This window comes from Methylobacterium sp. E-041, from assembly GCF_022829665.1.
Lineage (GTDB): Bacteria > Pseudomonadota > Alphaproteobacteria > Rhizobiales > Beijerinckiaceae > Methylobacterium.
The window spans coordinates 1-44665 of the sequence record NZ_JAKSYQ010000214.1 but is presented as its reverse complement, the minus strand read 5'-3'; the positions used below and the strand labels follow the sequence as shown (position 1 = coordinate 44665).

Sequence of the window (44665 nt, the reverse complement as noted above, 5' to 3'; positions counted from 1 at the left end):
CCTGTACGTGAACCTCGACCAGGGCGGCCGCAACAACGGCGCCTTCGCCTCCAACTCGACCGGCACCGTGACCCTGACCTCGCCGGGCGTGACCGTCGTGCAGAGCGGCCTGAACCGCAACAACAGCACCGAGTTCGCCGTTGTGCGCGCCGGCCTGAACTACAAGTTCGGCTCGTACTAGGACCTGCCGGATCCGCCGCGGCTCGCCCAGAGCCGCGGTTCGACCCGACCCGAGAAGCCCGGCCGAAAGGCCGGGCTTTTTTCGTCGCACGATCGCGGGCATGAAAAAGCCCGGCCTCGCGGCCGGGCTCCGATCGGACCGCCGTGCCGGGCCGCTCAGATGTCGAGGTCGGTCTTCTCGGCGAAGGCGGCTCGCTCGGAAATGAAGGTGAAGCGGGCTTCCGGCTTGTTGCCCATCAGGCGCTCGACCGCGTCGCCGGTCGATTCGCGCGCCTCGTCGAGGACGGCGACGCGCATCAGGATGCGCTTCTTCGGGTCCATCGTCGTCTCCTTCAGCTGCGCCGGCATCATCTCGCCCAGCCCCTTGAAGCGGCTGATCTCGACCTTGCCGTTCTTGAACACCGTCTTGATCAGCTGCTCCTTGTGGGAGTCGTCGCGGGCGTAGGCGGTCTTGGTGCCCTGCTGCAGCCGATAGAGCGGCGGCATCGCGAGGTAGAGGTGGCCCTTGTCGATGAGCTTCGGCATCTGCCGGTAGAAGAAGGTGATCAGCAGCGAGGCGATGTGGGCGCCGTCGACGTCGGCGTCCGTCATGATGATCACCTTGTCGTAGCGCAGCTCCTCGTCGCGGTACTGACCGCCCGTGCCGCAGCCGAGCGCCAGGGTCAGGTCGCCGATGAGCTGGTTCGCACCGAGCTTGTCGCGGCTGGCCGAGGCAACGTTCAGGATCTTGCCGCGCAGCGGCAGGATCGCCTGCGTGGCCCGGTCGCGCGCCTGCTTGGCCGAGCCGCCGGCCGAGTCGCCCTCGACGATGAAGATTTCCGAGCCCGCGGTGCCGGCGGCCGAGCAATCGGCGAGCTTGCCGGGGAGCCGCAGCTTGCGCGTCGCGGTCTTGCGCGCAACCTCCTTCTCCTGGCGTCGGCGCAGGCGCTCCTCGGCCCGGTCGATCACCCAGTCGAGTACCTTGTTGGCCTGGGCCGGCGACGCGGCGAGCCAATGGTCGAAGGCGTCGCGGATCGCGGTCTCGACGATGCGCGACGCCTCGACGGTGGCGAGCTTGTCCTTGGTCTGGCCCTGGAACTCCGGCTCGCGGATGAAGACCGACAGCATGGAGGCGCAGGTCGCCATCACGTCGTCGGTGGTCACCGCCGTCATGCGCTTGGCCTGGTTCACCCGCTCGGCGTGCTCGCGCAGCGCCCGCAGCAGCGCGACGCGCAGGCCGGATTCGTGGGTGCCGCCCTCGGGCGTCGGGATGGTGTTGCAGTACGAGGCGGAGACGCCGTCGTCGTGGACCATCCAGGCCACGGCCCATTCGAGCGAGCCGTGCGAGCCGGGCTTTGTGATCTTGCCGGAGAAGATCGCGTCGGTGACGAGCTCCTTGCCCTCGATGTCGCGGGCGAGGTAGTCGCGCAGGCCGCCGGGGAAGCGGTGCACCGCCTCGGCCGGGATGTCGGTGCCCTCGATCAGCGCCGGCGCACACCGCCACCGGATCTCGACGCCGCCGAACAGGTAGGCCTTCGAGCGCGCCATCTTGAACAGGCGGCGCGGGTCGAACGCCAGCGAGCCGAAGATCTGCGCGTCGGGATGGAAGCGGATGCGCGTGCCGCGCCGGTTCTGCACCCGCCCGACGGTTTCCAACCCGCCCTGCGCATGACCGCGCGAAAAACTCTGGCGGTAGAGCGTCTGGTTGCGCGCGACCTCGACCTCCAGGAGGTCGGACAGCGCGTTCACCACCGAGATGCCGACGCCATGCAGGCCGCCGCTGGTCTCGTAGACCTTCGAGTCGAACTTCCCGCCCGCATGCAGCGTCGTCATAATGACTTCGAGCGCGGACTTGCCGGGAAACTTCGGGTGCGGGTCGATCGGGATGCCGCGGCCGTTGTCGGTGACGACGAGCGCGCCGGTCTCCTCCAGCTCGACCTCGATGAAGCTGGCGTGGCCCGCCACCGCCTCGTCCATCGAATTGTCGATCACCTCCGAGAACAGGTGGTGCAGCGCCCGCTCGTCGGTGCCGCCGATATACATGCCGGGCCGGCGCCGCACCGGCTCCAGCCCCTCCAGCACCTCGATGTCGGACGCGGTGTAGCCGGCCTCCGGACCGGCGAGCGGCTCGAGCGCCGCCATCGGCGCCGTCGGCTTGCGCCGGCGCTCGGACGAGGGCAGGGGCGCGGCGGGCGAGGGATCCGTGGCCGAAGGCTTGGCCAGCGAAGAATGGGTGGGCGAAGAATGGGCAGCGGCCTTCGCGCCCGGCCCGAACAGGTCGATGGGGGCGTCGCTCAACCGACGGGCTCCAGGCTTCGGGTCACGTCTCGCATGGGCTTTCATCCGCTCACGATACCGGAACAAAACGGAAACATCAAAGGCGATCGCAGGCCGAATCCGCTATGCAGCTTCGCATGTGCCGCGCGAACCCTCCAAACGCTGCGATGCAACCGTCATCGGGGTGATGCGCAGATCCGGTTAAGATCGCCTCACGCTGCAATTTCGCGCGGAACCGGCGGCACGATCCTGAATTATATCACAAGATCTTCGCCGTAACGAGGGCTGGGACGCCGCCGATGACGACTGCTTCGATCGAAGCCCGAACCCTGATCCTCGCCCGCCTCGAGCGCGCCGCCGGGCAAGCCTTCGGATGCGAGCAGGACGCTGCGCCCGTCTCTCGCGCGGCCTTCGTCAATCCGACGACGATCGCCCTGGCGACATTCGCGACGGCCTTCGCCGCGACGATCAGCTACCTCGTCTAAGACCTGCGACGCGCCTGGCGCGGACCGCCGGCAAGCCGCGCCGCCGGCGGTTCAGCCACTGGCCTTCTTGCTCGCGGCCGGCTTCGCAGCGGCCTTGCCCGCAGCGGCCTTCGGCGTGGCGCGCTTCTTCGCGGCGGGTTTGGCGGAGGTTTTGGAAGCGGTCTTCACCGTCCCGACCTCGCCGTCCTTGGCCGCCTTTGCCGGCTTGCGCGCCGTGGCCTTCGCACCCCGCGCCGGCGCGGCCTTGCGGCCGCGGCTCGGCTTGCCCCCGCCGGCCGCGCGCTTGGCGTTGACGAGGTCGATGCCCTCGGCGAGCGTCAGCGCCTCGGCGGCCATCGATTTCGGCAGGGTCGCGTTGACCTCGCCGTCGGTGACGTAGGCGCCGTACTTGCCGGCCTTCACCACCAGCTCGCGACCCGTCGCCTCGTCCTTGCCGATCGGGCGGCCGGGATCCGAGGACGGGCGGCCGCGGCCGCCGCCCTGTTCCTTGGCGACGATCAGGTCGATCGCCCGGTTGGCGCCGACCTCGAGCACGTCGTCGTCCTTGCCCAGGTTCGCGTAGGTCTTGCCGTGCTGGACGTAGGGCCCGAACCGGCCGAGATTGGCCAGGATCGGCTCGCCGGTCTCCGGGTGCCGGGCGACCTCGCGCGGCAGCGACAGCAGCCGCAGCGCCTTCTCCAGGTCGACCATCGACGGCGTCACGCCCTTCGGCAGCGACGAGCGCTTGGGCTTGGCCGCGTCCTTCTCGGTCGAGGCCTCGCCGAGCTGGACGAACGGGCCGAACCGTCCGTCGCGGATCGTCACCGGCAATCCGCTCACCGGATCGTTGCCGAGCACCCGCGTGCCGGGCGGGCTGCCGTCCGGCGATGAGCCGTCGCCCTCGCCCTCGATGCCCGCGGCCGAGAGCTGCCGGGTGAACTTGCATTCCGGGTAGTTCGAGCAGCCGACGAAGGAGCCGAACTTGCCGAGCTTCAGCGAGAGCTGGCCCGAGCCGCAGGTCGGGCAGGTGCGCGGGTTCGAGCCGTCGGCCTTCTCCGGGAAGATGTGGTCGCCAAGAAGCGTGTTCAGCGCCTCCAGCACCTCGGTGACGCGCAGCTCCTTGGTGCCGCCGACGGCGGCCGAGAAGTCGCGCCAGAAGTCGCGCAGCACGTCGCGCCAGTCGATCTCGGCGTTCGAGACCCGGTCGAGCTGGCCTTCGAGGTCGGCGGTGAAGTCGTACTCGACGTAGCGCTTGAAGAAGCTCTCGAGGAAGCCGGTCACGAGCCGGCCCTTGTCCTCGGGCTGCAGGCGCTTCTTCTCGATCTTGACGTATTCGCGGTCGCGCAGGGTCTGTAGCACCGCGGCGTAGGTCGAGGGCCGGCCGATACCGAGCTCCTCCATGCGCTTGACGAGGCTGGCCTCGGAGAAGCGCGGCGGCGGCTCGGTGAAGTGCTGGGTCGAGGCGATGCGCTCGCGCTTCAGCGCCTCGCCGGCCTTCATCGGCGGCAGGCGCTTGCCGTCCTCGTCCTCCTCGTCGTCCTTGCCCTCCTGGTAAAGGGTGAGGAAGCCGTCGAACTTCACGACCTGACCGGTGGCGCGCAGGTCGATCCGGCGCGGGCCGACGCTGGCGGTCACGTCGACCGTGGTGCGCTCCAGCTCGGCCGATTCCATCTGGCTGGCGACGGTCCGCGTCCAGATCAGGTCGTAGAGCTTGGCCTGCTCGGGATCGAGCATCCGCGCGACCTGCTTCGGCAGCCGGCCCATGTCGGTCGGGCGCACGGCCTCGTGGGCCTCCTGCGCGTTCTTGGCCTTGGCGCTGTAGCGGCGCGGCACGCCCGGGACGTACTTGTCGCCGAACTCGCGGCCGATGACCCGGCGCGCGTCGGCGATGGCCTCGGGCGCCATGTCGACGCCGTCGGTCCGCATGTAGGTGATCAGGCCCACCGTCTCGCCGCCGATGTCGACGCCCTCGTAGAGCTTCTGGGCGACGCGCATGGTCTGCGCCGGCGCCATCCCGAGCTTTCGCGACGCCTCCTGCTGCAGCGTCGACGTCGTGAAGGGCGGCTGCGGATGGCGCTTGGCGGGCTTCGCCTCGACCGAGGCGACCTGGAACGTCGCGAGCTCCAGGTCGCGCTTGAACGCGGCCGCATCCTCGCCGTTGCCGACGTCGAGGCGCTGGATGCGCTTGCCGTCGGCCCCGACGAGGCGAGCCTCGAACACGCCGCCGTCGGCGGTCGAGAGGGTCGCGACCAGCGACCAGTACTCGCGCGGCTTGAAGCGCTCGATCTCGACCTCGCGCTCGCAGACGAGCCGCAAGGCTACCGACTGCACGCGGCCGGCCGAGCGGGCGCCGGGGAGCTTGCGCCACAGCACCGGCGACAGGTTGAAGCCGACGAGGTAGTCGAGCGCCCGGCGCGCCAAGTAGGCGTCGACCAGCGCCTGGTCGATCTGGCGAGGCTGCCGCATCGCCGTCTCGACCGACGCCTTGGTGATCGCGTTGAAGGTGACGCGCTCGACCGGGATGCCCTTCAGCACCTTGCGGGCGGTCAGCGCCTCCAGCACGTGCCAGGAGATCGCCTCGCCCTCGCGATCCGGGTCGGTCGCCAGGATCAGCTTGTCCGCGCCCTTCACGGCGCGGGCGATCTCGGACACCTGCTTCGAGCCGCGGGCGTCGAGCTCCCAGATCATGTTGAAATCGGCTTCGGGATCGACCGACCCGTCCTTGGCCGGAAGGTCGCGGATGTGCCCGAACGAGGCGATGACTTCATAGTCGCGGCCAAGATACTTGTTGATGGTCTTGGCTTTGGCCGGCGACTCGACGACGACGACTTTCATGGACGAAACAGCCTCTCGTCAAAGCCCGAGCAGCGGCAGGAACGCACCAATTGTTGGGTTTCGCGCCGCGGCCGGGCCGGACCTGCGCGGGGCATGAAGTGGTTCATGCCCCGCGGGTTGTCAAATGGGGGGCTGTTCGGGGCGCCTGCCGGGAGGCGCGTACGGGTGGGCATTCTCCCCCCTCTGCGGGGGGGAGGGGGCCGGTCTCAGATGCCGGCGTACCATTCGTAGCCGCGGTCCTCCCAATAGCCGCCCTGGCCGTCGCCGATCCTGGCCAGCGATTCGACCACCTCGATCCGCATCACGTACTTGGCCTGCTTGTAGCCGAGCTGCCGCTCGAGCCGCAGGCGCAGGGGCGCGCCGTTCGAGACCGGGAGCGGCTTTCCGTTGAGGTCGTAGGCGAGGATCGTCTGCGGGTGGAAGGCGTCGGTGAGGTCGATGCTCTCGTAGTAGCGGATCGGCGTGCGCGTCTCCTCGGGCTCCTCGGCCGGGGCACCGCCCCAGGCGTCGGCATCGTTGCCCGCGGCCGCCACCTGGACGTGGCGCACCGCGCTCGGGTTCTCCGGCTGCAGGAACGCGCCGTCCTTGCTGGCTTCGAGGCCGCCGCCGGCATATTCGAGCGTGTCGGCGCAGTGGAACACGACGTAGCGCGCCTGCGGCTTCAGCCCGGCGCGGTTCAGCACCTCGGCCAGCGGCACGCCGGACCATTTTCCGATGCAGCTCCAGCCCTCGACGCAATCGTGCCGGGTCGTCTGCGTCCGCGACGGCAGCGCGCGGAGGTCGGCGAGGCCGAAGCTCTGCGGTCGCTCGACGAGGCCCCCGACCTCGAGCTTGAAGGTCGAGAAGTTCGAGGCCGCAAGCGCCTTGTAGGCCTTGTCCGGCGGGTCGATCGTGCCGTTCGGCTTGAACACCGCCGAGATCTCGGAATCCGGAAATTCCTTCGCCAGGGAGTCGTTCGAGAGCAACAGGCGCTGCACGAACAGGTTGGCGTCCTCGCCGGCCTTCAGCGTCCGCGGGCCGTAGGCGGACCCGGCGAAGCGGTCGCAGCCGGCGAGCATCGCGGTGCCGCCGAGCGCGGCGACGGTGGTGAGGAAGCGGCGGCGGTCGAGGTTGCTCATCGCGGGGTCGCTCCGTCCTTCTCGATCGCGAACCAGCCGGTGACCATGCCGCGCATGTTGTTCCAGAAGCCCGACACCAGCACCAGCACCACGTGCACGATCACGAACAGCACCAGGAGGTTGGCCACGATGAAGTGGATCGTGCGCGCCGACTGCCGGCCGCCGAACACGTCGACCAGCCAGGGCCAGGCGGCATCCATGCCCGGCGACATCGCGAGGCCGGCTAGCACCATCATCGGCAGAAGGCCGGCGATCACGGCGAGGTAGGTCAGCTTCTGCAGCACGTTGTAGCGCTTGGCCTCCTCGCCCTTGGGGAAGTGCAGGGTGAGATGCTCGCGCACCGAGCCGCCGAAGTCGCGGATCTGGTCGCCGTCCGGGATCACCCGCCGGCGAAGCTGCCCCGTCACCAGCCCGTAGAGCAGGTAGATCGCCCCGTTGATCACCAGCGCCCAGGCGAACAGGAAGTGCCAGCGCCGCGCGGTGGCGAGATCCTGCCCCGAGGGGATCGTGCTCCACGACGGGAAGGCCCGGTCGGCCATCTGGCCCTGGTCCTTCGAGAGCCCGAGCACGCCGGTGGTGTCGAAGGTGCGGCCGCCGATCGTCACGATGCCGCGGGCGTTGCCCTTGGCGTCGGTGTCGCTGGTGATCGCCAGCGCCGGGGTGTCGAAGGTCGACTTCGCGCCCCAGTACAGGGCCGGATGCGCGTTAAAGATCTGCAGCCCGCTCATCAGCAGGATCAGCAGGGAGGCGGCGTTGAGCCAGTGCGCGACGCGGATCACCAGCGGATGCCGGTAGATCGCCTCGCGGCGGGGCGTCGCGGTGCCGGAGGGAATCGCCGGGGAAGCTGCCAAGGGAGTGTCACCTGATTGTCCGAGTGGCGACCACTTCGCCGCCTCGTCTCGGCTGGTTACGTATCGCCGCCGCCGAAAGTTGCCAGCCCGGTCTCGCGCCGCGCGCTTGCCGTCGTATCGCGCGCGACCTATCACGCGAGGCGATGAGCCAGCCGACGCACCCGAACTATCCCCACCGGCATCTCCTCGGGATAGAGGGCCTGTCGCGTCCCGACATCGAGGGGCTGCTCGACCGGGCGGACGCGGCGGTGGCGATCTCCCGTCAGGTCGAGAAGAAGCGCGCGACGCTGCGCGGCCGCACTCAGATCAACCTGTTCTTCGAGCCCTCGACCCGGACGCAATCCTCGTTCGAGCTCGCCGGCAAGCGCCTCGGCGCCGACGTGATGAACATGTCGGTGGCCTCGTCCTCGGTGAAGAAGGGCGAGACGCTGATCGACACCGCGGCGACGCTGAACGCCATGCGGCCCGACATCATCGTGGTGCGCCACCATTCGGCCGGCGCCGTGCACCTGCTCGCGCGGAAGGTCGACTGCTCGGTGGTCAATGCCGGCGACGGCGCCCACGAGCACCCGACGCAGGCGCTGCTCGACGCGCTGACCATCCGCCGCAACAAGGGGCGGATCGAGGGGCTTCGCGTCGCGATCTGCGGCGACGTGCTGCACAGCCGCGTCGCGCGCTCGAACCTGCTCCTGCTGCAGGCGATGGGTGCGCGCGTCCGCGTGATCGCCCCGTCGTCGCTCCTGCCCGCCGGCATCGAGCGCTTCGGCGTCGAGGTCTTCACCGACATGCGCAAGGGCCTCGACGGCTGCGACATCGTGATGATGCTGCGCCTGCAGCGCGAGCGCATGAACGGCTCGTTCGTGCCCTCAGTGAAGGAGTATTTCCGCTATTTCGGCCTCGACGCCGACAAGCTCGCGCTCGCCGCTCCCGACGCCCTGGTGATGCATCCCGGCCCGATGAACCGCGGCGTCGAGATCGCCTCCGACATCGCCGACGGGGCGCAGTCGCTGATTCGCGAGCAGGTCGAGATGGGCGTCGCCGTGCGCATGGCGGTGATGGAAGCGCTGGCCTCGCATCTGCCGAACGCGTGATGGCCATGATCGAACAAGCTCAGATCCTCACCAACGCCACCCTCCTCGACCCGGCCGACGGCCGCGAAGGGCCGGGCCATGTCCTGATCCGCGACGGCCGCATCGCCGACATCGCCTGGGGCGCGGCGCCCGGCCTGCCGGAGGGCGCGCGGACGATCGACTGCGCCGGCCACGTGCTGGCGCCGGGCCTGATCGACATGCGCGCCTTCGTCGGCGAGCCCGGCGCCGAGCACCGCGAGACCCTGGCGAGCGCCAGCGCCGCGGCGGCGGCCGGCGGGGTCACGACGCTGGTCTGCATGCCGGACACCAATCCGGTGATCGACGGGCCGGCGATCGTCGACTTCGTGCTGCGCCGCGCCCGCGACACGGCCTGCGTCAACGTCCTGCCGGCGGCGGCGATCACCAAGGGGCTTGCCGGCCACGAGATGACCGAGTTCGGCCTGCTCCAGGAAGCCGGCGCCGTCGCCTTCACCGACGGGCTCCGCGCCGTCACGCACGCGCAGGTGATGCGGCGGGCGATGACCTACGCTCGCGACTTCGGCGCGCTGCTGATGCAGCACGTCGAGGAGCCCGACCTCGTCGGCGAGGGCGTGATGAACGAGGGCGAGCTGGCCTCGCGGCTCGGGCTGATGGGCATCCCGCGCGAGGCCGAGACGATGATGCTGGAGCGCGACCTCCGCCTCGTCCGCCTCACCGGCGCGCGCTACCACGCGGCGATGATCTCCTGCGCCGACTCGGTGGAGATCGTGCGCCGGGCCAAGCACGACGGATTGCCGGTGACCTGCGGCGCCTCGATCAACAACCTCGTCCTGAACGAGGGCGACATCGGGCACTACCGCACCTTCTGCAAGCTTTCGCCGCCCTTGCGCGGCGAGGCCGACCGGCAGGCGCTGGCGGCGGCGCTGAACGAGGGCGTGATCGACGTCGTCGTCTCCGATCACAACCCGCAGGACGTCGAGACCAAGCGCCTGCCCTTCGCCGAGGCCGCCGACGGCGCGCTCGGGATCGAGACCCTGCTCGGCGCCGCGCTCCGCCTCGTGCGCGCCGGCGACGTCACGCTCGCGCGCCTGCTCGCGGCGCTGTCGGCGAATCCGGGGCGCATCCTCGGGCGCGAATCCGGTCGGCTCGCGGTCGGCGCCCCGGCCGACCTCGTGCTGATCGATCCGGACGTGCCCTACGTGCTCGACAAGCGGACCCTGAAGTCGCGCTCGAAGAACTCGCCGTTCGACGAGGCGCGGATGCAGGGCGCCGCGGTGCTGACGCTCGTCGGCGGCCGGATCGTCCACCGCTCGGCCGACCTCGCGGCGGCCGCATGAGCGCGCTGTCGGACATCGCCTGGCCGGTCGTCCTCGGCTGCCTGGCGCTCGGCTACGCCCTTGGCTCGATCCCGTTCGGGCTTGTCTTCACGCGGCTTGCCGGCCTCGGCGACGTGCGGGCGATCGGGTCGGGCAACATCGGCGCGACCAACGTGCTGCGCACCGGCCGCAAGGGGCTCGCCGCCGCGACGCTGCTCGGCGACGCCCTGAAAGGCACCGCGGCGGTGCTGATCGCGCAGCGGTTCGGCCAAGGGAGCGGCGAAGGGACCGGCGCGTGGCCGGCGCTCGCGGCCGGGCTCGGCGCCTTCCTCGGGCATCTCTTCCCGGTCTGGCTCGGGTTCAGGGGCGGCAAGGGCGTCGCGACCTTCCTCGGGGTGCTGCTCGCCCTGAGCCCGCCGGCGCTGCTCGCCTTCGCGGCGATCTGGCTCGGCCTCGCCTTCGCCCTGCGCTACTCGTCGCTCGCGGCGCTCGCAGCCTCGGCCGCGACCCCTATCATTCTGTGGGCCTTGAACGATCCGGCGCGCGCGGGCCTCTTCCTCGTCCTCGGCCTGCTGCTATGGTGGAAGCACGCGCCCAACATCCGCCGGCTGGTCGACGGCACCGAGGGACGGATCGGTCAGAAGGGCTGAGACCCCTTCGGGGGAAGGCCCGTGCAGCTCACCGACGCACAAAGGCTCGACTGGCTCCGCCTGATCCGAACCGAAGGGGTCGGGCCGCGCACGTTCCGCAGCCTGATCAACCGCTTCGGCGGCGCGGCCGGCGCCCTCGCGGCCCTGCCGGACCTGACCGCGCGCCGGGGACGGCGCGTCGTGCCGCCGGCGCGGGCCGAGGCCGAGGCGGAAATCGCGGCAGCGTGCCGCCTCGGTGCCCGCATCGTCGCGATGGGCGAGGCGGGCTACCCGAAGATCCTTCAGGCGGCCGATTTTGCGCCGCCCCTCGTCGCGGTGCGCGGATCTGCGGACGCGCTTTCAAGGCCGGCGGTGGCGATCGTCGGCTCGCGCAACGCCTCGGCCGCCGGGCTCGCCTTCACCGAGCGGCTGGCGCGCGGTCTCGGCGAAGCAAGGCTCGTCGTCGTCTCCGGCCTGGCCCGCGGGATCGACGCCCGCGCGCACAAGGCGTCCGCCGCGACCGGCACCGTCGCGGTGCTCGCGGGCGGCCACGACAAGATCTATCCGGCCAACCATGCCGGCCTCGTTGAGGCGATCCTGGAGGCGGGCGGGGCGGTGATCGCCGAGATGCCGATGGGCTGGGTGCCGCGCGGGCGCGACTTCCCGAGGCGCAACCGCATCATTTCGGGGCTGGCCTACGGCACCGTGGTGGTCGAGGCGGCACGCCGTTCGGGCTCGCTGATCACCGCGCGCTTCGCCCTCGAGCAGGGTCGCGAGGTCTTCGCGGTGCCGGGCTCTCCGCTCGACCCGCGGGCGGAGGGCACCAACGACCTGATCCGACAGGGGGCGACGCTCGTCGCCGAGGTCGAGCACGTCCTCGCCGCCATCGCACCGCTGATCGAGCGCGGCGACGACCCCGACCGGGTGCCGGCGCTCCCGCGACCGGACCTCGCCGACCAGCCGGACTTCTGGGACGAGATCGACCTCGATGACGGCGCCGCGCCGATGCCGGCTGCGCCGTTCGAGGCGCCGGAACCGGCAGAGCCGGTGGGCGACCGGGAGACGCTCGTCGCCGCGCTCAGCCCGACGCCGGTCGGCACGGACGAGCTTGCGCGTGCCACCGGGCTCTCCGTGCGCCGCGTCCAGACCACGCTGCTCGAGCTCGAGCTCGACGGGCGGATCGAGCGGCACGGCAGCGGGATGGTGTCGCTGATCGGCTGAGCCGCGGCCGGCGAGACGCGCGCAAGCGCTCAGAACGGGTCGTCGTCCTCGGACTCGACCAGCCCCCGCATCCGGTCGAGGCAGCCCTGCAGGATGTAGGCGGCGGCGAGCTTGTCGACGAGCGCGCCGCGCTTGGCCCGCGAGGTGTCGGCCGCGATCAGCGCACGCGTGACGACGGCGGTCGAAAGGCGCTCGTCGTAGAACAGGACCGGCAGGTCGAGGAGCGGCTTGAGGTTGCGCACGAACGAGCGCGTCGATTGCACCCGCACGCCCTCGCTGCCGTCCATGTTGAGCGGCAGCCCGATCACCAGCCCGCCGACCGCGTGCTGCTCGCAGAGGAAGCGCAGCCGCGCGACGTCGGGCGTGAACTTCACCCGCTTGATCGTCTCCAGAGGCGACGCGATCTGGCGGCCGAGATCCGACAGGGCGAGCCCGATCGTCTTGGTGCCGAGATCGATGCCGATCAGCCGGGGCCCGCCGCGCGAGGCCTCGGCGAAGGCGCGTAAGGTGTCCGTGTCCATCGTATCCCGTTCCGCTCGCGCCCTATGCCGGCTCGCCGGGCGGGCTCGCCTCGCCGGCCCGCGCCAGCACCGCCGCCTCGATGCCCTCGAAGGTCGAGGCCAGCGGCGGGGTGCCGTCGCCGAGCACGTCGAGGATCGTCAGGCCCTGCGTGCGCCGGAAGAACGCGTCGAGGCTGTCGCCGCCGAAGCGGACGGTTTCGAGATCCGCGGCCATCACCCAGATCGAGTACTCGCCCGCGCCGGCGACGTCCCAGAACAGGAAGCTGCCGTCCTCGCCCTCGCCGAAGAAGCAGGCGCGTGCGAGCCGCGACAGGTCGCCGTCCTCGATCGCGAACCGGTGCGGCGCGTCGGCGGCCGAGAGCGCCTCGATCGCCGCGTTGATGCTGTCGGCGATGATCTCCGCCCGCGTCACCAGGTCGGCCGCCGGGTAGGGCAGGGGCGTGGCGATCCGGAAATGGCCGTTGGCGAGGCCGGCGCCGCAGTCGCGGCAGAAGCTGCGATACGATTCGGGCAGCGCGAAGCCGAGCTCGGCCTCCGCCCGCGCGATCTCGGCGTCGCTCGAGCGTGCGCCCGGATGAAGCCGCTCGAACACCGTGTTCCACATCGCGCTCACGCTCCATCCACAGCCGTTAACCGCGTCGCGAGTTTGCCGTGGCCGACAACGCAGCGCTTCCCTCATAACGATGGTTAAGGTTTCGTTAAGCCCGCAGCGGAGGCAATCGTGCGCGCCATCGGTTCTTTCGTCCCCCACGCGTCCCCTCCTCGCCGCCCGCTGCCGCGGCGGCACAAGGTGATGCTCCTCGTCGCCTTCGAGGTCCTGGTGCTCGGCTTCACCCTCGCCGCGTGCTTCCCGATCCGCCCGGCCGGCATCGTGGTCGAGACGACGGTGACGCCGAACCACGTCGTCACCTGACGCCCCGGCGCGTTGCGGCGTCGCGAAGCCCGGTGCTATAGCGCCCGGACCGTCGAGGGACCGGGCCGACGCGGCGCATCTCCGCCGCGGCGCGCCGGGTCCTTCGGGACGAACAGCCGAGACGAACAGGCAGCATGTCGGTCGACGAGAAGACAGTCCGGCGCATCGCGCATCTGGCCCGCATCGCGGTCGCCGAAGACGAGGTCGCGCTGCTGCAGGGCGAGCTGAACGCCATCCTCGCCTTCGTCGAGCAGCTCGGCGCGGTCGACGTGACCGGCGTCGAGGCGATGACCTCGGTGACGCCGATGGCGATGAAGAAGCGCAAGGACGTGGTCACCGATGGCGGCCGCGCGGTCGACGTCGTCGCCAACGCGCCCGAGACGGAGGACCACTATTTCCTGGTCCCGAAAGTCGTCGAGTAGGCGGCCCTTCCGCGAAGGACGCCTGCCGCGCCCGCCGGCCCCGCCCGACGGAACGCCCCCGACCCGCATCGCGGCCGAACGGCCGAGGACGAACAGCGTGACAGACCTCAACGAACTCAGCCTCGCCGAGGCGCGCGACGGCCTGAAGGCCAAGACCTTCTCCGCCCGCGAGATCGCGCAGGCGCACATCGCGGCGCTGGAGAAGGCGCGGGTCCTCAACGCCTACCTGCTGGAGACGCCCGACCGCGCCCTGACGATGGCGGACGCCTCCGACGCGAAGATCGCCAAGGGCGACGCCGGCCCGCTCGAAGGGCTGCCGCTCGGCATCAAGGACCTGTTCTGCACCGAGGGCGTCGTCACGACCGCGGGCTCCAGGATCCTCGAGACCTTCGAGCCGCACTACGAATCCGCCGTCTCGGCCAACCTCTGGCGCGACGGCGCGGTGATGCTGGGCAAGCTCAACCTCGACGAGTTCGCGATGGGCTCATCGAACGAGACCAGCGCCTACGGCGACGTGATCTCGCCGTGGCGCCGGCAGGAAAACGGCGTCCTCTCCGACGCCAAGATCGTCCCGGGCGGCTCGTCGGGCGGCTCGGCGGCGGCGGTCGCCGCGCATCTCTGCCTCGGCGCCACCGCGACCGACACCGGCGGCTCGATCCGGCAGCCGGCCGCCTTCACCGGCACCGTCGGCATCAAGCCGACCTACGGCCGCGTCTCGCGCTGGGGCACGGTGGCCTTCGCCTCCTCCCTCGACCAGGCCGGCCCGATCGCCCGCACGGTGCGCGACTGCGCGATCCTGCTCGGCTCGATGGCCGGCCCCGACGCGCGCGACACCACCTGCGTCGACCTCCCGGTGCCGGATTTCGAGGCCGCGGTCTCGCGCGGGGTGAAGGGCCTGACCATCGGCATCCCGAAGGAGTATCGGGTCGAGGGCATGCCCGCCGAGATCCAGAAGCTCTGGGACGACGGCGCCGCCTGGCTGAAGGATGCCGGCGCGACGATCCGCGAGATCTCGCTGCCCCACACCAAGCTGGCGCTGCCGGCCTACTACATCGTCGCGCCGGCCGAGGCCTCCTCGAACCTCGCCCGCTACGACGGCGTGCGCTACGGCCTGCGGGTGCCCGGCAAGGACATCGCCGCGATGTACGAGAACACCCGCGCGGCGGGGTTCGGCCGCGAGGTCAAGCGCCGGATCATGATCGGCACCTACGTGCTCTCGGCCGGCTACTACGACGCCTACTACGTCCGCGCCCAGAAGATCCGCACGCTGATCAAGCGCGACTTCGAGGAGGCCTACGCGGCCGGTGTCGACGCGATCCTGACGCCGGCGACGCCGTCTGCCGCCTTCGGCATCGGCGAGAAGGCCTCGGCCGACCCGGTCGAGATGTACCTCAACGACGTCTTCACCGTGACGGTGAACATGGCCGGTCTTCCCGGCATCGCGGTGCCGGCCGGCCTCGACGGCCAGGGCCTGCCGCTCGGGCTCCAGCTCATCGGCCGCCCCTTCGACGAGGAGACCCTGTTCGCCACCGCCGAGGTGATCGAGCGCGCCGCCGGACGCACGGTCCTGCCGAAGGCCTGGTGGTGACGGTCCCCTACTATCCCTGGACGGTCTGGATTTGGGCCGGGTTCGATCCGGTCCTGATCGCGGTCTGCCTCTATCTCGGCTGGTCGGCCGATCAGTTCGGCAAGCTGTTCGTCGCGGTCATCGCCGGATTCGTCGCCGCGGTGCTGTTCTCCTGGGCGGTCACCGCGATCGGCATCCCGTGGCCGGCGCCGGTCAGCCACGACGGGCCGACCTTCTTCCCGGTGCGGGTGGGCGCGGCCATCCTGTGGTCGATCCTCGGCTTCACCGCCCGGCGGATCCTGCGGCCGCACGCGCCTTGACCAGTCCGCACACCGCCACGACACTCCGCGGCGCCCCGGCGCCCCGTTGCATGAAAGTCCGAGCATGACGGCTCCCGTGAACCCCAAGAAGCTCATCAAGGGCGCCGAGCACGACTGGGAGGTGGTGATCGGCATGGAGATCCACGCCCAGGTCACCAGCCGCTCGAAGCTGTTCTCCGGCGCCTCCACCGAGTTCGGGGCCGAGCCGAACGACCACGTCTCGCTGGTCGATGCGGCGATGCCCGGCATGCTGCCGGTAATCAATGAGGAATGCGTGGCCCAGGCGGTGCGCACCGGCCTCGGCCTGAAGGCGCGGATCAACCACCGCTCGGTGTTCGACCGGAAGAACTACTTTTACCCGGACCTGCCGCAGGGCTACCAGATCTCGCAGTACAAGGACCCGATCGTCGGCGAGGGCGAGGTCGTCGTCGACCTGCTCGACGGCGAGTCGATCACCGTCGGGATCGAGCGGCTGCACCTCGAGCAGGATGCCGGAAAGTCGCTGCACGACCAGAACCCGACCCAGAGCTTCGTCGACCTCAACCGCTCCGGCGTCGCGCTGATGGAGATCGTCTCGCGGCCGGACCTGCGCTCCTCCGAGGAGGCCCGCGCCTACGTGACCAAGCTGCGCACCATCCTGCGCTACCTCGGCACCTGCGACGGCGACATGGAGAAGGGCAGCTTGCGCGCCGACGTGAACGTCTCGGTGCGCCGTCCCGGCCAGCCGCTCGGCACCCGCTGCGAGATCAAGAACGTCAACTCGATCCGCTTCATCGGCCAGGCGATCGAGTCGGAGGCGCGGCGCCAGATCGCGATCATCGAGGATGGCGGCACGATCTCCCAGGAGACCCGCCTGTACGATCCGGCCAAGAGTGAGACCCGCTCGATGCGCTCCAAGGAAGAGGCGCACGACTACCGCTACTTCCCCGATCCGGACCTGCTGCCGCTCGAGTTCGACCAGGCTTACGTCGACGCCCTCGCCGAGGGCCTGCCCGAGCTGCCGGACGCCAAGAAGGCGCGCTTCGTCGCCGATTTCGGGCTCAGCGCCTACGACGCCAACGTGCTCGTAGCCGAGCGGGCGTCGGCCGACTACTACGAGGCGGTTGCGCGCCGGCGCGACGGCAAGGCGGCCGCGAACTGGGTGATCAACGAGCTGTTCGGCCGCCTCAACAAGGAAGGCCTCGGCATCGACGCGACGCCGGTCTCCGCCGACCAGCTCGGCCGGATCATCGACCTGATCGGCGAGGGCGTCATCTCGGGCAAGATCGCCAAGGACCTGTTCGAGATCGTCTGGACGGAAGGCGGAGACCCGCGCGCGGTCGTGGAGGCCCGCGGCATGAAGCAGGTCACCGATACCGGCGCGATCGAGGCGGCGGTCGACGACATCATCGCCAAGAACCCCGACAAGGTTCAGCAGGCGAAGGAGAAGCCGACGCTGCTCGGCTGGTTCGTCGGCCAGACCATGAAGGCCACCGGCGGCAAGGCGAACCCGGCGGCGGTCAACGCCCTGCTCAAGAGCAAGCTCGGGATCGAGTAGAATCTGAGAACCGGGCGGAAGCGGCCGAGCCGGGGCATTTCGCGCATTCGAAGGCGAGCCGTGCCGGCCGCTTCTGCGCCCCTGAGGCCGCTTCCGTCCGTCGTCCGTCTGATGCCGCTGGACCTCGGGCCGAACAGGTCACGAAGTCGTCGTGGCGGCGTCGCGCTGCGGTGGAGTCATGCTCGTCTCCTCCTGCCTGCTCCGGCGGAAGGCTCACCCCACCGGTCGGCCTCGGCTTCGCCATCGGCGAAGCACGGAGATAGACTGATCCCGACAGACCACGACGTCAAGCGTGCATTTCGGCTGCTCTTTCCAGTCTTCGCATGTGCGAATAGTCGATCGCACCGCAAAAGATCGCCTGGACGATGATGGGCGACCTCTTGATGCGTCGCGACATCGATCGGGTCGGCGTCGCAAGCTCTGCGAGATCCTTAGGATCGACCGGTCCTACGGCCCGTCGCTCATGTTGTTCTCGACCATGTGGGGCACGGCGCGATCGAACGATTCGTCGGTGTTGCCGCGCAGGTCGACGCTGCAGGCCTGCTTCGGCGCGTCGTCGGCGACCGGCTTCACGTAGACATCGAGGTCGAGGATCAGGTTCGAGACCTTCTGGACCTCGCCGGTGATCGCGGTGTCGGCCTCGAGCCTTTTCGCGACGGTGACGGCGCAGCCGTTGCAGGGACGCAGGTCCGCGCTCCTGGCGACCTCCTCGCGGACCGGCTCGGCCGAGACCACCGTGAACAGGCCCTTGTTCTGCAGAAGGTCGCGAAACACGGTGCTGATGCGCTTCAGGCGCCCCGTCTCGGCCGCGTCGGGGGCGACGGGCGACAGGTTCGCGAACTGGACGTCGAACACCGCCGCCTTGGCAGGCGCGGCCCGGGCGCCGGTCGCGGCCAGCGCCAGCACGGCGGCGGCGATGAGGACGTGCAGGAGGCGGCGTGTCATGGCGTTCCTCGCGAGCCCGCGCATCCGGGCGCGCCGGTACAGGGACAACGCGGCAGGCCGCGGTTCTCTGCAACACGGCCCGGCGGGCTCGGACGGCGCCGGCCTCAGCGCTTCTCGGCCTCCGCCTCCCGGGTCGGCGCCGGCTCGCCGGTGATGCGCCGGCGCAGATCCATGAACCAGGCCGGCGGCGGCGTGCCGCCCTCGCCGACGACGACCGTCGCGGTCATGCCGGCGACCAGGGGAACGCCCGGCGGCACGTGGCCGATGCGTATCCGCACCGGCACCCGCTGCGCCAGCCGCACCCAGGTGTAGACCGGATCGACGTTGGGGAGGCCCTGCGTGCTCGGTGCCGCATTCGCGGTGGAGATGCCCTGCGTGATGCTCTCGACCGTGCCGCGCAGGTGCCCGGAATAGCCCATCAGCGCCATCTCGGCCGGGTCGCCGACATGGATGTTCTCCATCTTGGTCTCCTCGAAATACCCGTCGACCCAGAACGAGTCCGTGTCGATCACCGAGATGTTCGAGGTGCCCGTCGAGGCGTAGTCGCCGGTGCGCAGCAGCAAGTTGGTCACCCGGCCATTGACGGTGGACTTCACCTGGGTGCGCGCGAGGTTGGTCTTGGCCTGCGACAGCTGTGCCTTGGCGGTCTCCAAGGCCGCCTCGGCGATCTTGGCGGTGCCCGCGTATTGCTGCTTCTCCTCGACGGAGGTCGAGACCGTGGTCAGCGCCTGCCGCCGCGCCGACTGGGCGTTCTTGACGGAAAGGTCGGCCTCGCGGTTCTTCACCTCGGCCTCGGCCGAGGCGACGTTCACCTCGAAGTCGAACGGATCGATCACGTAGAGAACGTCGCCGCGCTTCACGGTCTGGTTGTCGCCGACGCGAAGCTCGACGATCTGCCCCGACACCTGCGGCGCGATGCTGGCGACCTGGACCCGCACCCGCCCGTCGCGCGTCCACGGCGCGGTGACGTAGTACGACCAGACCACCGCCGCGGCGAGGAAGGCGAGCAGCAGGATCACCCCGGTCGCGGCGAGCCGAAGGACCTTTCCGATGCGCCCGCGCCGGGCACGGGCCGGGCGGTCGTCGGCGAGCGCCGGCGGGTCGGCGCGCGTCGCGTCCGCGCGATCGGCCGTCGAGGCCTTGGGGTCGTCCTCGTCGGCCATCACAGCAACACGATCAGGAGGGCGAGCACGCAGACGTAGATCCCGGCCTCGGCGAGCGGCGGGTTGGCGACGTAGCGGCTGAAGCGGATGCGCGCGAAGACGAAGCGTAGCGCGATCAGGATCGCGAAGGCGCCCAGCGCATAGGCGACGAAGGGCGAGACTAGGATCCCGCCGATTTGCAGTTCGTGACGCATCGTCGCCTTCCGGGACCCCTTCGTTTCAAAAACCGGGCATGTCGAGGCGCACGAGGAAGCGCCGATGACGCTCGATAACGCGTGCGGCGGCCACCAGGTCGGTCGCCGCGCGCGCGACCGTCATGCGCGTGCCGCGCTCGTTATCGGCCGCGGCGCGGAGGAGGTCGCGGGCCGCGTCCTGCAGGCGCCAGGCATCGCCGCGCGCCAAGGCCTCGCGGCCCTCCGCGACGGGGGCACGCATCGCCTCGGTGCCGGTCAGCAGCCGCATCTGAGCGTGCGCACGCGCCGCCGCGGATTCGAGCTGAGACAGGGCGAAGGCGTGCACCATCGCCATGTGCCGCACGGCGCGGCTGCCGGAGGTGTATCCGGCGAACTGGAACAAGCGGTCGGCGTTCAGGCTGGTCCGCGTGGTCGCGTCGCCGCCTTCGCCCGCCAGCGCTTCCGCCAGGGCGCGCTTGGCGGAATCGAGGGCAAAGGCGCGATGCTGCGAGGCCGAGATCGGCAGCACCAGCCGGACGGCGAGGAACAGGATGACCGCGGAGGCCATCACCAGCACCGCGTTCATCAGGAAGGTCTGCGGGTCGTAGCTCTGTGGGTTCTCGGGCGCGATCAGCACGGGCGTGAACACCAGCGCGATGAAGCCGATGCCGAAGGTGGACGGGTTCAGCGACAGGAAGCAGGCGACGAACACCGGCACGATCATCGCGATCGCGAGCAGCGGGAAACCCTGGTTCCCGTTGAGGAAGCCGAACAGCACGATGCCGGCGAACAGCGAGGCCAGCGGCATGCCGATGAGGACGCCGACGGCGAACTTCTTCGGATCGGGCGCGGTCGAGGACAGCGCGCAGGTCGAGGCGACCTGGACCAGCGCGAACGAGGTCTGCGGCAGGCCCGAGAGGACCATGAAGGCGGCTGTGAGCCCGAAGCCGATCGCCACCCGCAACGCGGCGCGCAGGGCCACGGGGAAGTCGCGGTGGGTCGGAAGCTTGACGTCGCGCAGCGGCACGTGGCCGTCGGCGAGGGCGCGCAGGCCGTCGTCGGCGAAAGTCGCGGCGTTGACGAAGTCGAGGCAGCGCTGGAGCGCCACCAGTTCGTCCAGCGGCCGGCGCCCATCGCGGACCGCCGCATCGACAAGGTCGCGCAGGCGTGCATCGATCCGGTCGAGGCGGCCGGCATCCGGTTCGCCGACCCCGCCGGACGCGACCTCGCGGCACAGCCCGATCGCCTCCTCGACCGCCGAGCTCGGATGGCGCAGGGACGCGGCCGCGTTCGCCGCGGCACGGCTCGCCGCCGTCATCACGTAGAGCGCCGCGATGGCGCTGCGGGCGCCGGCCGCCCGGTAGGGGCCGTCGTCGAGCTCGCCGGCGATGGCGCTGGCATCCGCCCGCATCGGCGCGATCGTCCGGATCAGCGCGGCGGTCCGCAGCGGCCCGGGATCGCCCGACGTGAACGCCTCGCGGGCGAAGGTCCTGGTGCCCGCATAGGCCGAGGCCAGCGTCGGCAGCAACGTTCGCCACGTGCTCGGGGAGGCGAGGGCGTCGTTGATGAAGGTGATGGTGACGATCGCGACCGTGATCGCGGCCAGGCGCCCGACCGCCGCGTCGAACGTCGTCTGCGGCGCATCGATATGCGCGAGCGCGATGATCGCCACGGTGTAGCCGGACAGCATCGCGCCGTAGGCGCGGGTGTCCTGCAGGTACTGGGCGATGAAGACGCAGACCCCGATCCAAACCGCGAACGCGACCAGCAGCGTCACCCGGTCCTGCGCGAACAGCGCCATGAACACGATCGCGACGATGCCGCCGATCACGGTGCCGAGGAAGCGGTAGGCGGCCTTCGAGATCGCCTGCCCGCGCTTCGGCTGCGCCAGGATCGCCACGCCGGTGGCGGCCGACGACGCGCTGTCGAGCTGCAACCAGAACGCGGCGTAGAGCGCCAACATCATCGCCAGCCAGATCCGCAGGGCGAAGGCCCAGGTGGACGGCTTCGGCACGATCGCGTCGAGCCGGTCGACCATCCGGCCGAGCCAGGGCGTGGTTTCGGTGGCGGCCTCGCTCATCGCGCCGGCGTGCCGGGGGCGGCCCCTGTCTCCACGATCGCGGCGGCGTCCCGCGCCCGCCCGGCGATCCGCGCCTGCCACAGGCAGAGCAGCGGCGTGACGCCGAGCTCCATGCCGAGCGCCGCGAGCATCGTCAGTGACGGGACGCCGGTGAGCCACAGGCCGAGCAGGCGCGCGAGCCCGCCGAGCACGACGACGAGGGTGAGGAACCGGAAGAGCCGGCCTTTCTCCTCGATCCCGGCGACGCAGGTCAGGAACAGGATGCCGATGCCGGTGAGCAGGCCGGACAGGTAGCGGAAATGGCTGTCGGCCGAGATGTCGGGCAGGCCGGCCTCCAGGCCGTTCATGCCGAAGACCACGCCATACAATCCGGCCGCGATCGGAACGATCGCCACCACCGCCACCGTGCGCTGCAGCGCCTGTCGTTCCGTCATCATCGCGTTCGGTTACGCTTGGGTACCAGAACGCACAACCCGCCGGAACGCAGGACGATCCGTCAGGCCTTCTCGCCCTTCAGGCGCTTGTTGCACTTGCTCCAGTATTGCGGCCACCTCGGGCCCTGCGACACCTTCTCGGCGTCGGCCAGCGCCCGCCACTGCGCGCCGCAGGTCTTCTGGCGCTGGCGCGCCGCCATCTGCCCCGCGCTCGGGGCGGCGTCGGGCTTGGCCGCTGGCGCGGCCGGCGCGGCCATCGGCGTCTCGGTCGGCTTGGCCGGGGGCGGATCCTTGGCCAGGACCGGCTGGGCGAGGGCCAGCGGAACGGCGAAGGCGGCGATCGCGAGGAAACGGGCGAACATGACGGCGGACCCTCCGGGGCGGCACGTCGAATCGCGACGTGCGCTACCTCGCCCCACCACATCGCCAAGCTTGGCCGAGGACAAGGCCGAACGACCGAGCGGCAACAGGTGACCCGGTGATCTCTCGAAAACGTGAGCGGTGATCGGCCGCCCTTGAGTACGCGCCGAGTTCCGAGGTAGCTACCGTCGGCAGACGGGGCCCGTCGTGACGGCCGGCCGATCCGTTGGAGAGCGAAGGCAAGCGATGGCGGCCGTGACCGGCAAACTGATCGATCTCCACACTTGGAGCACGCCGAACGGCTGGAAGATCCCGATCATGCTGGAGGAGTGCGGCCTGCCGTATCGGGTCGTCCCGGTCGACATCGCCAAGGGCGAGCAGATGGCGCCCGCGTTCCTCGAAATCTCGCCGAACAACAAGATCCCGGCGATCGTCGATCACGACGGGCCGGGCGGCGAGCCGGTCTCGATCTTCGAATCCGGCGCGATCCTGCAATACCTCGGGCGCAAGACCGGCCGCTTCTATCCGGCCGACGAGCGGGCGCGCGTCGCGGTCGACGAGTGGCTGTTCTGGCAATGCGCCGGCTTCGGGCCGATGCTCGGCCAAACCCACCATTTCAAGATCTACGCGAAGGAGAAGATCCCCTACGCGATCGAGCGGTTCACCGCCGAGACCAACCGGCTCTACGGCGTGCTCGACAGGCGGCTGGCGGATCGCGAGTACCTCGCCGGGGACTACTCCATCGCCGACATGGCGACGGTGCCGTGGGCGAAGTTCACCGGCAAGCAGGGCGTCGACCTCGGCGCGCTGCCGAACGTGAAGGCGTGGCTCGACCGGGTCCTGGCACGGCCCGCCGTGCAGAGAGGCCTCTCCGCGATCTGATCGGGTGCGCCGGCATGCTGATCGGACGCCGCCATCGACGGCGTCCGCAGGGGAGCAGTCCCGCCTACTTGGCGGCGGGCTTGGCCGGCTTCTGCGGCGCCGGCTCGGCGCCGACATTCGCGGCCTGCTGGTTCACGTCCGGCACCTTGGTCCAGGTCTGCGAGCCGCACAGCACCTTGAGCAGGCAGCCCGAGACCGACAGCTCCGAGGCGTTCTCGCGCTCGAGGCTGACCTGATAGATCTTGCCTTCCTCGATGTTGTAGATGCTGCCGGAGAACTTCGCCTCGTCCGGCTGCAGGCCCTCGATCAGCGGCAGGCCGAGCACGGGGCGCGAGCGCTTCTTCGGATCGGGGTTCTTGATGTCCGTGCGCGGCGCGCCGGCTTCCGTGGTGGCGACCTTGAGCCACACCACCTTGCCGCAGACCTGAGCCTGGCCGGCGCCGCAGCGGTCGATGCGGATCTTCGCGCGGCCGTCCTCGGTCAGCCAGGTGCCGGAGGGATCCTTGCTCGACTGGGCGTGCGCCGAGGCGATGCCGGCGAGGAGGAGGGTGGCGGCGAGGGCGAGACGCATGCAGGTAGCTCCGAAGCTGGCGCCTGACGGCGCGGGGCGGGTGGAGTTCGTGAGATCACTCAGCCCCCGCATTCGGGCGATTTTTCGGCAGTGTTGCAGCGTTGCCATGGCCAAGCATCGTGCAGGCTCGGGTTGAGGGTGTCCGGCGCCCTCGCTATAAGCCCGGCGCCAAAGCGTTTTTCGCGACGCGCTTGCTGGCGTTTTTTATTTTCCTCCGAAGCGGACTGACCATGGCCACCGAGCGCACCTTCTCCATCCTCAAGCCCGACGCGACCAAGCGGAACCTCACCGGCGCCGTCAACGCGGTCATCGAGAAGGCGGGCCTGCGGATCGTCGGCCAGCGCCGCATCCAGATGAGCCAGGCCCAGGCCGAGAAGTTCTACGAGATCCACAAGGAGCGCCCGTTCTTCAGCGAGCTCGTGACCTTCATGACCTCGGGCCCGGTGGTGGTTCAGGTGCTCGAGGGCGAGAACGCCGTCGCGAAGTACCGTGAGGTGATGGGCGCGACGAACCCGGCCCAGGCCGCCGAGGGCACCATCCGCAAGACCTTCTCGGAATCGGTCGGCGAGAACACCGTCCACGGCTCGGACAGTGCCGACAACGCCAAGATGGAAATCGCGCAGTTCTTCCAGGATTCCGACATCGTCGGCTGAGGAACGCGGGAACCTCGTGCCCGAGGGTGGTCGCCGGAACACACCGGGGACGCCTTCGGCTCGGTAGAACGCCACATCGCCCGGAATGGAGGGCGGTGTGGCCGCACCGTCATTGACGAAGCAGGCGGCCAGAGAGTCCAACGGCGTCGGATTTCCAGATCTCGCCAATGGACCTGCCATGACGACCCGCCGCCTGTCCCTGATCGCCGCCGGCCTGCTCTCGCTCGCCGCGACCGCCGCCCTCGCCAGCGGGTCCTCCGCGCCGTTCGATCAGTACCAGCCCGACCCGGCGCTGCGCACGGTGCCGAAGGCCAACCTCGAAGGCCGCGTGCGCCACGCCTGCGCCGTGGTCCAGGCCCGCATCACCAACGCGCCGGAAGCCTCGCTGGAGCGCCCCTGCGGCTGCTACGCGAAGCAGACCATGCGCTCGCTCGACGAGTCCGAGATCGAGGCCTACCGCGCCACCGGCTACTTCAACGATTCCGCCCGCGCCAAGGCGCTGAACGCACTGGATTCGTGCAAGCTGCAGCGGCCGGTCTAGAAACAAGTACGAGGCTTTCCCTCTCCCTTCTGCGGGGGAGGGAAGGCGCGGAACGCTACAGGCTCAGCAGGGCCGCGTCGGCCGCGCCGCGATCGTCGTCGATCACGACGCGCTCGCCCTCCAACCGGGCACGCCCCCCAGCCACCAGCGCGAGCGCTGCCGGGTAGAGCCTGTGCTCCTGCACGATCACCCGCGCCGCGAGGCTGTCGGGATCGTCGCCCGAACGCACCGGGACCGCCGCCTGCGCCACGATCGGGCCGGCATCGAGTTCCGGCACCACGTAATGCACCGTGCAGCCGTGGAGGCGGACGCCGGCGGCGAGCGCCTGCGCGTGGGTGTGCGTGCCCTTGAACAGCGGCAGCAGGGACGGGTGGATGTTGATCATCCGCCCGGCCCAGGCCTCGGCGAAGCCCGCCGAGAAGATCCGCATGAAGCCGGCGAGGCACACCAGCTCGACGCCGGCCGCGCGCAGCTCGGCGTCAAGCGCGGCGTCGAAGGTCGCGCGGTCGGAGAACGTGGTGTGGTCGATCGCGTGCGCTGGGATGCCGACGGAACGCGCATGGGCGAGGCCGCCGGCCTCCGGCCGGTTCGAGAGCACCAGCACGATCTCGGCCGGGTAATCCGGCGCCTTCGCCGCCTCGATCAGCGAGACCATGTTCGAGCCGCGGCCCGAGATCAGGATGGCGACGCGCGTTCTGGGCTTCGCCGCCATTAAAGCGCGAGGCGGCCGGTGAACGCGACGGGCTCCGGGCCGCGGGCGGTGATCGCCCCGAGCCGCACCGGTGCCTCGCCGGCCTCGGCGAGGGCCCGAATCACCGCCTCGGCGCGCTCCTCGGCGACCACCAGCACCATGCCGATGCCGCAGTTGAAGGTGCGCAGCATCTCGGCTTCGGCGACGCCGCCCTCCCGCGCGAGCCAGCCGAAGACCGGCGGCGGGCGGACCGCGTCGAGGTCGATCGTGATGCCGACGTCGTCGGGCAGGACACGGGGCAGGTTGTCCGGGAAGCCGCCGCCGGTGATGTGGGCGAGCGCCTTGATCCCGTCGGTCGCCTTCAACACCGCGAGCAGCGGCTTCACGTAGATCCGCGTCGGCTCCAGCAACGCCTCGCCCAGCGTCCTCCCGGGGGCGAACGGCGCGGCCGCGTCCCAGGCCAGGCCGGTGCGCGCGACGATGCGGCGGACCAGCGAGAAGCCGTTCGAGTGCACGCCGGAGGAGGGCAGGCCGAGCACCGCGTCTCCGGCGCGGATGCCGGGCTTCGGCAGCAGGGTGCCGCGCTCGGCCGCGCCGACCGAGAACCCGGCGAGGTCGTAGTCTGCGCCGTCGTAGAGGCCTGGCATCTCGGCGGTCTCGCCGCCGATCAGGGCGCAGCCGGCCTGGCGGCAGCCCTCGGCGATGCCGCGGACGATGTCGGCGCCGACGCCCGGCACGAGCTTGCCGGTGGCGTAGTAGTCGAGGAAGAACAGCGGCTCGGCGCCCTGGACGATGATGTCGTTGACGCACATCGCCACGAGGTCGATGCCGATCGTGTCGTGCCGACCGGTCTCGATCGCGATCTTCACCTTGGTGCCGACGCCGTCGTTGGCGGCCACCAGGATCGCGTCCTTGAAGCCCGCGGCCTTGAGGTCGAACAGGCCGCCGAACCCGCCGATCTCCGCGTCGGCCCCGGGCCGGCGCGTGGCGCGCACCAGCGGCTTGATGGTCTCGACCATCGCGTTGCCGGCATCGATGTCGACGCCCGCATGCGCGTAGGTCAGCCCGTTCGTGGTCTCGGCCGTCATCCGCGTTCCGTTCCTGTGGTCCGGGGCTGCTTTAGCCGAGATTCGCGCCGACCGAACCCGTCGGGCCACAAGAAAATGACGCGCCGCGGCCGCTCCACGGCATGGCGGGCACCGGCGGCAGCCTTGACCGTTCGGAACCGCCTTCCCACTGTCCCCACGCGAGTTCGCAGGGGAGGGCGTCGATGCGCGGCAGGGCTGTGATCGGTCTGGCGGCGCTCGTCGGCCTCGGCATCGTGGTCTACCTGCTGCGGGAGGTGATGCTGCCCTTCGTGGCCGGCATCGCGCTCGCCTACCTGCTCGATCCGCTGGCCGACCGGCTCGAGCGCCTCGGCCTCGGTCGGCTGACGGCGAGCCTGCTGATCCTGGCGATGTTCGTCGCCGGCCTGATCGTGTCGCTGCTGATCCTGGTGCCGCTCGCCGCCAACCAGGTGGCGGCGCTGATCAACAGCCTGCCCGGCATGATCGGACGGCTGCAGGGCATCATCGCCGAGCGGGCCGGCCCGGTGCTGCAGCGGCTCGGCGGCGCCGACGTGGTCAACGAGCTGCAATCCTCGGTCGGGACCCTGGCGACGCAGGGCGGCGCGTGGCTGCTCGCCTTCCTCAAGTCGATCTGGTCCGGCTCGCAGGCCGTGATCTCGGTGATCTCGCTGCTGGTGGTGACGCCGGTGGTCGCGTTCTACATCCTCGTCGACTGGGACCGGATGATCGCGACGCTCGACACCTGGGTGCCGCCGCGCCACCGCACGACGGTGCGCCGGCTCGCCGCGCAGATCGATCGCGCGATCATCGGCTTCGTCCGCGGCCAGACGCTGGTCTGCCTGATCCTCGGCACCTTCTACGCGGTCGGCCTGTGGCTCGTCGGGCTGAACTTCGGCGTGCTGATCGGGCTGATCGCCGGCTTCCTCACCTTCATCCCCTATGTCGGCACGCTCACCGGCTTCCTGCTCTCGGTCGGCGTCGCGCTGGTGCAGTTCTGGCCGGGCTCGGACTGGCTGCATCTCGGGCTGACAGTGGGCGTGTTCCTCGTCGGGCAGTTCCTCGAGGGCAACGTGATCGCGCCCAAGCTCGTCGGCGAATCCGTCGGCCTGCATCCGGTCTGGCTGATGTTCGCGCTGCTCGCCTTCGGCTCGCTGTTCGGCTTCCTCGGGCTTCTGCTCGCAGTGCCGGTTGCGGCCTCAATCGGCGTCGTCGTGCGCTTCGCCCTGTCGCGCTACCTGCAGAGCCGGCTCTACCACGCCGAGCAGCCGGTGCTGATCGAGGTGCCGCGGCCTTGAGCCTTGGCGCTTGACTGTCGGGCCGGCACGGTCACCCTGGGCGCCGCATGCGCGAGAACGCCCCCCCGAAGCAACTGGCCTTCGACCTGCCGCTCGATCCGCGCTACGGCCGCGAGGATTTCCTGGTCGGCACGGCCAACGAGGCCGCCTACGCGTCGATCGAGGCCTGGCCCGATTGGCCGGACACCGTGCTCGTGCTCACCGGCCCGCCGGGCAGCGGCAAGAGCCATCTCGCCTCGATCTGGGCGACGCGGGCCCATGCCTGGACCGTGCCGGCGGCCGAGGTCACGGCGGAGACCGTGACCCACTGCATCTCGAACGGCGCCCTGGTGATCGAGGACATCGACCGCCCGGGCCGCGACGAGGCCGCCCTGTTCCACCTGCTCAACCTCGCCCGCGAGCGAAAATGCCCGGTGCTGCTGACCAGCGGCGCGGCGATCGACCAGATCGGCCTGACGGTGGCCGACCTGCGCTCGCGCCTGAGGCTGGCGCCGGGCGTCGCGATCCGCGAGCCAGACGACGCGCTGCTGCGCGCGGTCATCGTCAAGCTGTTCGTCGATCGGCAGCTCGTGGTCGATCTCCGGGTGATCGACGCCGTCGCCCTGCGCATCGACCGCTCCCTCGGGCGCGCCCGCGAGGTGGTGACCGAGCTCGACCGCGACGCCCTCGGCCGCGGCCGCCGCATCACGCGGCCGCTGGCGCTCGCGGTCCTCGAACGCCTCGGGATCGCGGATGGCGGCGACGACGAGGACGACTGATCGCGATCGGTCGGACGCCGCCGGCCGTCGCCGAGGAACGGGCTCGTCCGTCGCCGACCGTCACGGCAGTGTCGCATTCCGGCAGAGCACCCATGTTAGGGACGCCGCGACAGGCGGCAGGTGAGGAGTGGCAGGGTTGTCGGACATCGAATCGAACGTGGACGCCCTCGATCGTGCGGACGACGTCACCGAAGCCGGAGACGACGCGGCGCCGAAGCGCGCGCCGCGCCGGGCGCCGGCATCCGCACGGACCTCGCGCCGTCCCTCAGCATCCGAGGCCGCCGGCGACGAGTGGCCGACCACCGCCGAGATCCCCGAGCCGCCGGCGGCCGACGACGACAAGGCCGCGCGCGAGACGATCCTCGAGGCCGGCCGCGCCCTGCGGCTTTCGCCGGAGCGCTTCGTCAACCGCGAGCTGTCGTGGCTGCAGTTCAACCGGCGCGTCCTCGAAGAGGCCGCGAACCCGTCGCATCCGCTGCTGGAGAAGCTGCGCTTCCTCTCGATCTCGGCCAACAACCTCGACGAGTTCTTCATGGTCCGCGTCGCCGGCCTGCACGATCAGGTCCGCGCCGGGCTGACGCTGCCGTCGCAGGACGGGCTGTCGCCGTCCGAGCAGCTCGCGCGCATCGGCACCGGCGTGTCGAAGCTCGCGGAGGACCAGCAGGCGCGCTGGCGCGAGCTGCGCGAGGAGCTCGACGGCGTCGTCGCCCTGGTCGAGCCCGACGCGCTGCGCCCGGAGCACGCCGCGTGGCTGGAGGAGTACTTCCTCAACCACGTCTTCCCGGTGCTGACGCCGCTGGCGATCGACCCGGCCCACCCGTTCCCGTTCATCCCGAACCTCGGCACCACGATCGCGCTGATGCTGATGCGTCCGCGCGACGGCCGCGTGCTGCGCGCGCTGATCCGCATGCCGGGCGTGCTCGACCGCTTCGTGCGGCTCCCGGCGATCGAGGACGACACGGTCGCGCGCTTCATCGCCATCGAGCAGGTGATCGTGCTGTTCACCGGGCGCCTGTTCCCGGGCTACCTGGTGAAGGGGCAGGGCGCCTTCCGGGTGATCCGGGATTCGGACCTCGAGATCGAGGAGGAGGCGGAGGACCTCGTCCTGCATTTCGAGACCGCGCTGAAGCAGCGCCGCCGCGGCATCGTCATCCGCCTCGAGGTCGAGTCCGGCATGCCGGAGGACCTGCGCAGCTTCGTCTGCGACGAGCTCGAGATCGGCGCGGACGCGGTGTTCATCGTCGAGGGCATGCTGGCGCTCAACGAGCTGTCGCAGATCGTCGGGATCGACCGGCCCGACCTCAAGTTCAAGCCGTACAATCCGCGCTTCCCCGAGCGCATCCGCGAGAGCGGCGGCGACGTGTTCGCGGCGATCCGCCAAAAGGATTTCTGCGTCCACCACCCCTACGAATCGTTCGATTCGGTGGTGCAGTTCCTGGCCCAGGCCGCGCGCGACCCGAACGTCGTCGCGATCAAGCAGACGCTCTACCGCACCTCGTCGAACTCGCCGATCGTCGCGGCGCTCGCCGAGGCCGCCGAGCTCGGCAAGTCGGTCACCGCGCTGGTCGAGCTGAAGGCGCGCTTCGACGAGGAGGCCAACATCCGCTGGGCGCGCAACCTCGAGAAGGCCGGCGCGCAGGTGGTGTTCGGCTTCGTCGAGCTGAAGACCCACGCCAAGCTGTCGATGGTGGTGCGGCGCGAGGGCGACAAGCTCGTGACCTACTGCCACGTCGGCACCGGCAACTATCACCCGATCACCGCCCGCATCTACACCGACCTGTCGTTCTTCACCGCCGACCCGGCGGTGGCGCGCGACGTCTCGCGGATCTTCAACTTCATCACCGGCTACGCCGAGCCGGCGCAGCTGGAGCGGATGTCGGTCTCGCCGCTGACCGCCAAGGCGCGGCTGCTGGCCGACATCGAGGCGGAGGCGGCCCACGCCAGGGCGGGCCGGCCGGCCGCGATCTGGATCAAGTGCAACTCGCTGGTCGATGCGCAGATCATCGACGCGCTCTACGATGCCTCGCAGGAGGGCGTGCAGATCGACTGCGTGGTCCGCGGCATCTGTTGCCTGCGGCCGGGCGTGCCGGGCCTGTCCGAGACGATCCGCGTGAAGTCGATCGTCGGGCGCTTCCTCGAGCACGGGCGCATCTACGCCTTCGGCAACGGCGTCGGGCTGCCGCACCCGAAGGCGACGGTCTACATCTCGTCGGCCGACCTGATGAGCCGCAACCTGGACCGCCGCGTCGAGTCGCTGCTGCCGATCAGCAACCCGACGGTTCATCAACAGGTTCTCGACCAGATCATGCTGGCCAACCTTCTCGACAACCGCCAGAGCTGGCGTGTACTGGCATCGGGCGGCGCCGAGCGCATCCACCCCGCCGAGTGCGAGGAACCGTTCAACGCGCACAAGTACTTCATGACGAACCCGAGCCTGTCCGGTCGCGGCAAGTCGTCGAAGAAGTCGAGCCCGCGGGCTCTCAGCCGTCGCGCGCAGCGGGGCTGATCGTCCGGCCCCCGGCCGGATACACGGATCGGGCGGTGCGGATCGCGCCGCCGGGTCATCCAGACGTGCGTTCGACGAGCCGATCGGTATCATACAGCGAGGTCGTTGCTTGGGTCCCCATCGCGCCAACCTCACGCTCGCCCATTCCGCCGACCGGGAGCCGGCCTTGGTCAACGCGCCCGTCGCGATCATCGACATCGGCTCGAACTCGGTCCGCCTCGTCGCCTATGACGGCCTGAGCCGGGCCCCGACGCCGCTCTACAACGAGAAGGTCCTGTGCGGGCTCGGCCGCAACGTCCTCACCACCGGCCGCCTTAACGACGAGGCGGTGCGCCGGGCGCTCGCCGCGCTCGCCCGTTTCCGGGTGCTGTGCGAGACCATGCGGGTTTCGCGGCTGTTCGTCCTCGCCACCGCCGCCGCCCGCGACGCCTCCAACGGGCCCGCCTTCCTCGAGGCCGCCGAGGCGGCCTGCGGCACGCGCATCGAGCTGCTGTCGGGGCGGCGCGAGGCCGAGCTGTCGGCGCTCGGCGTGGTCTCGGGCTTCCATGCGCCGGACGGCGTCGTCGGCGACCTCGGCGGCGGCTCGCTGGAGCTCGTCGACGTGCGCGGCGCCGTGGTCGGGCAGGGCGTGACGATGCCGCTTGGCGGCCTCGCGCTGCAGGACCTCTCCGGCGGCTCGCTGAAGAAGGCCGGCAAGATCGTGCGCGAGCACATGAAGAAGGCCGCGCCGCAGCTCGAGACCCTGCGCGGCCGCACCTTCTACGCCGTCGGCGGCACCTGGCGGGCGCTCGCCCGCCTTCACCAGGCCGCGCGGCAATATCCCGTCCACGTGATGCACGGCTACAGCGTCGAGCCGACGGACGAGCTGAGCTTCCTCCAGGTCGTCGAGCAATCCGACGCCGCGACGCTGCAGGACGTCGAGGCGATCTCCGAGGCGCGGCGACCGCTCCTGGCCTACGGCGCGGTGGTGCTGGAGGAGATCATCCGCGTCGGCCGCCCGCGCGAGGTCGCGATCTCGGCCTCCGGCGTGCGCGAGGGCCTGCTCTACGAGCAGGTCGACCGCGAGACCCGGGCGCTCGATCCGCTGCTCGCCTCCTGCGCCGAGCTGAATCAGCTGCGCGCGCGTTCGCCGCGCCACGCCGACGAGCTGATCGCCTGGACCGACCGGTTCGTGGCGGCGCTGGACGGGCCGGAGACCGCCGACGAGCGCCGGCTGCGCCACGCCGCCTGCCTCCTGTCCGACATCGGCTGGCGGGCGCATCCCGACTACCGCGGCGAGCAGAGCATCGCGATCATCCAGAACGCTGCCTTCGTCGGCATCGACCATCCCGGCCGCGGCTTCCTCGCCCTGGCGATCTACTTCCGCCACGAGGGCGTCGCCCCGGAAAAGGCGAACCCGATGCTGCGGGCGCTCGCGGGCCCGCGCCTGTTCGAGCGCGCCCGCCTCATCGGCGCGCTGCTGCGCGTCGCCTTCCCGATGACCGCCGGCATGGAAGGCGCGCTCCGCCGCATGCCGCTCAGCATCGAGGACGGCCGCGTCGTCCTGAGCCTGCCGCCCGAATGGGACGCGCTGAACGGCGACCGCCTGCTCAACCGCGTCCGGGGCCTCGCCCGCATCGCCGGCCTGGAAGGGCGCGTCCGCGTCGGGTGACAATCCGGGTACGGGACCGGAGCGTGGCGCTCCGGTCGGGGCTCAAGCCGTTCGCTCGGCGAAGATCGCCTTCTTCACGATGGCGTGGACGCCCCAGTTGCCGTCGACCACCTGCGTGATGCCGAAATCAACCGCGATCGACATCAGCGAGATCGCCTCGTCCTCGGTCAGTCCCTTCGCGTGCATCAGGAACTGCCGCATCTTGCGGAAGGCGTCGCGCATCGCGAGGTCGATCGAGGACTTCTGGAAGATCGCGTCCTGCGCGGCCGGCCCGAGGTCCTTGAGGTAGTTCGGATAGCTGAAGCCCGAGAGGACCCACTCGTCGCGCGTCTCGATCATCGGGAAGTCGAGGCTCTCGAGCGCGGTGCCGGGCAGGTCCTGCTTCTTGTGCAGCACGAACTGGAACGTGCCGGTGAGCGAGCACTCGATCGCGGTGCCGCAGAGTTCCGAATCGCCCTGGCTGGCATGCGGATCGCCGACCGAGAACAGCGCACCCGGCACGGCGACCGGATAGTACATCGTCGCCCCCTTGCCGATGCGCCAGTTGTCGATGTTGCCGCCGGTGTAGCTCGGCGGGATCGAGTTCACCATGTCGGCTTCGGCCGGCGCCAAGCCCATCGTCCCGAAATGGGGGCGGATCGGCACGCGGATGCCCTTCAGGACGTCGAAGTTGCGCTCGGTCTTCGTGTGATCGACCAGCAGCCCCGGATAGTCGATCGTCGGGTGCGCGATCCCGTTCGGGTCGGTCACGCCGGGCCAGCGGAAGCTGTAGACCGCCTTCGCCCAGTCGCGCGTGCCGGTGGCGTCGACCTCGTAGATCGTCACCACCTCGCGCGGCCGGTCGCCGGTGATGAGGTCCTTGTAGTGGTAGCCCCACCAGGCGGCGGCGTTGCTTCCGAACGCTAGGCCCTTGAACTTCGGGTTGGCGCAGGGCCGCGGCGCGACGTCGAGGATGCGGACCTCCAGCACGTCGCCCGGCTCAGCTCCGCGGATCGCCACCGGGCCGGTGCAGATGTGGACGCCGAGACCGCCGCCCGGCCCGAGCTTGGCATCCTCCGGGCCCGCCCCGCGCCGCGCGACGCCCTTCTTGTCCTTGGTCCACAGATAGACGCTCTCGGCACCCGGATCGCCCTGGATCATCCGCTCGGCATCGTCGCTGGCCTGGTGCGTGAGGGTCTCGATCGTGACGAAGTCGCCCGACGCGATCTCGACCTGCGGCTTCAGGTTCCTGCTGAAGTAGCCCCAGTGCACCGTGTCGGCGTTGGCCGGCAGCACCTGGTGCGTCGCCTGCCGCGGTCCGCGCGCCGCGCTGGTCTGGGCGAGCGCGGGCGTGACCAGGGACAAGCCGCCGGCCGCGAGCGCGGCAGCGCCGCCCGTGGCGACGAAGCCGCTCTTCAGGAAGGCGCGTCGCTCGGGCGCGAGATCGCCGAGGAAGCGGCGGCGGTGCTCTGCGAACGCCGCGCAGTTCGGATCGTCGCCCTGGCACATCGTCTCGACCCCCGGCATCCCACTCGGATCGGGAAATGCAAGGACACGGCCAGAGTCTCGGGCCGCTACTCCGACAGCATGCCCGCGCCGGGCTCGGCCGAGTCGAGCATCTGGCCGCCGCCCGCCTGGGCCTCGACCACCGCCGCGGTCGTCACGTTGACGATGCCGCGCGCCGTGACCGACGGCGTCAGGATGTGGGCGGGCTTGGCCGGGCCGATCAGCAGCGGGCCGACCGGGAGGGCGTCGGCGAGCACCTTGGCGAACTGGTAGGCGATGTTGGCCGCGTCCAGGTTCGGGAAGATCAGCACGTTGGCCGCGCCCTTCAGGCGCGAGCCCGGCAGCACCCGATCGCGGACGATCTCGGACAGCGCGGAATCGGCCTGCATCTCGCCGTCGACCTGAAGCTCGGGCGCACGGTCGTTGATCAGGCCCAGAGCCGCCCGCATCTTCATCGCCGAGGGCGTGTCGGACTGGCCGAAGTCGGAATGGCTGAGCAGCGCGATCTTCGGGGTGATGCCGAAGCGCGTGACGTGCCCGGCGCAGGCGACGGCGAGCTCGGCGATCTCCTCCGCGCTCGGATCCTGGCGCACATGCGTGTCGGCGAGGAAGTAGGCGCCCTTCTTGGTGACGATCAGGCTCATCGCGGCGCATTGCGTCACGCCGGGCGACAGCCCGATTATGTCGCGGATGATGCGCAGGCGCGTCTCGAACCGGCCTTCGAGCCCGCAGATCAGCGCGTCGGCCTCGCCGCGGCGCACGGCGATGGCGCCGATGATCGTGGTGTTGGTGCGCACCAGGGTGCGGGCCGCATCCGGCGTGATGCCGCGGCGCCCGGCGATGTCGAGGTAGGTCTGGACGTAGGAGCGGTAGCGCGGATCGTCCTCGGGATCGATCAGCTCGAAGTCGCGGCCCTCCTGGATCGAAAGGCCGAAGCGCTTGAGCCGGGTCTCGACCACCCGCGGGCGGCCGACGAGGATCGGCTTGGCGACGCCGTCCTCGACGATGGCCTGGACCGCGCGCAGCACGCGCTCGTCCTCGCCCTCGGCGTAGATCACGCGCTTGGGATTCTCCTTCGCCTTGGAGAACAGCGGCTTCATGATGAAGCCGGAGCGGTGGACGAACCGATCGAGGGATTCGGCGTAGGCCGCGATGTCCTCCACCGGGCGGCCGGCGACGCCGGAATCCATCGCCGCCTGGGCGACGGCCGGCGCGATGCGCAGGATCAGCCGCGGGTCGAACGGGCTCGGGATCAGCGAGCGCGGCCCGAACGGCCGGGCCTCGCCGCCATAGGCGCGGGCCACCACGTCGGAGGGGGTCTCGCGGGCGAGCGCGGCGATGGCCTTCACCGCCGCCTTCTTCATCTCCTCGTTGATGCTGCGCGCGCCGACGTCGAGCGCGCCGCGGAAGATGTAGGGGAAGCACAGGACGTTGTTGACCTGGTTCGGGAAGTCCGAGCGCCCGGTGCAGATCATCGCGTCGGGGCGCTTCTCCTGCGCCAGGTCGGGCATGATCTCGGGATAGGGGTTGGCCAGCGCCATGATCAGCGGCTTCTCGGCCATCTTCTCGAGGTATTCGGGCTTGAGCACGCCGCCGGCCGAGAGGCCGATGAACACGTCGGCGCCGGGGATGACCTCGGCCAGCGTCCGCGCCTCGGTTTCCTGGGCGTAGACGTCCTTCCACCGGTCCATCAGCTCGGTGCGGCCTTTGTAGACCACGCCCTTGATGTCGGTGACCGTGATGTTCTCACGGGTCGCGCCGAGCGAGACCAGCAGGTTGAGGCAGGCCAGGGCCGCCGCGCCGGCGCCCGAGGTGACGATGCGGACGTCCGACAGCTGCTTGCCGGCGAGCTCGAGCGCGTTGAGCACGGCCGCCGCCACGATGATCGCGGTGCCGTGCTGGTCGTCGTGGAAGACCGGGATGTTCATACGGGCGCGGCACTGCTCCTCGACCTCGAAGCATTCCGGCGCCTTGATGTCCTCCAGGTTGATGCCGCCGAAGGTCGGCTCCAGCGAGCACACCACGTCGACGAGCTTGGCGACGTCGAGCTGGTCGACCTCGATGTCGAACACGTCGATGCCGGCGAACTTCTTGAACAGGACCGCCTTGCCCTCCATCACCGGCTTCGAGGCGAGCGGGCCGATGTTGCCGAGGCCGAGCACGGCGGTGCCGTTGGTGAGCACGGCGACGAGGTTCTGGCGGATGGTGAGGGTCGCAGCCTCCTGCGGGTCAGCCGCGATCGCCTCGCAGGCGGCGGCGACGCCGGGCGAGTAGGCCAGCGCCAGGTCGCGCTGGTTGCCGAGCGGCTTGGTCGCCTGGATCTCGAGCTTTCCGGGGCGCGGGAGGCGGTGATAGACGAGAGCCCCTGACTTGAGATCCTCGGACATGTTGTCGCCCATGGCCCATTCTCCCTCGATCAGGCGCGTACGTCGTGTGGCGCCGAACGCCCTCGCATGAAGGCCCTGTTGCACCGGCTGCGCAGCGGGCGCAACCCGAACAACGAGACGCGGATCCACCTGGAAAAGCTGGTGCGCGCCCACGGATTCTCCATCGGTGCCTATTCGTACGGCCGCCCGAAGGTGCGATTCGCCGAATCCGGGCGGAGGCTGACGATCGGCCGCTATTGTTCCATCGCCGACAAGGTCGAGATCCTGCTCGGCGGCGACCATCGCCTCGACTGGGCCTCGACCTATCCCTTCGCCGCGATGCGCGGGCTGTGGCCGGATGCGGACGCGCCGGCCGGGTACCACGCCTCGCGCGGGGACGTGTCGATCGGGCACGACGTCTGGCTCGGCTCGGGCTGCCTGATCCTGTCCGGGGTCACGGTCGGGCACGGCGCGGTGGTGGCGGCGCACGCCGTGGTCACGCGCGACGTGCCGCCCTACGCAATCGTCGCCGGCAACCCGGCCCGGGTCGTGCGCACCCGCTTCGACGCGGCGACGGTGGCGGACCTCGTCGCCTGCGCCTGGTGGGACCTGCCGCATGCGGCGGTGGCGACGCTGGTGCCGCTGCTGCAGAGCGGGCGCATCCCCGAGCTGATCGCCGCCGCCCGCGCCGTTGCACCGCCTGCCTGAATCCCTTACGCGCGGGCCGATCGCACTTGAGCGCCCGCCCGAAGGTCCGACCGATGTCCCAGACGCCCCCCGACCGCCTCGCCGTGAACCCGAACAGCCCATTCTACGACGAAACCATTCTGGAGCGCGGCATCGGCATCCGCTTCAAGGGCGTCGAGAAGACCAACGTCGAGGAATATTGCGTCAGCGAGGGCTGGGTCCGCCTCAGCGCCGGCAAGACCCTGGACCGCGCCGGCAACCCGATGACGGTGAAGCTCAAGGGCACGGTCGAGCCCTACTTCCGCGACGCCGCACCCGAGGCCTGAGCCTCGCGCCGGCCGCGCGCCAGGTCGAAATCGCGCAGGGCACCCGCGACCAGGGCCGCGACCTGCTCCGGGCGGCGCGCATCCCGGACCACGAGGCTCGCCAGCACGTCGGTGCGGCGTTGCCGCTGCTTGGCCGTCCGCGCGTGGTTCGAGAGCCGCAGGGCGAAGCCGCATCCCGCGCGTTGGAGGTACAGGCTGTCGCCGCGCTCGTTGCGCGCGGTCACCCGGAAACCGTGCTCGGCGAGAAGCCGCGCCGCGTGCGCGAGCGCCGCGGCCGGGGGCAGGGCGCGTGCGCCCGAGCCGGTCACGGACCGGCCGGCTCGATGGTGCCGAGGGCGCGGCGTCCCAGGGTCCGCGTCTTCAGCCGCAGCGCCGGCCGCTCGATGGCGTACCACGAGGCCGCGGCCACCGGGATCGTGAGCGCGAGCGCCGGGATCAGCAGCAGCGCCGGGGAAGCACCGGGCCACGAAGCATGCAGGCTCTGCTGCACCGGCCAGCCGTAGAGATAGATCCCGTAGGAGAGGTCCGCGGCCGGGTCGAAGGCCTTGCGCGCCAGCCAGGGCGACAGCCCGAGCCAGATTGCGCCGTAGCCTTCCGCCGTGAACAGCAGCGTGCGGTAGAGCGGGGTGTGGCGCGCCAGGAGGCAGGACAGCGCCAGGATCGCGAGCGGGACGACCGAGAGGCGCACGGATGCCCTTCCGGCGTAGAGCGCCGCGCCGATCGCGAAGATCAGCGGCAGCCGCAACGCCGTCTCAAGGCCCTTCGGCAGGTCGGGATGTCTCGCATCCGCGATCAGGAGCGCGATCGCGAAGCCGGCGGCGATCAGCGGCACCACCAAGCGCGTCCGCAACGCGCCGACGAGGCCGGCGGCGGCGACGCCCAGATAGCACAGGGTCTCGTATTTCAGGGTCCAGACCGTGCCGAGCGGGCTGCGATACGGGTTGGCGGGAAAGACGCCCGGCAGCGACGCGTTGCTCTTGAAGGTGGTCAGCGTGCCCCGCACGAAGCGCCAGACGCCGCCATCGCGCAGATACTCGCCGAGCGGCAGCGTGCTCATCGCGGCGCCGAGGACGAGGGCGACCACCAGCGTCGCGGCGACGAGCCCCGGCAGGATGCGCAGGGTCCGGGCGATGAGGTAGTCGACGAGGCCGCGCCGGTCGAAGCTCATCGTCACGAGGAAACCCGACACCGCGAAGAAGCCGTTCACCGCGTGCTCGCCGAGAGTGAAGCCGGTCGCCCGCGCCAGCGGCTCGTCGAGGGCGTTGCCGTTGGTGACGCTGAAGGCATGCGAGACCACCACCGCCAGCGCGAGCGCCAGGCGAAGGCCGGAGAAGCCGTTGTGCGGGCGGGCCAGCGCGTCCGCCACCGTCGCGGCGCGGGTCATTCGAGGCCCTCGCGGGCCAGCGCGGACCGTCCCAGCAGCGCGGCCCAGGCGCCCGCGGCCGAGCCGCCGTAGCGCTCGACGCCGGCAGGCCGCAGGACCAGCAGGGACAGGCAGGCCTTGAGCGCGTTGGCCGCGAGCCCCGGCAGGATGGGGTCGGCGAGCCCGTACTTGCGGGCGACGTAGGCGCGTGACCACGCCTGGTGCCAGCGGGTGCGGAACACCCGGCCGCGCTCCGGCGCCGAGGAACGCCCGCGCCCGTGCAGGACCTCGGCGCCGTGCACGTGGACGAGGGCGCGGCCCGCATCGGCGATGCGGCGACAGAGGTCGTCGTCCTCGTAGAACAGGAAGATCCGCTCGTCGAAGCCGCCGAGCGCCAGGAAGAACGTCCGCTCGATCATCAGGCACGCGCCGGACAGGAACGGCGCGCAGGCATCGCCCGCGGGCAGGTCGCGGCGCCCGCGCGGGTTGGTGAGGTACGGCGCCAGCAGGGAGCGCGACTGGTAGAAGAACCGGCCGTCCGGCTCGACGATGCGCGGCGCGAACAATCCGGCCTCCGGCCAGCGCTCGGCGGCGGCGAGCAGGGCGTCGGCCGCGCCCGGCCGCAGGATCACGTCGGGGTTGAGGATCAGCACGTAGCGGGCCTGCGCGGCGGCGCGGACGCCGAGGGTGTTGGCGCGGCCGTAGCCCTCGTTCCGGGCGTTGCGGACCACCTGCGCGCCGGCCGCCTCCGCGATCTCCGCCGACCGGTCGCGGCTCGCATTGTCGACGACGATCGCCGGCACATGCTCGGCCGCGAGCGCCGACAGGCAGGCCGGCAGAGCCTCGGCGCTGTCATGCGCGACGACGACGGCGACGAGGCTGGGCACTTAACGGACTCCCCGGGGCGACCGCTTTTCCCTCCCCCCTCTGCGGGGGGAGGGAAGAACGCGTGGGGTCACGCCTTCTTCTCAGGCAGGTTCAGGCGGATGTGCAGCTCGCGAAGCTGCTTCGGGGTCGCCTCGGACGGCGCGCCCATCATCAGGTCCTCGGCGCGCTGGTTCATCGGGAACAGCACCACCTCGCGGATGTTCGGCTCCTCGCAGAGCAGCATCACGATGCGGTCGACACCCGGCGCGATGCCGCCGTGCGGCGGGGCGCCGAGGCGCAGCGCGTTGAGCATGCCGCCGAACTTGGCTTCGAGCACGTCGCGCCCGTAGCCCGCGATCGCGAAGGCCTTCTCCATGATCTCGGGCTTGTGGTTCCGGATCGCGCCCGACGACAGCTCGATGCCGTTGCAGACGATGTCGTACTGGAACGCCTTGATGTCGAGGATCTTGGCGTCGTCGCCTTCGCCGAGCGCCAGGAAGGCGTCGTGGTCGAAGTTCGGCATCGAGAACGGGTTGTGCGAGAAGTCGATGTGCTTCTCGTCCTCGTTCCACTCGAACATCGGGAAGTCGGTGATCCAGCAGAACGCGAACTGGTCCTTGTCGGACAGGCCGAGGTCGTCGCCGATGCGGATGCGCGCCTTGCCGGCGAGCGCCGCGGCCTTCGCCTCGGTGCCGGCGGAAAAGAAGACCGCGTCGCCCGCCTTCGTCCCGGTCTTCTCGGCGATCCGCGCCAGGATCGGCGCGGGGATGAACTTGGCGATCGGGCCCTTGCCCGTGAGGGCGCCGTCGACCTCCTCGAACACCACGTAGCCGAGCCCGGGCGCGCCCTCGGCGCGGGCGAAGTCGTTGAGCTTGTCGAAGAACGAGCGCGGCTGCGTCGCCGCGCCCGTCGCCGGGATCGCGCGGACCACGCCGCCGGACTTGATCACGCCCTTGAACGCCTTGAACTCGACCGCGTCCTCGGCGAACTCGGCCGTGACGTCGGCGATGAGCAGCGGGTTGCGCAGGTCGGGCTTGTCGACGCCGTACTTCAGCATCGCGTCGGCGTAGGTGATGCGCGGAAACACGTCGGTGACGCGCTTATCGCCGGCGAACTCCTTGAACACCCCGTGCAGAACCGGCTCGACCGCCTGGAACACGTCCTCCTGCGTGACGAAGCTCATCTCAATGTCGAGCTGGTAGAACTCGCCCGGCGAGCGGTCGGCGCGCGCATCCTCGTCGCGGAAGCAGGGCGCGATCTGGAAGTAGCGGTCGAAGCCGGCGATCATCGTCAGCTGCTTGAACTGCTGCGGCGCCTGCGGCAGCGCGTAGAATTTCCCGGGATGGACGCGGGAGGGGACGAGGTAGTCGCGTGCGCCCTCGGGGCTCGATGCCGTGAGGATCGGCGTCTGAAACTCGAAGAACCCGCCCTCGCGCATGCGCCGACGCAGCGAGTCGACGATCGCGCCGCGCTTCATGATGTTAGCGTGCAGCTTCTCGCGGCGCAGGTCGAGGAAGCGGTACCGCAGGCGGGTCTCCTCGGGGTACTCGAGGTCGCCGAAGACCGGCAGCGGCAGCTCGGCGGCCGCGCCCAGCACCTCGAGCTCGTCGATGTAGACCTCGACCGCGCCGGTCGGCAGCTCGGCGTTCTCGGTCCCGGCCGGCCGGGTGCGGACGCGCCCGTCGAGGCGCACGACCCATTCCGAGCGCACGGTGTTGGCCGCCTTGAAGGCCGGGGAATCCGAATCGACCACGCACTGCGTCAGCCCGTAATGGTCGCGCAGGTCGATGAAGAGCACGCCGCCATGGTCGCGGATGCGGTGGCACCAGCCGGAGAGGCGGACGGATGCGCCGACATCGGATGGGCGCAGCGCCCCGCAGGTATGGGTCCGGTAACGGTGCATCGCAAAACCTTGGAATGGAAGCGCGGCACCATTCACGCGAGGGGGGCGAAGTCAAGGCGCGCCGCGGGACCGGGCGGCCGGGTGCCGAGCCTCGCCGTCGCGGATGCCCGGCGGAACCGCGGGCCCAGCGAAGACGGCGCAGGTCCTCGGGGACGTCGAACCTGAGGATCGATGGGGATGCCGGCGCATCCGGCTCCCCTTTACAAGAAACCTCCGATATAGCCGGGGGCATGGATCTGATCAGTACGACGCAGGCGCTCCGCGACGCCTGCGACCGCCTCGCCGCGCAGAGCTTCGTCACCGTGGACACGGAGTTCATGCGCGAGACGACCTACTACCCCAAGCTCTGCCTGATCCAGATGGCGGCGCCGGACGGGACCGGCGTGCTGGTCGATCCGCTGGCGGACGGCATCGACCTCCAGCCCTTCGTCGACCTGATGGCGGACGAGGGCGTGGTGAAGGTGTTCCATTCCGCCCGCCAGGATCTCGAGATCATCTGGCTGATGGGCGGGCTGCTGCCGCAGCCGTTCTTCGACACCCAGGTCGCGGCGATGGTCTGCGGCTACGGCGACTCCGTGTCCTACGAGCAGCTGGTCAACGACGTGGCCAAGGCGAAGATCGACAAGTCCTCGCGCTTCACCGACTGGTCGCGGCGCCCGCTCTCGGACGCGCAGCTCTCCTACGCCCTGTCGGACGTCACCCATCTGGTGACCGTGTACGAGAAGCTGGTCGCCGACCTCGTGCGCGACGACCGCGGGCAGTGGCTCGACGAGGAAATGGCGGTGCTGACCTCGCCCGACACCTATCGCGCCGACCCGGCTCAGGCCTGGCGCCGCCTGTCGGGGCGGATGCGCAAGCCGCGCGAGATCGCGGTGCTGATGGAGGTGGCGGCTTGGCGCGAGCGCGAGGCGCAGACGCGCAACGTGCCGCGCGGGCGCATCCTGAAGGACGAGGCGGTGATCGACGTCGCGACCTCGGCGCCGCGCAGCGTCGAGGCGCTCGGGCGGTTGCGCTCGATCCCGGCGGGCTTCGAGCGCTCGCGCACCGGCACCGACATCCTCGCCGCCGTCGAGCGCGGGTTCGCCCGCGACGTCGGCGAGATCGCGCTGCCCGAGCGCGGCCGCGGCCGCAGCGGCGGCAACGGGGCGCTGGTCGAGTTGCTCAAGGTGCTTCTGAAGGCGGTGTGCGAGACCGAGGGCGTCGCGCCGAAGATCATCGCCACGGTGGACGATCTCGAAGCGGTGGCCGACGACGACGCGGCCGACGTGCCGCTGCTCCAGGGCTGGCGCCGCGAGCTCTTCGGCAGCAAGGCGCTCGACCTGAAGCACGGTCGCCTCGCGCTCTCCGCCGAGGGCGGGCGCATCGTGGTGCGGTCGCTGGCCTGAACCGGCGATCGGCCGGCATCCGGTCATCGACGCGAGACCATCGCAGGCGAACCCGTGACACCGGGACGGACCGGGACTAAATGGCAATGCGATTGCCGAAACGTCCCAGGGCCCCACGTCGCATCCGATGCACGAACGCAACGAAGTCCTCCAGACGCTGACCGGGCGGGGCACCGTCTCGGCGGAGGGCTGCGGAACCGTCCGCGTCCGCTACCGGGTGATCGTGGAACGGCGGGCATCCGTCGTCACGGCCCATGGCAGCCTTCACGGAAGCCATGCCGGCCTGCGCCCGATCTGGCTGATCCCGGACTCCACCCTGCGCCTGAAGACCGGTCGGACCCTCGCGATCTCGCTCACCGACCTCGTCGGCGACGCCGCCGAGTTCGAGAGCACCGGCGCCGTCGGGACCCTCGCCTGAGATCGTCGCGGCCGGCCCGCGAGGCAATCCTCCTTCCCGGATGACCACCGTCGAGACGGCGATTCTCGACATCGCTCGGCGCAGAAAAATGCCGTTCTGGGTCGCCGACGGCGGTTTCGTGCGACCAGAGCGCGCAGAAGCGGCAGGAAATCACCGAAGCTTGACCGCGAAGCATCCTCAGCGGTGTCGCGACCGGATTTTGCAGCGCATCTGCCCATTGCCAAGGCGATGCCGCGTCATGCCGCGCGAAGCGGCAGCGCACCGTGCACCGAACGCATGAAAAACGCGAATGCCGAAGCTCAAGCTGCAAACGGCGCATGTGTTTGCCGCTCACGCCGAAGCACAACACCTGGGCACGACCTCTTATTGTGCGATGCACAATAAGTTTTTGCGGCGCGTCAACGACCCTGGTCTTCCCGCGAGGGTGCGGCGACTTGCGCACAACCCTATCGGAGGCGCCCGAACCGAGTTGACGAGGCTCAAAAATCTCTTAGAGTTCGTTCAAGCTTCGGTTTCGAGGGGGCCGCCTCAGGGATGGCGGCCTCTGGCTCGGCGACCCAAAGTCGTCGATTTCCTGCCCGCTACCGAAGCAAATCGATCCCTGTCGCAAAGAGTCAGGTCAGGTCTTCTCGACGCGGTCTGCGTCGTGTCCGGAAGGCATCAAGACTTGTCGGAGGAACACACATGAGAGCGGTTCATCTTCTCGCGCTTGGCGCGAGCCTTGCGGTTGCCGCCCCGGCGATCGCGAACGACGATCTGATGAAGCATCTGGCGAACCCGGCCGAGCAGGTGCTGCAGACGGTCGACTACGCCAACACGCGCTATTCGAAGCTCGACCAGATCAACGCGGGCAACGTCAAGAACCTCCAGGTGGC

The 44665-nt window shown here is 70.3% G+C and carries 42 protein-coding genes and 2 pseudogenes; 23 read left to right on the top strand and 21 right to left on the bottom strand.

Annotation, left to right across the window (positions count from 1 at the left end):
- Nucleotides 1-181 (top strand): annotated as a pseudogene (locus tag MKK70_RS20025) (porin family protein); the annotation flags it as partial.
- 155 nt (nucleotides 182-336) lie between these two features.
- Here MKK70_RS20025 and parE read toward each other — a convergent pair.
- Nucleotides 337-2457: a DNA topoisomerase IV subunit B gene (gene parE, locus MKK70_RS20020; RefSeq protein WP_243949475.1), complete on the bottom strand. Its 2121-nt coding sequence runs from the start codon at nucleotides 2455-2457 to the stop codon at nucleotides 337-339.
- Nucleotides 2458-2735: 278 nt separating this feature from the next.
- Between parE and MKK70_RS20015 the strand changes: the two genes are divergently transcribed.
- Entirely contained in the window at nucleotides 2736-2921 is a 186-nt protein-coding gene (locus tag MKK70_RS20015; protein ID WP_147843597.1) for a hypothetical protein, read from the top strand.
- A gap of 51 nt (nucleotides 2922-2972) precedes the next feature.
- Here MKK70_RS20015 and topA read toward each other — a convergent pair whose 3' ends face one another.
- From topA to MKK70_RS20000, 3 genes are all read right to left on the bottom strand, one after another.
- Nucleotides 2973-5735, bottom strand: coding sequence for a type I DNA topoisomerase (topA, locus tag MKK70_RS20010; protein ID WP_243949474.1), 2763 nt, complete (start codon nucleotides 5733-5735; stop codon nucleotides 2973-2975).
- 206 nt (nucleotides 5736-5941) lie between these two features.
- Entirely contained in the window at nucleotides 5942-6853 is a 912-nt protein-coding gene (locus tag MKK70_RS20005) for a molybdopterin-binding protein (RefSeq protein ID WP_243949473.1), read from the bottom strand.
- A complete protein-coding gene (locus tag MKK70_RS20000; RefSeq protein WP_243949472.1) occupies nucleotides 6850-7704 on the bottom strand; it encodes a cytochrome b/b6 domain-containing protein in 855 nt (284 codons plus the stop codon). The genes MKK70_RS20005 and MKK70_RS20000 overlap by 4 nt, the downstream gene beginning before the upstream one ends.
- Nucleotides 7705-7847: 143 nt before the next feature.
- Here MKK70_RS20000 and MKK70_RS19995 point away from each other — a divergent pair, with 143 nt between their 5' ends.
- Genes MKK70_RS19995 through dprA form a run of 4 tightly spaced genes read left to right on the top strand, consistent with a single transcriptional unit; the run spans nucleotide 7848 to nucleotide 11940 of the window.
- On the top strand, nucleotides 7848-8795 hold the full coding sequence (locus tag MKK70_RS19995; protein WP_243949471.1) for an aspartate carbamoyltransferase catalytic subunit: 948 nt from the start codon (nucleotides 7848-7850) through the stop codon (nucleotides 8793-8795).
- A 5-nt stretch (nucleotides 8796-8800) separates the two neighbouring features.
- On the top strand, nucleotides 8801-10111 hold the full coding sequence (locus tag MKK70_RS19990) for a dihydroorotase (protein WP_243949482.1): 1311 nt from the start codon (nucleotides 8801-8803) through the stop codon (nucleotides 10109-10111).
- Nucleotides 10108-10740 carry a glycerol-3-phosphate 1-O-acyltransferase PlsY gene (gene plsY, locus MKK70_RS19985; protein ID WP_243949470.1) on the top strand — a complete coding sequence of 211 codons (633 nt, stop codon included), beginning with the start codon at nucleotides 10108-10110 and terminating at the stop codon, nucleotides 10738-10740. The genes MKK70_RS19990 and plsY overlap by 4 nt, the downstream gene beginning before the upstream one ends.
- 21 nt (nucleotides 10741-10761) lie before the next feature.
- Nucleotides 10762-11940, top strand: coding sequence for a DNA-processing protein DprA (gene dprA, locus MKK70_RS19980; protein WP_243949469.1), 1179 nt, complete (start codon nucleotides 10762-10764; stop codon nucleotides 11938-11940).
- Nucleotides 11941-11969: 29 nt separating this feature from the next.
- On the opposite strand, the gene ruvX is transcribed toward dprA, so the two are convergent.
- Nucleotides 11970-12461 (bottom strand): Holliday junction resolvase RuvX, encoded by a 492-nt coding sequence (gene ruvX / locus MKK70_RS19975; RefSeq protein WP_243939031.1) that lies wholly within the window; start codon nucleotides 12459-12461, stop codon nucleotides 11970-11972.
- 22 nt (nucleotides 12462-12483) lie between these two features.
- The gene (locus tag MKK70_RS19970) at nucleotides 12484-13065 is read right to left on the bottom strand and encodes an SMI1/KNR4 family protein (protein ID WP_243949480.1); all 582 of its coding nucleotides are present in this window, start codon (nucleotides 13063-13065) and stop codon (nucleotides 12484-12486) included.
- A gap of 443 nt (nucleotides 13066-13508) precedes the next feature.
- On the opposite strand from MKK70_RS19970, the gene gatC reads away from it, so the two are divergent.
- The 4 genes from gatC to gatB all read left to right on the top strand — a co-directional run bounded on the left by gatC (nucleotide 13509) and on the right by gatB (nucleotide 17220).
- Complete coding sequence (gene gatC, locus MKK70_RS19965; RefSeq protein WP_243949468.1) at nucleotides 13509-13796, top strand: Asp-tRNA(Asn)/Glu-tRNA(Gln) amidotransferase subunit GatC; 288 nt, start codon at nucleotides 13509-13511, stop codon at nucleotides 13794-13796.
- Nucleotides 13797-13893: 97 nt separating this feature from the next.
- Nucleotides 13894-15384 carry an Asp-tRNA(Asn)/Glu-tRNA(Gln) amidotransferase subunit GatA gene (gene gatA, locus MKK70_RS19960; RefSeq protein WP_243949467.1) on the top strand — a complete coding sequence of 497 codons (1491 nt, stop codon included), beginning with the start codon at nucleotides 13894-13896 and terminating at the stop codon, nucleotides 15382-15384.
- Nucleotides 15381-15683, top strand: a complete 303-nt coding sequence (locus MKK70_RS19955; protein WP_147727685.1) for a hypothetical protein — start codon at nucleotides 15381-15383, stop codon at nucleotides 15681-15683. Before gatA ends, MKK70_RS19955 begins: the two co-directional genes overlap by 4 nt.
- Before the next feature lie 64 nt (nucleotides 15684-15747).
- A complete protein-coding gene (gene gatB, locus MKK70_RS19950; protein WP_243949466.1) occupies nucleotides 15748-17220 on the top strand; it encodes an Asp-tRNA(Asn)/Glu-tRNA(Gln) amidotransferase subunit GatB in 1473 nt (490 codons plus the stop codon).
- A gap of 447 nt (nucleotides 17221-17667) precedes the next feature.
- Here gatB and MKK70_RS19945 read toward each other — a convergent pair whose 3' ends face one another.
- The 6 genes from MKK70_RS19945 to MKK70_RS19920 all read right to left on the bottom strand — a co-directional run bounded on the left by MKK70_RS19945 (nucleotide 17668) and on the right by MKK70_RS19920 (nucleotide 22377).
- Nucleotides 17668-18165 carry a DUF3280 domain-containing protein gene (locus MKK70_RS19945; protein ID WP_243949465.1) on the bottom strand — a complete coding sequence of 166 codons (498 nt, stop codon included), beginning with the start codon at nucleotides 18163-18165 and terminating at the stop codon, nucleotides 17668-17670.
- A gap of 104 nt (nucleotides 18166-18269) precedes the next feature.
- Entirely contained in the window at nucleotides 18270-19328 is a 1059-nt protein-coding gene (locus tag MKK70_RS19940) for an HlyD family secretion protein (protein WP_243949464.1), read from the bottom strand.
- Nucleotides 19328-19522 carry a DUF1656 domain-containing protein gene (locus MKK70_RS19935; protein WP_147729829.1) on the bottom strand — a complete coding sequence of 65 codons (195 nt, stop codon included), beginning with the start codon at nucleotides 19520-19522 and terminating at the stop codon, nucleotides 19328-19330. The genes MKK70_RS19940 and MKK70_RS19935 overlap by 1 nt, the downstream gene beginning before the upstream one ends.
- A 25-nt stretch (nucleotides 19523-19547) precedes the next feature.
- Entirely contained in the window at nucleotides 19548-21581 is a 2034-nt protein-coding gene (locus tag MKK70_RS19930; protein ID WP_243949463.1) for an FUSC family protein, read from the bottom strand.
- Nucleotides 21578-22018, bottom strand: a complete 441-nt coding sequence (locus tag MKK70_RS19925; protein WP_243949462.1) for a DUF4345 domain-containing protein — start codon at nucleotides 22016-22018, stop codon at nucleotides 21578-21580. Before MKK70_RS19925 ends, MKK70_RS19930 begins: the two co-directional genes overlap by 4 nt.
- A gap of 59 nt (nucleotides 22019-22077) precedes the next feature.
- Nucleotides 22078-22377 (bottom strand): hypothetical protein, encoded by a 300-nt coding sequence (locus MKK70_RS19920; protein WP_243949461.1) that lies wholly within the window; start codon nucleotides 22375-22377, stop codon nucleotides 22078-22080.
- Between the two features lie 244 nt (nucleotides 22378-22621).
- On the opposite strand from MKK70_RS19920, the gene MKK70_RS19915 reads away from it, so the two are divergent.
- Nucleotides 22622-23257: a glutathione S-transferase N-terminal domain-containing protein gene (locus tag MKK70_RS19915; RefSeq protein WP_243949460.1), complete on the top strand. Its 636-nt coding sequence runs from the start codon at nucleotides 22622-22624 to the stop codon at nucleotides 23255-23257.
- Between the two features lie 64 nt (nucleotides 23258-23321).
- Here the strand turns inward: MKK70_RS19915 and MKK70_RS19910 are convergent, their stop codons facing one another.
- Complete coding sequence (locus MKK70_RS19910) at nucleotides 23322-23828, bottom strand: DUF2147 domain-containing protein (protein ID WP_147841661.1); 507 nt, start codon at nucleotides 23826-23828, stop codon at nucleotides 23322-23324.
- Nucleotides 23829-24058: 230 nt separating this feature from the next.
- On the opposite strand from MKK70_RS19910, the gene ndk reads away from it, so the two are divergent.
- Nucleotides 24059-24481, top strand: coding sequence for a nucleoside-diphosphate kinase (ndk, locus tag MKK70_RS19905; RefSeq protein WP_243949459.1), 423 nt, complete (start codon nucleotides 24059-24061; stop codon nucleotides 24479-24481).
- A gap of 178 nt (nucleotides 24482-24659) precedes the next feature.
- Nucleotides 24660-25022: a hypothetical protein gene (locus MKK70_RS19900; RefSeq protein ID WP_147726087.1), complete on the top strand. Its 363-nt coding sequence runs from the start codon at nucleotides 24660-24662 to the stop codon at nucleotides 25020-25022.
- Nucleotides 25023-25077: 55 nt separating this feature from the next.
- Here MKK70_RS19900 and purN read toward each other — a convergent pair whose 3' ends face one another.
- Together purN and purM are read right to left on the bottom strand one after the other, a co-directional pair.
- Nucleotides 25078-25734, bottom strand: a complete 657-nt coding sequence (gene purN, locus MKK70_RS19895; RefSeq protein WP_147841662.1) for a phosphoribosylglycinamide formyltransferase — start codon at nucleotides 25732-25734, stop codon at nucleotides 25078-25080.
- Nucleotides 25734-26801, bottom strand: coding sequence for a phosphoribosylformylglycinamidine cyclo-ligase (gene purM / locus MKK70_RS19890; RefSeq protein ID WP_243949458.1), 1068 nt, complete (start codon nucleotides 26799-26801; stop codon nucleotides 25734-25736). The genes purN and purM overlap by 1 nt, the downstream gene beginning before the upstream one ends.
- A gap of 182 nt (nucleotides 26802-26983) precedes the next feature.
- Between purM and MKK70_RS19885 the strand changes: the two genes are divergently transcribed.
- From MKK70_RS19885 to ppx, 4 genes are all read left to right on the top strand, one after another.
- Nucleotides 26984-28075, top strand: coding sequence for an AI-2E family transporter (locus MKK70_RS19885; protein WP_147726090.1), 1092 nt, complete (start codon nucleotides 26984-26986; stop codon nucleotides 28073-28075).
- 47 nt (nucleotides 28076-28122) lie between these two features.
- Complete coding sequence (locus tag MKK70_RS19880) at nucleotides 28123-28833, top strand: hypothetical protein (protein WP_243938414.1); 711 nt, start codon at nucleotides 28123-28125, stop codon at nucleotides 28831-28833.
- 145 nt (nucleotides 28834-28978) lie between these two features.
- Entirely contained in the window at nucleotides 28979-31339 is a 2361-nt protein-coding gene (locus tag MKK70_RS19875; protein WP_243949479.1) for an RNA degradosome polyphosphate kinase, read from the top strand.
- Nucleotides 31340-31448: 109 nt separating this feature from the next.
- Nucleotides 31449-32990 (top strand): exopolyphosphatase, encoded by a 1542-nt coding sequence (gene ppx / locus MKK70_RS19870; protein WP_147726092.1) that lies wholly within the window; start codon nucleotides 31449-31451, stop codon nucleotides 32988-32990.
- Nucleotides 32991-33032: 42 nt separating this feature from the next.
- On the opposite strand, the gene MKK70_RS19865 is transcribed toward ppx, so the two are convergent.
- Both MKK70_RS19865 and MKK70_RS19860 read right to left on the bottom strand, forming a co-directional pair.
- Nucleotides 33033-34478 (bottom strand): acetamidase/formamidase family protein, encoded by a 1446-nt coding sequence (locus MKK70_RS19865; protein ID WP_243949478.1) that lies wholly within the window; start codon nucleotides 34476-34478, stop codon nucleotides 33033-33035.
- Between the two features lie 65 nt (nucleotides 34479-34543).
- Complete coding sequence (locus tag MKK70_RS19860) at nucleotides 34544-36874, bottom strand: NADP-dependent malic enzyme (protein ID WP_279603731.1); 2331 nt, start codon at nucleotides 36872-36874, stop codon at nucleotides 34544-34546.
- Nucleotides 36875-36928: 54 nt separating this feature from the next.
- Between MKK70_RS19860 and MKK70_RS19855 the strand changes: the two genes are divergently transcribed.
- Both MKK70_RS19855 and MKK70_RS19850 read left to right on the top strand, forming a co-directional pair.
- Nucleotides 36929-37549 (top strand): CatB-related O-acetyltransferase, encoded by a 621-nt coding sequence (locus tag MKK70_RS19855; protein WP_187274811.1) that lies wholly within the window; start codon nucleotides 36929-36931, stop codon nucleotides 37547-37549.
- 53 nt (nucleotides 37550-37602) lie between these two features.
- Nucleotides 37603-37854 carry a DUF3297 family protein gene (locus MKK70_RS19850; RefSeq protein ID WP_147726094.1) on the top strand — a complete coding sequence of 84 codons (252 nt, stop codon included), beginning with the start codon at nucleotides 37603-37605 and terminating at the stop codon, nucleotides 37852-37854.
- On the opposite strand, the gene MKK70_RS19845 is transcribed toward MKK70_RS19850, so the two are convergent.
- The 4 genes from MKK70_RS19845 to aspS form a co-directional block, all read right to left on the bottom strand.
- The gene (locus MKK70_RS19845; RefSeq protein ID WP_243949457.1) at nucleotides 37824-38162 is read right to left on the bottom strand and encodes a hypothetical protein; all 339 of its coding nucleotides are present in this window, start codon (nucleotides 38160-38162) and stop codon (nucleotides 37824-37826) included. The two genes, MKK70_RS19850 and MKK70_RS19845, sit on opposite strands and share 31 nt — an antisense overlap.
- Nucleotides 38159-39238 (bottom strand): acyltransferase family protein, encoded by a 1080-nt coding sequence (locus tag MKK70_RS19840; protein WP_243949456.1) that lies wholly within the window; start codon nucleotides 39236-39238, stop codon nucleotides 38159-38161. Before MKK70_RS19840 ends, MKK70_RS19845 begins: the two co-directional genes overlap by 4 nt.
- Nucleotides 39235-40104, bottom strand: coding sequence for a glycosyltransferase family 2 protein (locus MKK70_RS19835; RefSeq protein ID WP_243949455.1), 870 nt, complete (start codon nucleotides 40102-40104; stop codon nucleotides 39235-39237). The genes MKK70_RS19840 and MKK70_RS19835 overlap by 4 nt, the downstream gene beginning before the upstream one ends.
- A gap of 68 nt (nucleotides 40105-40172) precedes the next feature.
- Nucleotides 40173-41987, bottom strand: a complete 1815-nt coding sequence (aspS, locus tag MKK70_RS19830) for an aspartate--tRNA ligase (protein WP_147728091.1) — start codon at nucleotides 41985-41987, stop codon at nucleotides 40173-40175.
- Between the two features lie 230 nt (nucleotides 41988-42217).
- Here aspS and rnd point away from each other — a divergent pair, with 230 nt between their 5' ends.
- From rnd to MKK70_RS19810, 4 genes and pseudogenes are all read left to right on the top strand, one after another.
- The gene (gene rnd, locus MKK70_RS19825) at nucleotides 42218-43372 is read left to right on the top strand and encodes a ribonuclease D (RefSeq protein WP_147728090.1); all 1155 of its coding nucleotides are present in this window, start codon (nucleotides 42218-42220) and stop codon (nucleotides 43370-43372) included.
- A gap of 127 nt (nucleotides 43373-43499) precedes the next feature.
- Nucleotides 43500-43790, top strand: a complete 291-nt coding sequence (locus MKK70_RS19820; protein WP_243949454.1) for a hypothetical protein — start codon at nucleotides 43500-43502, stop codon at nucleotides 43788-43790.
- A gap of 40 nt (nucleotides 43791-43830) precedes the next feature.
- Nucleotides 43831-44070 (top strand): hypothetical protein, encoded by a 240-nt coding sequence (locus MKK70_RS19815; protein WP_243949453.1) that lies wholly within the window; start codon nucleotides 43831-43833, stop codon nucleotides 44068-44070.
- Nucleotides 44071-44474: 404 nt separating this feature from the next.
- Nucleotides 44475-44665: pseudogene (locus tag MKK70_RS19810) on the top strand (PQQ-dependent dehydrogenase, methanol/ethanol family); the annotation flags it as partial.

Excerpts from the sequence above, each read along its gene's own strand:
- MKK70_RS20015 (WP_147843597.1), top strand. The coding sequence starts at position 2,736 with ATGACGACTGCTTCGATCGAAGCCCGAACCCTGATCCTCGCCCGCCTC.
- topA (WP_243949474.1), bottom strand. The coding sequence starts at position 5,735 with ATGAAAGTCGTCGTCGTCGAGTCGCCGGCCAAAGCCAAGACCATCAAC.
- MKK70_RS20005 (WP_243949473.1), bottom strand. The coding sequence starts at position 6,853 with ATGAGCAACCTCGACCGCCGCCGCTTCCTCACCACCGTCGCCGCGCTC.
- MKK70_RS19995 (WP_243949471.1), top strand. The coding sequence starts at position 7,848 with ATGAGCCAGCCGACGCACCCGAACTATCCCCACCGGCATCTCCTCGGG.
- MKK70_RS19990 (WP_243949482.1), top strand. The coding sequence starts at position 8,801 with ATGATCGAACAAGCTCAGATCCTCACCAACGCCACCCTCCTCGACCCG.
- plsY (WP_243949470.1), top strand. The coding sequence starts at position 10,108 with ATGAGCGCGCTGTCGGACATCGCCTGGCCGGTCGTCCTCGGCTGCCTG.
- ruvX (WP_243939031.1), bottom strand. The coding sequence starts at position 12,461 with ATGGACACGGACACCTTACGCGCCTTCGCCGAGGCCTCGCGCGGCGGG.
- MKK70_RS19970 (WP_243949480.1), bottom strand. The coding sequence starts at position 13,065 with ATGTGGAACACGGTGTTCGAGCGGCTTCATCCGGGCGCACGCTCGAGC.
- gatC (WP_243949468.1), top strand. The coding sequence starts at position 13,509 with ATGTCGGTCGACGAGAAGACAGTCCGGCGCATCGCGCATCTGGCCCGC.
- gatB (WP_243949466.1), top strand. The coding sequence starts at position 15,748 with ATGACGGCTCCCGTGAACCCCAAGAAGCTCATCAAGGGCGCCGAGCAC.
- MKK70_RS19945 (WP_243949465.1), bottom strand. The coding sequence starts at position 18,165 with ATGACACGCCGCCTCCTGCACGTCCTCATCGCCGCCGCCGTGCTGGCG.
- MKK70_RS19940 (WP_243949464.1), bottom strand. The coding sequence starts at position 19,328 with ATGGCCGACGAGGACGACCCCAAGGCCTCGACGGCCGATCGCGCGGAC.
- MKK70_RS19935 (WP_147729829.1), bottom strand. The coding sequence starts at position 19,522 with ATGCGTCACGAACTGCAAATCGGCGGGATCCTAGTCTCGCCCTTCGTC.
- MKK70_RS19930 (WP_243949463.1), bottom strand. The coding sequence starts at position 21,581 with ATGAGCGAGGCCGCCACCGAAACCACGCCCTGGCTCGGCCGGATGGTC.
- MKK70_RS19925 (WP_243949462.1), bottom strand. The coding sequence starts at position 22,018 with ATGATGACGGAACGACAGGCGCTGCAGCGCACGGTGGCGGTGGTGGCG.
- MKK70_RS19920 (WP_243949461.1), bottom strand. The coding sequence starts at position 22,377 with ATGTTCGCCCGTTTCCTCGCGATCGCCGCCTTCGCCGTTCCGCTGGCC.
- MKK70_RS19915 (WP_243949460.1), top strand. The coding sequence starts at position 22,622 with ATGGCGGCCGTGACCGGCAAACTGATCGATCTCCACACTTGGAGCACG.
- MKK70_RS19910 (WP_147841661.1), bottom strand. The coding sequence starts at position 23,828 with ATGCGTCTCGCCCTCGCCGCCACCCTCCTCCTCGCCGGCATCGCCTCG.
- ndk (WP_243949459.1), top strand. The coding sequence starts at position 24,059 with ATGGCCACCGAGCGCACCTTCTCCATCCTCAAGCCCGACGCGACCAAG.
- MKK70_RS19900 (WP_147726087.1), top strand. The coding sequence starts at position 24,660 with ATGACGACCCGCCGCCTGTCCCTGATCGCCGCCGGCCTGCTCTCGCTC.
- purN (WP_147841662.1), bottom strand. The coding sequence starts at position 25,734 with ATGGCGGCGAAGCCCAGAACGCGCGTCGCCATCCTGATCTCGGGCCGC.
- purM (WP_243949458.1), bottom strand. The coding sequence starts at position 26,801 with ATGACGGCCGAGACCACGAACGGGCTGACCTACGCGCATGCGGGCGTC.
- MKK70_RS19885 (WP_147726090.1), top strand. The coding sequence starts at position 26,984 with ATGCGCGGCAGGGCTGTGATCGGTCTGGCGGCGCTCGTCGGCCTCGGC.
- MKK70_RS19880 (WP_243938414.1), top strand. The coding sequence starts at position 28,123 with ATGCGCGAGAACGCCCCCCCGAAGCAACTGGCCTTCGACCTGCCGCTC.
- MKK70_RS19865 (WP_243949478.1), bottom strand. The coding sequence starts at position 34,478 with ATGTGCCAGGGCGACGATCCGAACTGCGCGGCGTTCGCAGAGCACCGC.
- MKK70_RS19860 (WP_279603731.1), bottom strand. The coding sequence starts at position 36,874 with ATGGGCGACAACATGTCCGAGGATCTCAAGTCAGGGGCTCTCGTCTAT.
- MKK70_RS19855 (WP_187274811.1), top strand. The coding sequence starts at position 36,929 with ATGAAGGCCCTGTTGCACCGGCTGCGCAGCGGGCGCAACCCGAACAAC.
- MKK70_RS19850 (WP_147726094.1), top strand. The coding sequence starts at position 37,603 with ATGTCCCAGACGCCCCCCGACCGCCTCGCCGTGAACCCGAACAGCCCA.
- MKK70_RS19840 (WP_243949456.1), bottom strand. The coding sequence starts at position 39,238 with ATGACCCGCGCCGCGACGGTGGCGGACGCGCTGGCCCGCCCGCACAAC.
- aspS (WP_147728091.1), bottom strand. The coding sequence starts at position 41,987 with ATGCACCGTTACCGGACCCATACCTGCGGGGCGCTGCGCCCATCCGAT.
- rnd (WP_147728090.1), top strand. The coding sequence starts at position 42,218 with ATGGATCTGATCAGTACGACGCAGGCGCTCCGCGACGCCTGCGACCGC.
- MKK70_RS19820 (WP_243949454.1), top strand. The coding sequence starts at position 43,500 with ATGCACGAACGCAACGAAGTCCTCCAGACGCTGACCGGGCGGGGCACC.
- MKK70_RS19815 (WP_243949453.1), top strand. The coding sequence starts at position 43,831 with ATGACCACCGTCGAGACGGCGATTCTCGACATCGCTCGGCGCAGAAAA.